This is a genomic window from Undibacterium sp. 14-3-2 (genome assembly GCF_016595265.1).
Taxonomy (GTDB): Bacteria; Pseudomonadota; Gammaproteobacteria; order Burkholderiales; family Burkholderiaceae_D; genus Undibacterium; species Undibacterium aquatile.
This window is the reverse complement of the sequence record NZ_JAENGS010000001.1, coordinates 518,811-576,481: the sequence shown is the minus strand read 5'-3', so window position 1 is coordinate 576,481 and position 57,671 is coordinate 518,811. Positions and strand designations below refer to the sequence as shown.

The window sequence follows — 57,671 nt, the reverse complement described above, 5'->3', positions numbered from 1 at the left end:
GACGCGATCGGAATCAACAATCCGCACAGCAAGGAAGAATGGCTGGCGCTGATCGCCAAGGTCATGGATGCGCATGAAGCCGATGATCAGATGGTCTATCTGCAAATCACACGCGGTGTTGCCAAGCGTGCCCACGCTTACCCAAAAGATGTGACACCGACCGTGTTCATCATGACCAATCCTATCGTGATGCCATCCGCAGAAGCGCGTGAACATGGCGTCGCCTGCGTCTCTATGGAAGACCTGCGCTGGCTGCACTGCGAAATCAAATCGATTTCTTTACTCGGCAATGTTTTTGCGGCGCAGAACGCGGCTGAAAACGGCGTCACAGAAACTATACAATTCCGCAACGGCTATCTGACCGAAGCCTCGTCATCGAATGTCTGGATCGTGAAAGACGGCGTGCTGATGGGGCCACCGAAAGACAATCAGATTCTGGAAGGCATACGTTATGCGCTGATCGAAGAAATCTGTGCCGCCAACCATATCCCGTTCAAAGCCTGCCGTATCACCCGTGATGAAGTATTTGCGGCAGATGAAGTCATGTTGTCATCAGCGACGAAAGAAGTGCTTGCCGTCGTCAAACTTGACGATCAGACTATTGGAAATGGCCTGCCAGGCCCCATCTACAAGCAACTGTATGCCGCATATCAATTAGCCAAAGCGGCGTAAGCGCAGCGTATTTCCATTTCTTCATGAACTCAGGAATGCAAAGCGCCGTCCGGCAAGATGAAGAAATGGAATTATCATGGAAATGAAACCTATCCCGCCAGAAGAGAGTCTGATCGAATATCCGAGTGATTTTCCGATCAAGATCATGGGCGCAATGCACGACGCCTTTGCACAAACCATCGTGGAAGTAGTGACGCTGCACGACCCGACGTTTCACGCCGGGAAAATGGATATGCGCCCTTCCAGCAAAGGCACCTATCTGTCATTAACGGTTACGGTCTGGGCCACCAGCCGTGAACAACTCGACAATCTGTACCGCGAGTTGTCTGGCCATCCTATGGTCAAAGTCGTGCTGTAAGCAATATTTAGCACTAAATATACTCCCCCCCAGTATATTTTAAAGCCCTTTATTTCTGCGGACATAAAGGGCTTTTTCATTAAAACGAGGGGGAGTATGCAAAAAACTAGGTTCTGGCCGAGCGCACTTCTGCCAGTAGCCATTCCCTGAATGCCCTGACCTGTGGCTTATCCATAGAACTCGCCGGATACACGAGGTAATACGACACCGGGCAAGGAATACTGATGTCAAACAAGCGTCGCAGCAGGCCGGATTGAATATCCGATTCAACGATCGCATGCCTGCCGAGCGCGATTCCCTGACCATCGACCGCCGCTCTGGCGAGCATGGAGGAGTCCTGAAAAATCAGGCCGCCACTGGGTTCATCCGCATCCAGCCCGGCAGCCCGGAACCACGGCAACCAGGGCTCTTCGTCACAACGCAGCAAATGCGCCCCCACCAGCTCGGCTGGCGTCTGCGGCACTTTATCAGCCTGATAAGTGGGGCTGATGACAGGATAATATTCATCGCCCATCAGCAATTCGCTGACGAGTCCCGGATAATGTCCGAGGCCAAAACGTATCGCAATATCCACCTGCTCGCGGGTGAAATCGACCAGCGATGAACTCGATTGCAGACTGACCTCCAGGTCGGGGTGGTGTTCGATGAAACGCCCCAGACGCGGCGACAACCAGCGGGCAGCAAATGAAGGCAGCGACGTGATCCCCAAGCGTTTTTGCTTGTTGCGATCCCGCAGCAAATCCGCCGCATCCGCCAACTCTTGCAAGGAACGCCGGATCGCGCTGGCAAAATGCTCGCCGTCCGGCGTAATGCGAATGCGCTTCCCGGTTCGGACAAATAGCTCCACGCCGAGCTCTTCTTCCAGCGCCCTGACCTGATGGCTGATCGCGCCGTGGGTCAGGTGAATTTCGTCAGCAGCACGCGAGAAATTTTCATGACGGGAAGCCGCTTCAAACGCACGCAAAGCAGCAAGATTCGGCAGACGGCGGAAATCCATTTGGCTTATATCTCCTATTTCGATAACGCATATTACTGTGAATTTAATTAGCAAGGAAAGACAAAATTACTCGTTTTGCATCTTACTTTCCAACGACTACAATTCTGACATCGTAATGCAGGATTGGTCTTTTCAGAGATAAATTGCTGCATATTTAACTTTATGCAGATATCGCAAGGAGTCTGGAAATGACAATTAATTTCGCAAAACCATCATTCACTATCACCGCGGGCGACACCGTTTCAGGTCAAAGTGAACAAGCACAAACATTCACCGTTACAGCTGGCCGTGTCTGGCTGACGATTGCCGGTGAAGACGAAGATTTCTGGCTGAGCGCTGGCGAATCCGTAACGGTACCTGCTCACCGTCTGGTAGTGATTGAAGCCGATCAGCAAAATAGCAGCATTGCATCCGTGGCAGCAAACCAGCCACAAAATGCGTCAGCAAAAATTGCAGGATTCCCGTTCCAATGGCAAAAACTGACGCAAAAAATCAGCCACGTTTTTGCCTGATCAACGTAGCCAGTGTTTCAGCATAAAGATCACCGGGATGTCCGCGTGATCTTTATTTTTTTGGGAACGCATTAACTTGTCGAAACGCGCTCACTGAGACTCCTCGGCAAGCGGCGCCACGCAATACATGCCACAATTGCTGGCGGCGCTAAAAGCAGAATTCGTCCCGCAGCGATGTTACACTAGCGTTCTATGCAAGCAGCTCTGTCTAATTCCATCTCCCCTCGCGTCATCCATCGCGGCGTTGAATCTTATCAGCTCACTTTTGATGCGATGCGTGCATTCACCGATGCGCGCGATGCGCAGACGCCGGATGAGTTCTGGATCGTTGAACATCCTCCTGTATTCACACTCGGCCTCGGCGCAGATCAGTCGCATGTACTGGCGGCGCATGATATTCCGGTTGTGCAGACCGATCGCGGCGGCGAAGTCACTTATCATGGTCCGGGCCAGGTTGTGATTTATCTGATGATGGATTTGCGACGCAGCCACCCGAAAGCGCGCTTGTTTGCGCGTGAATTTGTGCACAAGATAGAACAGGCCGTTATCGATACGCTGGCAGCGTATAATCTCGCCGGCGAACGCAAAGCCGGTGCGCCTGGCATTTATGTCAGCGATGGCCAGTACAAAGGCGCCAAAATCGCCGCTCTGGGATTAAAAGTGCGCGGCAATGGCTGCACTTATCACGGGGTTTCGCTGAATGTGGCTATGGATCTGACACCATTTTCATGGATCAATCCCTGCGGCTATGCGGGACTGGCAACGGTGGATATGAAAACGCTGGGAGTCAGCGTTCCGCTGGCCGACGTACAGGCGACACTCGCACAACATTTGCAGCACCTTTTGACTGTTACTCAATAAACGCTTTCTGATTTTCTGAACCGATCCGTATCATGACAACCGACAACACACCTGCATCCCCCGCCACCACGACTGCTGCTTACGATCCGACTGAAAAACAGAAAGGTGCCAGCAAAACTGCGCGCATTCCTATCAAGATTGTGCCGATGGAACGCTTGCCTAAGCCTGACTGGATACGCGTGAAAGCTGGCTCACCGACAACCCGCTTCTACGAAATCAAAGACATCCTGCGTGCCAGCAAACTGGTCACGGTCTGCGAGGAAGCTTCCTGCCCGAACATCGGCGAATGCTTCGGCAAAGGCACGGCAACCTTCATGATCATGGGAGATAAGTGCACACGCCGCTGCCCGTTCTGCGATGTCGGTCATGGCCGTCCAGATCCGCTCGACGTCAATGAACCATTGAATCTGGCTAAAACCATTGCGGATCTCAAACTCAGTTATGTTGTCATTACCTCGGTTGATCGTGACGATCTGCGCGACGGCGGCGCGGCTCACTTTGCCGAATGCATTATTAAAATCCGCGAATTGTCGCCAGCCACGCGCATAGAAATTCTGACGCCGGATTTCCGTGGCCGCATGGATCGTGCACTGGAAATTCTGAACCTGGCACCACCTGATGTGATGAACCACAATCTGGAAACTGCGCCACGCCTCTACAAAGAAGCGCGCCCCGGTTCAGATTACGAATATTCACTGAGCTTACTCAAGCGTTTCAAAGAACAACATCCGAACACGCCAACCAAATCCGGCATCATGGTTGGTCTCGGTGAAACCGATGAAGAAGTGCTGCAAGTGATGCGCGATATGCGTGCTCACAATGTCGATATGCTGACCATAGGCCAATATCTGGCACCAAGCGGGCATCATCTGCCAGTGCGCCGTTATGTGCATCCTGACGTCTTCAAAATGTATGAAGAAGAAGCCTACAAAATGGGCTTCGCCCACGCCGCCGTCGGCGCAATGGTGCGCTCGTCATACCACGCAGATCAGCAAGCGCATGGTGTAGGAACGGATGTTAAAGATCAGTAAGTGGTGAGACAAATCAGTTACTGACTAGATAAGTCAATTAACGATTTTAGTGGACTTTTCGAAAAACTCTTTTAATAACAATCACTTGCCATCAATTTTCGCCTTCCCGAAGGATGAAAATTTTTGGCGTATTGACTGGTTCGGAACAGTGTTTTTCCAAACCAGTCAATACACCCAACTCAGCCTTCCGTCCTCGGTGATAGTACAGCCCAGGTTACACTGTCAGTACCGATCCGGTTCCCCAATTGCAATCACGGAACGCTTGTTTGATCTCCCGTATTGAATTTATATGTGCTTTTTTTGTTTCGAGTACAGCACATATTTCAGGGAGAGAAAGTTAATCGTCATACTGGCAACACTGCCCGCAGCTACCGCCCACACCGGGTATTTCTGCATATAGGAAAACCAGTGAATCAGCGCTGCATACGTCAGATAATTGATTGCTCCGCCACCCAGCATCAGCCAAAAATAACGGATGAATTCAAGAACCGGGGAAACGCCCGAGGCCTTCTGATGAAACGTGAACTGCCGGTTCAGTAACCAGGTACAAAACACTGCCAGAAAAAATGACAGTGCACGTCCCAAGTAATAGCCAAGGCTGTCTTTTACCAGATATAAAACACCGGCATCGACGACGAAGCCAACAGTACCTGCAATCGCAAAACGCAGTAATTCTTTTTTCACCATTACGCGTCGTACCGCTCAGCAAAACGGGCAACCGACAAATAAGCAAGGCGTTTCATTTCATGCCGTCCGCGGGTGACATTGTCGAGTAATAAACCGCAAAGAAGCGACAATAAGCCGGACAACATCACACCTACGCTCAAAACCGCTGTCGGCAATCGGCGCACCAACCCGGTTTCATAAAATTCCAGAACCACCGGACCAATTAAGCCTAGCGACAGCAATGTCAACAGCAGACTGATGATGCCGAAAAAAGCAAATGGTCGCTCCATCATATAAAAACGAATAATGGATTTCAGAATACGAAAGCCATCGCGGTAAGTAGAGAGTTTGCTCTCGGATCCTTCCGGGCGGGCACCGTAGGGAGTCGTGACCTCGCCATACGGCATACGCAATTCCAGCGCGTGTATTGTCAGCTCAGTTTCAATTTCAAAGCCCTTAGTCAATGCGGGAAACGACTTCACGTAGCGTCGGGAGAATGCACGGTATCCGGATAACATATCGGTGAATTTGCCGCCAAAAACACTCCTGACAGCGCCTGTTAACAACTGATTACCCCAACGATGCCCTGGGCGATAGTTTTCTGCCTGCCCCTGATCGACGCGGCAACCAACAACCATATCCAGATGCTCATTCAACAGCTTCGCTATTAATTTGTTGGCGCAACTGGCATCGTAAGTTGCATCTCCATCGACCATCAGATAAACATCTGCTTCGACGTCGGCAAACATGCGGCGCACGACATTGCCTTTACCTTGCAAGGGTGTATCCACCACAATTGCACCTGCGGCAGCCGCCACCTCTTTCGTTTTATCACGGGAGTTATTATCAAACACGTAAATACTCGCTGCAGGAAGCGCAGCCTGAAAATCACGGATTACTTTCGGCACCGTTAATTCTTCGTTATAGCACGGTATCAGAATCGCTATCCGGGGTAACAATTTGGTCATTTTTTTAATTCGCAATAAGGTAAATCTACTGGGTTATTCAACAATACCCGACGGCCTGTGCCGACGTCATGCGATACCAAGCAAAGTGAGGAGATTTTGCCAGTCACTGGAATGGACAGAGTAAATCCATTCATTGCCGGAACCTGATTATTCGTGTTAATCGGTAAATCTGAGCGCATCATCATTTCGTGCACAGGCGCACCATTTGCCCCCGGACTAACCATGATTTCGAGTGCATGCTCTTGCAGTGGCGCTTTCCAGGCAGCCCATCCTGTCAATATCAGTTGCTTGCCCTTCGTTGTTTCGACGTTGAAATAACCATCCTTTTCGTTTGGCAAGGAATTGAATGTGACATAGTCAGCCGGCAAGCTGAGTTTTTTTTCGTTCAAGTCGCAATAAGGCAAACCTTCTGGATTATTCAACAAGATTCGACGACCAGTCGAGACGTCAAGTGATACGAGGCACAGCGAAGAGACGTTACCATTCACTGGAATGCGCAACGTAAACCCATTTAATGCGGAGACCTGGTGATTGGTATTCATCGGCAGATCCGGGCGCATCATCATTTCATTTTTGGGTTCGCCAATGGTTACAGGCGTAATCATGATCTCCAGAGCATGCTCTTGCAACGGTCCTTGCCAAGGTGCCCATCCTTTCAGCACAAGTTGCTTATCATCCTTAATTTCAACTTTAAATGCACCATCTTTTTTATCGGGCAAAGAACTGAAATTTACGTATTGAGCTGGTAAATGACCAGCACTACTGAAGTGACTGAACGGCACCCTTATCACGTCCAGTTGAGGGGAGTCAGGTTTTTCAATTTCACCAGTGAGATGAATGTGAGAATACCGATTGAATACGTGGTTTAGCTCCGCGGCCGATAGCTCTGGAAATTGCTTGCGCCAGAATTCCAAATGAGGAACGGGGGTAACGTGACTTACCGATAGAAAACCCATTCCATTTGCCGTGGCACCGGGTAAATCCTGAACGGCAAGCACACCATTATTTGCTGACGCTAATGCATCATAATTCCGGATTATTTCATTTTTTTCGTGATTAAAAATCGGCCATGCTGGCTGCAACGGATTGAAACGTCCAAATAGCAGTGCAGCAAGTATCAGAGAAATAGTAACTAATCCGTGGTGAGGCTTAAACCATTGCCTGCGAACACCGGCATAAACCATCACTAGCAGGAACAAAAATACGAGTTCTTCAGCAATACTCCTGTCTTCAGGACGTTTGATGCAATACCAGGCAGACAGAACAATCGCACTCAGAATCACGCCTCGGAGAAGCGACAATTTCAAGCCAAAACTGTTCGCGGCAACGAACATCAGGCAAGTCAGCAATACCCCTCCTGCGAACTGCATCCGTGCAGCCTGCACATGATTCCACAGCAACGGCTTACCAACCCAATCAGGCAGAGGTAATAACATCCATGCTGCCATCATTAAAAAACCGGTCCCCAGTATCAATAAACGCAAACGAGTTTTTTGATCACTCCATGGATTTCGCCAGTTATTGAAATCCAGAAAACAAGCGATCAGCAAGTAGTAATACATCCCAACCGTGCCCAACTCAGAAATATTGGCTGCGATAGTCGGCTCATATTCCCAGTGAAAATTCAATGCGGGGAAAAACCATGAAAGAAAAAAACGATCAAACGTATGATTGCCCCCTACGCTACGACCACCGGGATACACTGTTTGTGCTGTTGCCTGCAAATAATCCCAAAGATATGCTGCCGTCGTTAAGGAGGCCAGGCCTGCAACTAAAATCAGAATCACGCAGGTTTTAAATTTGAATAATTCTGGCCTGTACGCCAGTAAAAGTACTGCCCCGGTAAATGCAAGAGAGATTTGTATAGGCGGATAGAAGTCAACCAGTAACCAGCAAACCGCCAGCCAGTAGAGCAGCAATGCTTTCGCCCAGATGGAAATGCGCGAGAACAAAGGTAGAATCACCCATGGAAAGAAGGCAAATATCGGCCCTTTCTCGCTCCACCAAAATTGTGCAAAACCAGTGAAATACAAACCGAAAGACAAACCGTAGGCGATTACCGGACTTGCTCCCAACTGCCGAAATAAAAATGCATAACCAAAAATAAATAAACTAAATATGGCATACCAGTGAAATGAGTATGCATAGGCAGGATTCACGAATTTGTACAACCACATCGTGGGCTTAAAAATAATGCCCCAATCCATTACTGGCAAACCGTAATTAATCCGCAAATCTTCTTTGTATAACGAGGTCTGGTTATAGCGTTGGAAATGATTATTCACCGTCGCTTGTGTCAGCGGCGTCGCCACTATCCATTCGTCGCTGCGAATAGGACGTGGTTTTCCAAGGTCGGGACCACTTGCGGAATAACCAAAAAAGTGTTTCAGCGCTATACCGTAAGAAGATGGCGACCAAGTGTTGGCAACATACAATATCGCTGTCAGTAAAAAAACTACAGTGGTAATCCTGTTCCAACGATGCCACAGCCTGTTATTCTGTTTTACTTCTACTTCTGCAGAAAAAGATGAGAAATTACCCATAAAGATTACATTATTTATAATGACAGAATCATACACCGACATTATTGGACTTGGCACCTGCCTGAATGCTCCAGATCTCAGTTAATGGAGAACGATCCCTCGCATTGTCCATTTAGGTGTGAAAATTTATGATCGCTCTCAGCCCTGTCTGTAAAAGACAATGAGGTAGTGATTATGAAAAGGAAAATCTGAGAAACGACTACGACCACCTAATCAGGGTATAATCTCTCGTTAAAGTGAGTTAGTCCAATTATCAAAAAAATTTTCCGGCATCCGTTATCCTCTTCCGTCAGCTTAGTACTTTACGTCAATTGGTGGCTCTTGCCTGTGCTGATTTTCCGGATATGTCTTTACGCTCTGACGTAAATGCCATACAAGTATGGCCAGCATAACGATCTTTTTCTCTTAAATGCAGCGGATACGCTGTACGAACAATAAGTAAAACCAGCTCCTGCAATGAATGTCATTGCAGGACTATATCAACTGCCGCAACAGCGACAGTACCTAATCATTAATATGAATGTGAACCCACAATGGCAAAAGAAGAACTGTTAGAAATGAGCGGCCTGGTTGAAGAAGTTTTACCGGACTCCCGCTTCAGAGTGAATCTGGAAAATGGACATCAACTGATCGCCTACACATCAGGCAAAATGCGTCAGCATCACATCCGCATTCTTGCGGGAGATAAAGTAACACTGGAAATGTCGCCTTATGATTTGACTAAAGGCCGCATCACTTTCCGCCATATTGAAAAACACAGCGGCTCAGGTTCTGCTCAGCCACGCCGTCGTTACTAAACTGCAGGTGCGTTGAAATAAGCTGTCCGGACTGATCCAGGTAATCAACTCGTCGAGTGATGAGGGCATTCGGAACCGAATCAGTCTTTGCTTTGAACATGTCTGTATTTTGCCATTCCGGCAAGGCTAAGTTTCATGCAGACTTTCTGTCAGCACATGTTTGGGAAGTAGCCGGGCCTGATACATGTCTTTCACCAGAACAAGCTGATCCTGCGCAGCGTCCGGCACCGAATCGGATAATAACCACTCCTTCCAACTGACTGCCTGCCCACGTGGAAAGATGACTTCACCATCCAGCGGCATTTGTTCACGATAACGCTGCAATAAAGTCAGTCCGGCAACAAGATGTTTGTGGTCCTGCGGACGAAACAGGATGTCAATTCTGGAATTCGTATCGAGATAATTTAATCCCGTCAGAAACTGCAACGCGAGTGCACCATACACGCGTAAGCGCACACCGGCAGCCGTTGCCTCCAGATTCAGCTCTCGTAAAGCTGTTTGCCAGGCAACAGGCGCCACTGGAATTACCGTGCTCAGCGATAAGCTCGACTGATGCTCTATGATGTACTCGACTCTGGTTCTGGCAAATATGTATGGCTTACGTCCATCCGTCAGCGACAGGTCAAATCCTATACAGACTTCATCATCGGCGGCGTCCGCATCCCGGCGCAACACCACAGCTGGCCACTCCTCACGTTGCCAGCGTTGCAAACCCTCGCTATTTTGCGTTTGCCTGGAAAAAATGTCGCTCCATGCCTGATCAGATAACCACACCAGATCGTGACGCTGAAATTGTTCAATCTGATCCAATTCAATACTGCCTTAACGTTTAATATCTGCAAATAATACGGCATCAACGACTTTTTGTGCCATAACACGCCCACCTCGTGCGGTGCCGTGCGACATACGTAAATCTTCATTGGAAATATCTGCGAATGCGGTCATCAGACAAAATGCCAGATTATTTTTCCAAATTTCCTGTCCCCCCCCCATGCGCAGATAGTTTTCAGGGCCGGGCGCAAAAACCGGATGAGATTGCGCCAACCCGGCAAGCGTTTCCAGTGGGATTTTCATAATGCGCGCCATGGCAGATAAATCCATGACTCTGATTATTGACGAAGGTAGCGCGTAGCAAGCATCTGCCATCATACCGCTACTGACAAAACCTCCGGATAAGGCCTGCCCATAGACCAAAGCGATGATCTTATGTCCGTTTCGCCGCGCTGATTCTATACATTTTCCCAGATGCGCCATATATCGTTGGAGGCCCAGCATTTCATCCCTGCGACGCAAACGCTGCCCCGTCGTATCGACCAGCAACAAAATCGGTCGCTCCGGATAATCACGCATCGTCATCAACACCAGTTGTGCCTGCTTCAGAGCGATTTCCACTCCGATTTCGGTGTGATTTGTCGTACCAATAACGCTGATGGTTGCGCTATTCATTTGCGCAGTGCCTGATAACAACGAGTTTGCTTCGGCGATGTCATATCCCTCAGGAAAAAGCTGTGCCGCCAGATGACCCCATTCCGGCTCAGGCTTCCCGACTCTGCAAGTATCGGCGTAACCAGTATCGCCAATCGCTAGTGGGAATGTCGCTAAGCGCTGCGTCAACATTGCATGTTCTGCTTCAAGTGAGCTGAAGCCCGATACTGTCTGCCTGGTGACCGTCATTGCCTGTGCCGCCGCTGTTTTAAATGCGGCAATCGTATCGTCCACCAGCATCTGGCAATCGCCACTACGATAGCGATGTTCGCCACCGTTGACTTGCCATACCAACGCACGATCTCTGGAGTCAAATTCCTCAACACCATGCACAGTTTCAATGACTCTGGGCCCGGACATACCCAACCGCGCCTCGGTCGACATGACGAGAGTATCCGCGCAATTGGCGACGATGCCCATACCGCCAAAACATCCATGCTGGCCGCCATTAAGTACGATTACAGGAATACCGGCTGCACGCACCGCCAATACTGCCCGCATCAGCTCAGAAACTGCGATCAAACCCGCGTTGGCTTCTTGTAAGCGCACACCACCAGACTCAGCGAGAAGTATCACCGCCACCGGTTTTTCCAGTAGCGCTTTGTGCAATAAGCCAACTAATTTGGCACCATGAATTTCGCCTACCGCACCGCCCATGAAATTGCCATCCTGCACAGCAGCGAATACCATTTTTCCGCACAGGTAGCCATACCCGATGATGACGCCATCATCAAATGCAACCGGAGTATTCAGGTGTGGCAAATGCGGACTACCCCATGCAGGTGATGCGGGTAGCAATTCTCGAAAATCTTCAATGATGCCGTTTATGCGTTGCCTCGCAGTCGCATGCAGATAACTGGTCATGTCTTTATCCGGATAAATTTGCCGCTCTTGCTGCGCTGTGAGCAGCTGGGAATCAGTCTCTTCTGACGGACGTATCAGGATGACTGTCTGGCGTTTTTCTGGGTATCGAAGAAATAAGTCATGCGTTTGCGTGGGCTCAGATATTCGTATATTTCAGGTGCAAGCTGCGCCGGCTTGAGACTGGCCTCAATCTCGAGAACCGGCTCATGAACCAGATCAAGAATAATCGCCTCCGATTTAGGGACACTAGGATCATAGATCAATACACTGGGACGTAAAGGCTTACCAGAATTGACAGCAACGACCATACCGTAAGTGCCATCAGATAACCGGACTATCGTTCCGGGAGGATAAATACCCATACTGCGGATAAACAGATTCAAAGCAGCAGGGTCAAACTGCTTGCGCAGATGACCGAACATATGCGCCATCGCCTCGTAAGGGCTCATGGAATCTGCAGGATTAGGGCAATTACACAAATTATCGTAAGCATTCGTTATCGTCACAATACGCGCCAGCGGGGAAATTTTATCGCCCGGCAAAGCACCCGGATAACCGCTTCCATCCATATGTTCGTGATGCAGATTGATAATATCCAGCACCTGTTTTGGCAAATGTAATTTTTCAGCAATTTGCTGACCATAAAAAACATGCTGTCGCAATAAATTCTGCTCAGCACGCGTCAATTCAAATGTCTTATTAACAATCCGGTCAGGAATCTCCATTTTTCCTATGTCGTGAAACAGGCATCCCATACCCATCAACTTGATATCATCGGCGGAAAAAGCGAGTTCTTTCGCCAGCATCATCGTCAGCACAGTCACATTCAGCGAATGGTAATAAGCCTCTTCACCAGCAATTTTGTCATTCATCAGATGGATCGCGATATCCTTATCAACGAGCAGAGACTCCAGCATCTGTTGCACCAGTTCATCGGCTTGCCGGACGGATTCTTGCGGGCGGGCGAACAGGTTCTTCGTAATATTTTTTAACGTCCCTGCTGCTTTCAGCAATTCCTTTTCACACTCGGCAATAGCATTGCGCTCTTTCAGAAGACGATCAATCCGCGCGCGCTTTTCTTTGATTTTCTCAAGTTCCTCGGGCGTCGGCAGGGCTACTTCTGCAACGGGTGCGTTGGCCGATGGCGGTGGCAGAGGCCGACAATCCGACTTGTACGGATTCACCCTGATCGTTTTCAAACCTAACTGGCGAAGTGCCAGAATTTCCTGTTCGTTTTTTATCTTAAAACTGTTCAACGCAAAGGAATGATCAAGCCAGGAAATATCGAGATGAACATATAAGCCGACACACAGTTGTTCGACCGGAACGTTCACAGTAATTGGGGTAGCGCACATGTTGCAGATGAAAAGTATGAGTCAGGCTATTTTAACAGCCTGACAGCTTGGAATGACCGCGGCACTGTGCTTTCGTGCTGAGCTCTAAGAGTAGCCGCTGGCATCCGCTTCTCTGGAAGGACACCTGCATTACGCATTGAAATGGTATGATTGTCGCTTTAGAAGCGGAGCTTACTACTGTGATGGAAGGCTTGTCAGATCAGGCGTTGACGCAAGTCGCGCAGTATTTCTCAGCGTTGGCAGAGCCAACGCGTTTGCGCATTCTGAATTGTCTGCGCGATGGCGAACTGAATGTTGGTGAACTGGCTGAACGCTGCCAATGCTCTCAGGCGAATGCCTCACGCCATTTATCGACGCTGGCAAAACACGGACTGGTTGAACGTCAGAGTCGTGGTACAACGGTGTTCTACCAGATCGCCGATCAATCCGTCTATGACTTATGTGATCTGGTCTGCGGCAATGTGGCCCGACAACTTGATGCGCAAGCAGCTTTGCTGGGATCAATCAGAGGCAAATAGTGACCTGAGCACAATCTGATCCGCTTCATTGGTATCACAGAGGAAATTCATGTCACATCCTATACGACGTATTGCCATCAGCACAGGCGGTGGCGATGCTCCGGGTTTAAACGCGGTCATACGTTCTGTCGTTTTTTCCGCTGAAAAACGCGGCTGGGAATGCTTCGGTATCCGCGAAGGCTTCAATGGCATATTACGACCGGATCGCTATCCGGTTGACGGCATTACTAGACTGACGATGGCACAAGTCGATCATATCGGTCACCTTGGCGGAACAATACTGGGAACCACCAATCATGGGAATCCTCTTAAGTTCGCCACCACCATGCCAGACGGCAGCGTGACAGAAACCGACCGCAGCGGGGAAATACACGCAGCGCTGAAGGCAATGGATATTGATGCCTTAGTCTGCATCGGCGGCGACGGCACATTAACGATTGCCAATGTGCTTCATCAGCAAGGAATGCGCGTCGTCGGTATTCCGAAAACCATTGATAACGATCTCGATAAAACCTTTACCACATTTGGCTTTGACACCGCCGTCGCCTTTGCGACCGAATGCACGGACAGGCTGCACAGCACTGCCGATAGTCATCAACGCATCATGGTGGTAGAGGTCATGGGGCGTTATGCCGGCTGGATCGCATTGCATACCGGCATTTCTGCAAATGCACACGCTATCCTGATACCGGAAATTCCTTACGATATTGAAAAACTGGCGGCCCACCTGATCGCCAGAGACCGTGCCGGTCATCACTATTCCATCGTTATCGTGGCCGAAGGTGCGAACCCATTGGGTGGCGAACGCGTACTGCATGAAAAAGCGGGAGCCGGCTATGTGGAAAGACTGGGTGGTATAGGCGAAAATCTTGCGCAGGAATTACAGAGAAAAACCGGGAAAGAAGCCCGCGCCGTTGTGCTCGGTCATCTGTTACGCGGCGGTAGTCCGAGCGCCTTCGACCGCGTTTCTGCGATGCGCTTTGGTACTGCTGCAGTCCGGGCATTAGATGAAGGGCATTCCGGCATCATGGTGGCACTGGCATATCCGGACGTGAATTATGTCGCACTGGAAGAAGTGGCAGGACGGATGAAAAGTGTGCCGCTGAATGGCGATATTGTGCAGACCGCGCGCGACCTGAATATCTGTCTCGGCGACTGAATTTCCTACTATATCCGACTTCGCATCAGCACGTCACAGCCTGCTGATGCGACACTTATCACGATACGGCAGCCTCTTTTTTGGGATAAATCCTGACTAGGACGATGCGTGGGCCATTCATCTTTTTGACCACGGCGTCAAAACGGTCGAACTCCACCTTCTGTCCTTCGACCGGCAAGTCGCCTAATTTCTGCATGATCAAACCACCGATCGATTCGACTTCATCACTGTCGAGATCAAAGCGCAATGCCATGCCCAGCGTGTACAAAGGCAAGCTACCTTTTCCTATGAGGGTGCCATCATCCAGCAATGTCCAGTCGTTTTCATTCTGCCGGAATTCATCGCGAATCTGACCAACCAACGCGCCCAGCAAGTTATCCAGCGTTAAGAAACCGACTGGCTTACTGCCTTTATGTCCGACGATCGCGAAATGCGGTGCACCTTTACGAAAGCGACGGAACAGCTCCAGAGCGGGCATATTCGGCGGCACAAATTCTACCTGACGCAAATGTTTACTCAGATCATCCAGCGGTTTGCCGGATTGCTGCGCCAGAAATAAATCCTTCAGATGCAACATACCCAGTACCGTTTTTTCATCTTCATCAAAATACGGATAGCGGCTGAAACGGTTACGTGCTGCCGTCTCCATGTTTTCTTCCAGGCTGGCGCTTTTGTACATCGCCACCACTTCATTGATCGGGCGCATCAGATCAGAAATTTCCAACCCGCCGAAATCGAGCACCTGCGCCATGATGCTCCATTCATCGCGTATTTCTTTGCTGCCGCCATGACTGCCACGCAAAATCAGCTTCAGTTCTTCCGGTGAATAATGGCTATCACTGCCATGCGCAACATCCAGCCCCACCCATTTCAGTACCAGATTCGCACTACTGTTGAGTACCCAAATGACCGGGTACATCAGCCAGTAGAATGCATATAAAGCGGGAGCCGTCCACAAAGACACTTTTTCTGGCATACGAATTGCCATCGATTTCGGCGCCAGTTCGCCCACCACAATATGCAGGAAAGAAATGACGAAGAAAGCAAAAAAGAAGGAAACACCGTGAATAATTTCAACCGAAGTCACGCCCAAAACGTGGAACAAAGGTTGTAATAAATTTGCAAACGCAGGTTCGCCTATCCAGCCCAGACCCAGCGATGCGAGGGTAATACCTAGCTGGCAAGCAGAGAGATAAGTATCGAGATGCTGATGTACCTCGACTAACAGTCTGCCGCGCAAGCCTGAAGTTTTGGCAATACTGCGAATACGGGTCTGGCGCAGCTTCACCAGTCCAAACTCAGCCGCCACAAAAAAACCGTTTAACAACACCAGTAATAGCGCAGCTATCACTAACAATAAATTATCCAACGCAAAACCTTGGTTATGAACACGGCATTACTTTAGACTAGTTTGCAACCATTTGCATGCAAATGCCTGTGAGTCACACAAAAAATGGAACTTTTCTTGGTTTTTCCCGGTCTATCCTGTCACACCTCACAGGTAAAGCCGATTGATTCAAGTATTGAACCAGCAGCTGGCACCGGCATCTTCCTCCTCCATAGCCCTGCGTTCATCGCGAATAGCAAGAGATGAACCCGGCAACATGACAAATCGTGCAAAGTACGCTACAAGTTGTCAGCAAAAAAAATTAAGGAGAATCAAATGTCTTTCGATATGATTCTGGCAGAAATAAAGTCCAGCCTTGCATTAACACCTGCATATAACGACATCAGCCCGCTGCGCCGCTTAGTGGCACAAATACGGCCACGGCAAGCAACCGACAAGCAAAGAGCCACCGATAACATACGCGCGCTGTGCTTTGTGTTACGCCAGCATCCGGCATGGCGCAAGGCGCTGCGCGAATACGTGCTACAAGTCATCAGCAGCCGCACTCTGGTCCATTTACTGACGGACACCGGCATCACCCTGAACAATGGCTTCTGGGGCGCCGCCTGGCAAAGATTGATCAATAAATTTCTGCCGCCATTAGTCAACAATGATTATGTGAAAGACATTTTCGGGCAGATCTTTGATGACCCTTCCGATCAGGTCTGGGTCAACGCCTTGGATGAAAGTACCTGGCAAGATCTGATCGACAGTATCGGTTTTCGTACCTCAAAAGCACGACAGGCGCATGCGGCGTTGGCCAACGAAATTCTGAGTGCCGTACAGGTATTGTCGTACCGGATAACCAATATCGGACTGGAAGCAGAGCTGGTACGTAATTATCCTGAGATCGAAAGATTCGAGTCGCCGTTTCTCCGGCAAAATGACGAAATCAATAACTACGTGATCAGTTATCGCACGTGGTTAAACGACTGCACAACGGCACGTGAAGATAACAAGCATATCGAAATTTTGTTATTGCAGTGTGACGATATCGTCAACCGGATACGGAAAACCGCCGCTGTCGCAGGGGTTTCTGTCAGCCTGACCCGCTTGCTGTTGCGCCTGACGCAAAGCATGCACAGGTTGCGCAGTCTACTGGATTTACTCGACAGCACGGACGCCAACGAAGTGTCCTCAATAGCCATACGCTTATTCAAAGAGCTCGTCAGTGCCGACAACAAACGGCACAGCCTGACCGACCTGATGCAGACCAACACCGAATTACTATCGCTGCAAGTGACAGAACGCGCCGGGAAAAGCGGTGAGCATTATGTGACCAATAATCGCAGTGAATGGATGGCGATGCTGCGCTCGGCACTCGGTGCAGGTTTTATCGTCGGCTTCATGGCAACGATAAAAATCCTGTTCAGTAAATTAGCGCTTGCCCCGTTTGGGTATGCGGTTCTGTTCAGCTTGAATTATTCAACGGGTTTCATGTTGGTACATGTACTGCATTTTACGATTGCGACCAAACAACCGGCGATGACTGCAGCGCTGATCGCCCGTGCGATCGACGAAGGCAAACAAAAGCTCGATGAGCTGGTCGAGCTGATCGTACGCGTCTTCCGCTCACAGTTCATTGCCATCATCGGCAATATCGGCTTAGCGATACCGACGGCCTACGTCATTGCGTGGGTCTGGCTTTGGATGACCGGCAGCCATTTAGTCACGCCGGAAAAAGCTGAACATCTGCTGCACGATCTTGATCCGCTCAACAGTCTCGCGCTGCCGCACGCCGCAATTGCCGGCGTCTGCTTATTTTTATCGGGATTAATTTCAGGCTACTACGATAATAAAGCCAGTTATGGGCATATCCCCGCCCGCTTACGCCAACTTGCCTGGCCAAGAAAAATATTCGGTGAAGAACGTCTGCACCGCATCACTGATTACATCGGTGACAATCTGGGCGCACTGGCCGGAAATTTCTTCTTCGGCATCATGCTAGGCACCATCGGTCAGTTGGGTGTTTTCTTCGGGCTGCCGGTTGATATTCGCCACATCACTTTTTCCAGTGCCAATTTTGCTTTTGCACTGGTCGGCCTGGATCACCATATCAGCTGGCAACTGGCACTGTATTCATTGCTGGGCATCTTGTTGATCGGCATCGTCAATCTTGGCGTCAGTTTCAGTCTGGCAATGCTGGTTGCGCTGCGTTCGCGTCGCGTCAGCTTTGGTCGCGGTAGTACCCTGGTGCATTTGTTGTGGCGCAGGTTCCGTTCCGGTGGCAGAGATTTTTTCTTTCCGGGCAAAGAGCAACACCCGGAAAATCAAGCGCCAGAACAACGCGATCAGCAACATTAAGACGTCTCGTCCGGGTCTGTTATTGATACAACTCAAGTATCCGGCTCGCAGCAGTTTCCAAGCATCGTGAAGCTGCTGCGAGTGCCGGATCAGCAGGTACAATAAGCGTCCTTTCCGGTTCCAGCGCTTCCCATCATGTCAACGCAGCCCACACCATCCAAACGCTTTATTCCGCACAGTTTACTGGAAGACGTGCTGGCGATTCTGACCGGTACGCTATTTGTCTCGCTAGGGATCGCGCTGTTCAATCAGGCCGGTTTACTGACCGGCGGCACAGCTGGGCTGGCATTCCTGATTCATTACCGCACAGGCTTGTCATTCGGCAGCGTCTTCTTTCTGGTGAATCTGCCGTTTTACTGGCTCGCTCTCAAACGTATGGGATGGCAATTTACACTCAAGACTTTTTGCTCGGTCGCCCTTGTCTCTTTATTCTCGGGACTGCATCCTAAACTGGTACATCTGGTCGATGTGAATATGCTGACGCCGTTTTATGTTGCCCTGATTGGTGGCTTACTGATGGGCGTTGGATTTATCGTTTTGTTCCGCCATCAGGCCAGCCTTGGTGGGATTAATATTCTGGCGCTGTACCTGCAACAGACGCGCGGTATCCGTGCCGGAAAAATACAAATGGGGCTGGACTTCGTCATCGTGCTGGCGTCACTCGCTGTCGTCACACCACTCGCTCTGGCAGCCTCAATACTCGGTGCTTTTGCTCTGAATCTGGCTATCAGTCTGAATCACCGCCCGGGTCGTTATATGGCAATGTGATCACTTCGTCGCACGCAGTCGGGCGCGATAATCTGTCGGCGAACAACACAAACGTTTTTGAAATACGCGACGCAAATGATCGTCGCTGGAAAAGCCGCAACGCGCTGCAATGGCTTTAACGGGCGCATTTTTTTCCGCATTGTCTGCCAATAATTGACAGGCAAATTCGACACGCGCTGCTTCGATAAATTCCAGGGTACTGACACCGACTTCCTGTTGAAACAAGCGACTGAAATTGCGCAGACTCATCCCCGCCATCTTAGCCAATTGCGCAACTGGTAAGCGTTGATGCAGATTCGCCATAATCCACTGCTGCACATCGCGGATATTCGATTGCGCTGTTTTCTGACTCAATAAATGCGTGCTGAACTGGGATTGCCCACCCGGTCGCTTCAGATACACGACCATGTCGCTCGCGACTTCCAGCGCCAGTGCATGACCGCAATCGGCCTCAACAAATGCGAGTGCCAGATCTATTCCTGCAGTAACACCGGCTGAGGTCCAGAGATTGCCACTGCGGATAAAAATCGCATCCGCATCCACCTGAACCGCGGGGAAATCCTGCTGCAATTGCGCGGCAACGCTCCAGTGCGTCGTCGCATGTTTGCGATCCAGCAGCCCCGCCTGCGCCAGAAAAAATGCACCAGAACATAAGGCCGCCAGCCGGTTTACCTTTGGCGCAACCGCCGATACCCAATCAATAATTGCCGGGTTTTCCAGCAGCGCACCATTGATATGACGGGAGCCGACGATAATCGCGTCGTCAGGCAGCGCCAAGGTATTCAACACCTTGGTCGCATCCAGACACATCAGCGTATCGGAACGCACCATGCCAATCTGAGCAGCGGCAATCTTTACGTCATATGCTGCAGGCTTGCCCTGTCGCTGCAAATGAATATTCGCATATTCAAAAACGGACATAGGACCGATGGCTTCCAGTGATTTAAAACCGGGATAAACCACAATATCCACGGTTCTCGGCAAGTGGCGTTTTTCTGACTTCATGAAGGACATCCGGTGAATGAAACGACGACATGATAAACGCGATCACGATTACCGTCATTTTCAGCCATTCTTCAGCTGTTTTCCGCCACACTACGCGATAAGCGATGCAAGCGCGCGTGCTATCCACGACAATCTGCGGCATCACATCATCTGAAGAGCGCCATTCCCGGCGCTCCCTCCTTAAAGGATTAACATGAAAACCAAAGCCGCCATTGCCTGGAAAGCCGGAGCACCGTTGACGATAGAAGAAGTCGATCTGCAAGGACCACGTGCAGGTGAAGTCCTGATCGAAGTCAAAGCCACCGGTATCTGCCACACCGATTACTACACGCTGTCCGGCGCCGATCCTGAAGGCCTGTTTCCGGCGATTCTGGGCCATGAAGGTGCCGGCATCATTGTTGATACCGGCCCGGGCGTTACCAGCGTGCGCAAAGGCGATCATGTGATTCCGTTGTACACGCCAGAATGCCGTCAATGCAAATTCTGCCTGTCACGCAAAACCAATCTTTGTCAGGCGATACGCTCGACTCAGGGTCGCGGTCTGATGCCGGATGCCACATCGCGCTTTTCGCTAGATGGCAAACCGCTGTTCCACTACATGGGCACCTCGACGTTCTCTAACTACATCGTCGTGCCGGAAATTGCCGTCGCCAAAGTCCGTGAAGACGCGCCTTTCGACAAAATCTGCTACATCGGCTGCGGCGTGACCACCGGCGTCGGTGCTGTCGTATTCAGCGCGAAAGTGGAAGCGGGTGCGAATGTCGCCGTCTTCGGTCTGGGCGGTATTGGTCTGAACGTGATTCAGGCCGCCAAAATGGTCGGTGCCGACAAAATTATCGGTGTCGATATCAATCCTAAACGTCAGGAAATGGCACGTAAATTCGGCATGACGCACTTTGTGAATCCGAATGAAGTTGACAACGTGGTGGATCACATCACGCAATTGACGGATGGCGGTGTCGATTATTCGTTTGAATGCATAGGCAATACCAAGGTCATGCGCCAAGCGCTTGAATGCTGCCACAAAGGCTGGGGACAATCCTTCATCATCGGCGTGGCGGAAGCCGGTGCAGAAATCAGCACCCGTCCGTTCCAGCTGGTCACCGGACGCGAATGGAAAGGCTCCGCATTCGGCGGTGCCCGCGGCCGCACCGATGTGCCGAAAATCGTTGACTGGTACATGGAAGGCAAGCTGAATATCGACGATCTGATTACCCATCGTCTGCCGCTGGAACGGATCAATGAAGGTTTTGATCTGATGAAGAGCGGCGAATCTATCCGTTCTGTTGTGCTGTACTGATGATGGCGGACGTCACGATGAAGGCGCTGCCTGAAGGTGTGGAACTGCTGAGCCAACACACGTGTTTTGGCGGGCTGCAGCAGTTTTATCGCCATCCATCAACAGAAATCGGGCTGCCGATGCGCTTTTCCGTTTTCCTGCCGCCGCAGGCACTGACAGGCGCTGTATGCCCGGCGATATTTTTTCTGGCAGGTCTGACCTGCACCGAAGAAACCTTCATGATCAAAGCCGGGGCGCAACGCGTCGCGGCGCGTGAAGGGCTGATACTGATCACGCCGGATACCAGTCCGCGTGGTGCGAATATTCCTGGTGACAGCGACGCCTGGGACTTTGGTGTCGGCGCGGGCTTTTATCTGGATGCAACCGAAGCACCGTGGAGTGCGCACTATCGCATAGAAAGCTACATCGTCCATGAACTGCGTGCGCTCCTGACCCAGTTCTTACCCATCGACCAAGAACGTCTCGGCATCATGGGGCATTCCATGGGGGGACATGGCGCACTGACACTGGCCTTGCGCCACCCCGGCATTTACAAAAGTCTGTCGGCTTTTGCACCGATCGCTGCGCCGACCGAATGTGCATGGGGACAGAAAGCGTTTCGTGGCTATCTTGGAAATGACAATGCCGGCTGGGTCACGCATGACGCCAGCCTGCTGATGGCACAACAGGCGCAGGCACCTTTTCCACAAGGCATACTGATCGACCAGGGCGAGGCGGATCAGTTTCTGGCGAGTCAGTTACACCCGCATTTATTCGCGACCGCCTGCGAAAAAGCAGGGCAACCACTGACTTTGCGTCGGCATGCAAACTATGATCACGGGTACTATTTCATCAGCAGCTTTATCGAAGACCATTTACTGCACCATAAAAATCAGTTGATCACCTGATTTTGCGACGGGATGAAGCACCGTGTACGCAGTGCTTCATCCTCTCATCCATGTCGACTGCCCCCTCCCGTCACAGTTAAATGCTTGTTTTTGATTCATTTTTTACCCTACTGGCTAGCATAAAAACTCTATTTCTATCGCTAATCGGATAAATTTGACGGAGTTTTGTGTAAAATTGGGCGACAACGTCGCGCTTACAACGCATTCACATGACCAACATTAGGGCGCCGCTATCCCTCATATTCCGATTATCGTCACCGGTGTAGCGCACACCATGCGCCCGGCACAATATTCCGTAGCGGAAACACGGCACCCAGCATAAGAAAGAAAACGATGAACAAAGTAGTCATCAGCGGCACCGGCCTTTACACACCTTCCGAATCCATCTCCAACGAAGAACTGATCGCCTGTTTTAACGCTTACGTACAGAAATTCAATCAGGAAAACGCCGCCGCCATCGCCGCCGGTGAAGTGACGGCACTCGAAGAATCTTCGGTCGCGTTCATAGAAAAAGCATCTGGCATCAAATCACGCTACGTCATCAACAAAGATGGCATTCTGGATGTGAAACGCATGGTGCCGCGTATTCCAGAACGCAGCGATGACGAGCCTTCAGTGATGTGTGAAATTGCGATGGCCGCTTGCCATCAGGCGCTGGAGCGTGCAGGTCGCACAGCGGCAGATGTTGACGCTGTCATCTGCGCCGCATCGAATATGCAACGTGCGTATCCGGCGATGGCCGTCGAAATTCAGAATGCACTCGGTATTGATGGGTATGGCTTTGACATGAACGTCGCCTGCTCTTCTGCGACGTTTGGTATTCAGGCCGCGGTCAGTGCGATCCAAAGCGGACAAGCCCGTGCGGTGCTGGTCGTCAGCCCGGAAATCACCAGTGGTCATTTGAACTGGCGTGACCGCGACAGCCACTTTATTTTTGGTGACGGCTGTACTGCCATTTTGTTGGAGCGCGCAGATCTGGCAACATCAAAACACCAGTTTGAAATCCTTGGCCTGAAACTGAAAACTCAGTTCTCCAATAACATCCGTAACAATTTCGGTTTCCTGAACCGTGCCGACGAATCTGGCATCGGCAAACCAGACAAATTGTTCCGTCAGCAAGGTCGTAAAGTATTCAAAGATGTGTGCCCGATGGCGGCAGCGACGATCACTTCCACTATCGAATCAACTGGTGTCCCTTTGCAAGACGTCAAACGCTTCTGGCTGCATCAGGCAAATTTGAATATGAACTTGCTGATTTCCCGCATGATACTCGGCCGCGATGCAACGCCTGAAGAATCACCAACGATACTCGACACTTACGCCAATACATCCTCTGCCGGTTCGATTATCGCGTTCCACAAATATCAGGATGATCTTACCGCCGGTAGCGTGGGCGTGATCTGCTCGTTTGGTGCTGGCTATTCCATTGGCTGTGTGCTGGTGAAGAAGCTCTGATCAATCCCTGGCTTCCGGGCTCTGTCAGACAAGGTCACAACTTAAGCTCCCACACCAGACGCCATGTGCGCGCTGATTGCTGACGACTATTGTCGTTCCAGCGCGCGGTCGGCGTGGTGTAAGTGTCACTATCGGCGCTGTCTTGTTGCAGCACATTGCTGACAGACATTCGTAGCTGGCTCTGAGGGTTTTGCTTCCAGGCCAGGTAGAGATCAAGATGACGTTTTGGGTTGCGATGAACCCGCATATATTCTGATTCACGCGTAGTATTGCTGGCCTGAAAATGATAGTCCCCACCGATACGCAAACGAGGCAGCAGTTGATAATCTGCCCCTGTGCTGATCAGCAAAGGCACTTGTTGCGATAAGCGATTATCGGGACCAGGAACATTGTCCATCCTTGACCAATTGCGGTTGAGCGTTGCGCGCAATTCCATGTCGGGGAAACGACTGGATAATTCTGCTAACTTTGTTTTCACTTCGATTTCCAGACCCATCACGTTGGCGCGGCCATGATTGCTCAACACATTCAGCCAGCTGCCGCCGCTCTGGCTAAGCTGCTCCACGATGATGTCATCAATCTGACGCCGGTACAGATTCGCACTGATCAGGCTGGTGCTACCAAAATAATGTTCATACGCCAGCTCAAGACCCCACGCGCGTTCAGGGCGCAGTTGTGGATTCCCCTGAAAGTCTGCATTAAGCGGAGTATTGTTGTTATCGACGCGAAAACGGCGCGGCACCAGATTGGCAACGCTGGGTAATTTAAAGCTTCGGTTCATTGCAAGCCGCCACTGCGTCTGTTCTGTCTGCTTCCAGACGGTTTGCAGTATAGGACTGGCCATGGTCGCAACATTATTGAAATCAAACCCGTCAGCTGCGACCAACTCTTTACTGCTGCTGGTAATGCGCTCCCAACGCAAGCCCAGATAAGCCGACCAGGCTTTATTGATACTCCATTCATCCTGTATGTAGGCAGCGAATTTATTGATGCGCGCCTGGTAGAAATGCGCATCGCTGATCACGCTGCTATCGCTTACCTGCACATCGCGTTCAAGGCGATTTTCATTGCGCAAGGCGTGGCTGACTTCCCAGCCCAGACTGACAACGTGGTCAGCCGAATACGGCGCAAGATATTTACCTGACAGGCGATATTCATTTTCCAGCGCAGCACCGTTGACGTAGCGTATTTCCTGCAAATTCGCCTGACTATCTTTACCCCAGAACTTAAATTTTGCGTCACGTTCCAGCCTGTTCCATCCAAAGTTAATGTTGAGTTTGGCGCTATCATCGAGACGACGTTCCCAACTGAGATCATTGCGCGATGTCAGCACATGCGCCGCCCAGAGACTATTGTTCATCGGGAAGTCTGTCGTATCACTGTCGTCTTGCTCATGCTTTGCTTGTTCCAGTCTGCTGGCGTTAATGTTGCTTTGCCAGTTCAGACTGTTCTCTGCATCGATTTTCCATTGGATGCGAGGCGACAAATTCAAGCCATCTTTACGGTTTTGCTGCGACTGTTGTAGTTGCCTGCGGATTTGTGTTTGCCATTGTCCATTTGCAGACTGAAAAACCGCGACGTTTTCCGCCAGGCTGATGTTGACATCATAGGTATTGCTTTCGGCATTTCCAGCTATGACGTAAGAAATATCACCCCATTCTTCCGGAGTCTGCGCCCCAAGGCTCCAGGACACATTACCAGACAACCTGTTTGCTTGCAGGCTGGCATTGGTCTTAAATTCGCTCGCCTGATTGCTGCTCTTTTTCTTGAGGACAATGTTAATGATGCCTGCGATGCTTTGGGCGCTCATATCAGCACTGGCGACGCGCATGACCTCGATTTTTTCTATCAAATCGGGGGCAATGTTATCGATGGAAAAACCGCTGGGCGTGGCCTGACCATTTAGCAGTATCTGGGTGTAGCCATTGCCCAGTCCACGCATGCGTATTTCTGCACCTTTGCCCGCGCCTTCGCTGATGCTGATGCCGGGCAAACGTTTCAGCACTTCGCTAAGATTGGTATCGCCGTATTTTTCTATCTCTTCACGACCATAGATGCTGCGCATGCCGACGTCGTCCTGGCGCTCGCGCACTGCCGTTGTTTTTCCGATGATGTCGACTTGCTGAATGGTCGCTTGTCCGAAGCTGGCTTTACTAGCGAACAGGCTGATCGCAGCCACAGTCAGCATATTCAGTCGTGGCAACCTAATGCGGAAAATTTCACGTATAAATTGCATGGTGTGTCTTTCTTTTGTTGTGTGTGGACGTGCCCTGTCCTTGCACCGCTCGGGGCGCAATATGTCAGGCATGGGGGGGGAGATAGCGTCAGCCAGCGAACCTGACTGACTAAAACCTGCTTAGCTGGCTGTGGTCGGTAGCATGGCAGCCCGTATATTCATCACATCACCATCGCGCGCATCAAGGTTTCTGGCATTCAGCAATACCATGATGACGGGCTTGCCTCCGATATTCATACGCATGGCCAGACAGCGACCAGCCGCTTTGGAATAGCCAGTTTTGGAGAGACTGATGTTCCAATCCTGGTTGGCCGTCAGTGCATTGCTACTCTGGTATTTTTGCAGCGTGCCGTCGATGAAAACAGCACCTTCGCTACGACTGCTCAGGCGGCTTAACTCAGGATACGCAGCCGCGGCCATCACCAGTCTGGCAATGTCTTTAGCACTGGAGCGATTCTGGCTTGAAATACCGGTCGCTTCGACCAATTGTGTTTGCTGTAGCTTGAGCTGACTTATTTTCTTTTGTGCGGCATCGATAAATGCGGGCTCGCCACCGGGATAAGTCCTGGCCAGCGCCTTGGCAGCGATATTGCTGGAGGCGGTCAGCGCCAGTTCCAGCAAGCTTTGCCGCGTCAGTACCTGACCGGGCTTCAGCATAATCTGACGGGTATTCCAGACTGCAGCATCGTCTTTTGTGATGGTGATTTTTTCCTGTCGATCTAAACCGGCGTCGACAATCAGCATGGCCGTCATCAGTTTGGAGATAGAGGCGATAGGCACAATCGCGTCCGCATCTTTGCCCATCAATACCTGCCCGGTTTGCTCGTCCATCACAAGCACATGTTCAGACTGGGTGCGGACATATACTGTTCTGCGAGGTGCAGCGTTGTTAACAGTATTGGCGTTGCTGACATTACCATCGATTGCGGTCGGCACGGCAGGATGTTCTGGCATAGCCATATCCGCAGTTGCCATCATCGGCATCTGCATCAACAGCAGCAATGCCATTCCGATACCCAATACGGGGCTTGCCATTTTCCAGTGCCATGGTTGTGCGTCAGGACGTATCAGGTGTCTGATACGTGACAGCAGGTCACCGCCATTCGCAGCGAGCCCGGGGCGGTAAAGCACACCTGACTCGAGTTTATCCAGCGCTTGCAATGCACATGCCAAAGGGCGGGCGTGACCAACGGCACTGATTGCAAGGTCATCGGCAATCATTTCTCTTTCTGTATTGATGCGCCGTGATAACCACCAGACAGCAGGATGGTAGAACAGTAACGACAAGACCAGATTTTGTAATAAATTGACGGCGTAATCCCAGCGTTTGATATGGCCAAGCTCGTGTGCCAGCAAGGCTTCTATCATGTCGTAAGACATACCGCTCAGCAGCGACGCAGGCATGAGTATCACCGGTTTGAAACAACCGTAAGTAATGGGGCTGAATAATTGCTGGCGAAATTGCAGAGTTACCTGACGTTGGATACCAAATTTGTGCGCCAGTCGATTGGCGCGACACTGCCATGTTGATGACGCGTCAGCTAAGGTGCCCATCGCATGCTGCGCTCCCAGCTTGTGTACCCATAGCAAACCCAGTCCAAGGCGTAGCATCATGATCGCGACGCCTAGACTCCAGACACTGACGATAAAGGGCAGGCAGGCGCCGATTCCCGCAACAAAAGCGCTTTCTTTTATCCACACCAGATCCAGAGCGATGGCCGTGTTTGTTGCCAGTTGTAATGCAGCCTCCAGACTGAGCGTTTGAGGTGCCTGCCATTGTTGGACAATGCTCAACACTGGCCATAACAGGCACAGCAACATGGCGATACAGGCAATCAGATAACGTAAATGCGGGCGGGCATTGCGGCATAGCGCAAACAGAATAGCGCTGATGCTGGCGATCAAAGCGCCCTGCCAGACGAAGTTGAGTAAAGGCCAGCCCAATACCTCACTCATGCTGCGCGTCATGATGTCTGCGGATATCATGATTTCTTTTCTTCCTGCAGAATTTGCTCTATCTCTTTGCGTTCTGCGGCACTGACATGACCACGCAGAGCTGCCAGTACCAACGCCTTGCCAGAACCGGCAAAAACTTTCTGTATCAGATCCTTGAGCAGATTAGTTTGCAGTGAGTCTTGTTCTTGTGACGGTGCATATACATGCGATCGCTGGCTTTCATCACGGGTCAAAATACCCTTCCCATGCATGATTTGCAGATGGCGCAATACCGTCGCATAGGCGAGGTCAGGACGTTCCGCATGGGCAGCCTCATGTACCTGCTTGGCATTCATCGGGCCCTGCTGCCACAGTATCTTAAGCAAATTCAGCTCCGAAGCTGTGGGCTTGGGGATGGCGGATGTGGACGATACAGATTTAGGAACGGAGTTCATGAATAACCTCGAAATCAGGAATGAATGCAGAATAAATGTTCTAGAAATTTTTGTCTAGAAATTTTTTTCTACAATGCTTTCGGCTAATAAGCACCGGATCTCAGTCCATTGCGACGCTTCATAATGCGACAGTCGCTTGCTAGCAATTGCAAATCAGTCGCCGGACTTGCTCTTGCACAAGCTTATCTGGCGAGTTTGTTTGCTACTATGAGCATGTGTTTTTTGCATACTCCTCACCTGCCAGCTCACGTGAAAAGGTTCAGTACATGGTATCCGAAGTGAACGCAATGACCGGTCTTAGCACTACGGAAGCCGCCGCCCGGCTGACGGCAGAGGGCGCCAATGAATTACCCTCCGCCAGACCGCGCAACATCGCCAGCATGATATGGAAAGTCGTCAGTGAGCCCATGCTGCTGTTGCTGTTTGCCTGTGGCGGTGTCTATCTGATTCTTGGCGATACACACGGCGCTGTCGTACTGGTATTTTTTATCCTGATCATCGTCAGCATCAGTCTGTTTCAGGAACATAAGACCGAACGTGCACTCGAAGCACTGCGAGATTTATCCAGCCCACGAGCCATCGTGATACGCGACGGCAGACAGCAAAACATCGCCAGCCGGGACGTCGTTTGCGGTGATTTGCTGGTTTTATCTGAAGGCGACCGTGTCACTGCTGATGCCATATTGCTGTCGTGCATGAATATGAGCGTGGACGAATCTTTGCTGACCGGTGAATCTTTAGCTGTCGGAAAAACAGTGGCAGAGCCGGCGCCGCTCACGATGGGACAAGCTGGCGGCGAACAGATGCCTTTTGTGTTTTCCGGATCACTAGTGGTGCAAGGCAACGGCATTGCGCGAGTGATGGCGACTGGCAGCCGCACAGCGATAGGGAAAATCGGACAGGCTCTGGCCAGCGTACAACAGGAGCCAACCCGCGTGCAGACCGAAATGGACAAGGTCGTCAAAATGATCGCCTTTGCCAGTCTGGCTGTCGCGCTGCTGCTGACCATTTTCTATGGCATCAGCCGCCACGACTGGTTGAATGGCATACTGGTCGGTATCACGTTTGCCATGGCGCTGATTCCGGAAGAATTACCCGTCGTGCTGGCTCTTTTTCTGGGACTCGGTGCCTGGAGAATTGCCCGACAAAGAGTGTTGACCCGCCGCGTACCGGCGATTGAGATGCTCGGTGAAACAACTGTGCTGTGCGTCGATAAAACCGGCACGCTGACACAAAACAAAATGGCCGTTGCGCGCCTGTTTGCGCAAGGCAGCCACTATTGCTGTACCGTGCCCGATGCGAAGCAGCCGCAGGTACTGGAAGAAGAGTTTCACGAAGTACTGGAATACGCGATTCTGGCCAGTCATCGCTCGCCATTTGATCCTATGGAAGTGGCGATTCAGGAATTCGGAAAATCAATGTTGGGGCAAACCGAACATCTGCACGATAGCTGGACGCTGGTTGATGAATATCCGCTCTCAAAAGAGTTACTGGCGATGTCACGCGTATGGCAATCGGCCGATCAGGCACATTTTGTGATCGCCAGCAAAGGCGCGCCCGAAGCGATTGCCGATCTTTGTCATCTCAGCGTTGAGCAAATAAACGCATTGCACAAGGAAGTCGATCTGCTGGCGAAGCAAGGCTTACGCGTACTCGGAGTCGCCAAAGCGCAATTCAGCCCGGTATCACTGTCTGCAACTGAAAATACTGATAATAAACTGCCGCCTATCCAGCATGATTTCGAGTTTGAGTTCATCGGCCTGATCGCACTCGCTGATCCGATCCGCGCTGGCGTACCCGCGGCGATACAGGATTGCCAGACTGCTGGCATCAGAGTCATCATGATTACCGGCGACTATCCTGCCACCGCGCAAAACATCGCTCAACAATGTGGCTTTGCAACATCCTCCGGCATCATGACCGGCGCCGAATTAACTGCGATTGACGATGCCGAACTCAGCCAACGCATCAAGACAACGAGTATCTTTTGCCGCGTATCGCCAGAGCAAAAACTAAGACTGGTCAACGTGCTGAAAAAGAATGGCGAGATCGTCGCGATGACCGGTGATGGCGTCAATGATGCGCCTGCATTAAAGGCCGCCCATATCGGTATCGCCATGGGCAAGCGCGGCACAGATGTAGCGCGTGAGTCGGCTGCACTGGTATTACTTGATGACGACTTTACAGCGATCGTGGCGACCATACGCTCAGGACGGCGCATCTTCGATAATTTACGCAAAACCATTCGTTTCATCATTGCTGTGCACATTCCGGTGATCGGCATGTCGCTGATTCCGGTGCTTGCAGGCTGGCCGCTGGTGCTGTTGCCCGTGCATATTATGGTGCTGCAACTGATTATTGACCCGACCTGTTCACTGGTGTTCGAGGCGGAATCGGAAGAGCCCGATGTCATGCGCAGACCACCGCGTTCCGTCAACGCCAGTATTTTTGATGCAGCAGTACTGCGCACCGGCTTGTTACATGGCACGGCGTTACTACTGACGGTGCTTGGTATCTATGGCTATGCATTACAGCATTATCCAAATACCGGAGAAGCCCGCGCCCTGGCGTTCACGGCAATGGTGATAGGAAATATCGGTTTGATTTTTATTCATCGCAGTGTGTCGTCAGACATCATCCACAGTCTGCGTTTGCCAAATCCGGCATTGTGGTGGGTGGTCGCTACGGCCTCAGCAATCTTGCTACTTGCGCTGAGTATACCGGCGATCAGTGCACTGTTTCACTTCGGACAACCGGCTTTACCCGAAGTGCTGACCAGCGCCGCAGCGGCTCTGTTTTGTATCGGCCTGATTGCAGCAGCCAAAGCATACCGATACAGACAGCGCCGTTTGTCCTGAGCTGTGTCTCAGATGAAGATCAACCAGCTAAAGCTTTTTCCAACAAACCATGCAATTCAGTGAATGAAGGCTCACCGACATAACGTTTTAAAACATTGCCCTGCTTGTCGATAACATAGGTAGTCGGCGTCAGCTTTACATCGCCGAAAGCCTGCGCCAACTTGCCCTGCACATCCAGTGCAACGTGAAATGGCAGTTGCCGGGTCTCAGCATAATTGACCACATAATTCGGCGGATCGTAGCTCATTGCCACCGCAACAAATTCCAGACCTTGCTTGTTGTACTTGTTATAGGTCTCTATCATGCGTGGCATCTCAGCGATACAAGTAGAACAGGAAGTCGCCCAGAAATTCACCATAACGACTTTGCCGCGCAAATCCTGCGTCGTCAATTTGTCGCCTTTCAGATTGGTGAACGTCACTTGTGGCATCGCGGGTTTGGCAGCGACCGACTGGTAAAAGAGAAAACCAAGCACAGCCAGTGCGATTGCGGCGATAGCGGCAAACAAAGCGAATTTACGCGGAGAAGACGGTGCCAACATGGGACTTCCTCAATAGTTCAGAGATAAGCGGGCATTATACGGTTTACGCGTGATGTCGGCAGCGTGTCATCCATGTAGCGCCGAATTGACTGCCCTCTGTCTGACCTTCATCAAACGGCTACACTCCTGCAGCTAAAATAATCTGGCAACCGGAACAACAACGCCGGCAAAAAAAGCACGATCAGTGGCCGTAGCGCTGATGCCTTTGCTCAATCCTATATCGAAAGTTAAACGTTTGTTCGGGCTATAAGTCAGCGCCAGCAAGATCTGATTTTGCGGCTGACTGCCTTTACTTTTCGTTCCCGACCACTCAGCAGTAACGCCCAGAGCCTCGCTGAGACTATATGAAAAAGCCGAAGACAGACCGGTTTGCCAACGCGATACGCCGTCATCCGCCCATCCCATTTTTGTCACGTTCGCATTCAGATCCAGATGCCAGTCGCCCAGATCTTTGCTGTAAATACCATTCAGAGTGTAATCGCGTTTTTCTGTACCTATCGCTTGTTTTGCGGTTGGCAGTTTCACGCCCAGCTCCAATCCGAAAGCAGTGTCGCTGTCGATCACAAACGCCCGCTTCAACACCAGATTCACGTCCCCCATGCCACGCACACGCGTCCCGGCGCCATCGTCATTCATAACACGAAGATCACCGCCCAATAAGATGCCCCATTGCTCGGAAAAAGCCAGCTTTAATAATGAAGGCAAGCTGTCACGCCGGGCATCTCCCGATTTACCGGATAAAACACCGAACTCCGCTTCGAGCTGACCTGGAAACGGCAATTGTGCCGAGTTCGATACCGATGGCCGATACGGTGTGATCGGCGCATCGTCCTGCTCTGCGGCGGCAGCCAGAAGGCTTACGCTACCAGCCAACAATCCTGTGCCGATACGTTTAATACACGCAGCTCTCATACCGGAAAATCCCTTATTTTTCATATCAGCTTCCTTCATGGACAGGTGCAGTAATCGTCTTTCCGGCGACATGCGTCGTCAGCACGATCGCCGTTGATGTCGATCCGAAGGCATTGAGCTCATTGATAATGCGCTGCAAATGCTCCACATCCGTTGCCAGCACACGCATCACTGCACCGTCTTCGCCGGTAACCGTATAACAATCGATAATTTCTGGACAAGATGCAACATACTGCGCGTAAGGTCTGCCCTGCTGCGTCGATAAACGTATCATTGCGGCAATCTGATAACCGAGCGCCTTAGGATTCACGTCTGCGCGGTAACCACGTATGACTTCAGCCGCCTCCAGACGCTTGATGCGTTCGGATACGGCGGGCTGACTCAGATGCACCTGACGGCCAATTTCCGCATGCGACATGCGTGCATCCTGTTGCAATAAACTCAGGATTTTCTGATCAAAATTATCTATTTTTGGATTCATAAGGAGACAAAAGAATTTTCCGTTGAATTCCATCAATCACGGTTGAATTGCTTATGGAATCCTATTTAAGCATCACGAAGCGCTTGTTAAAGTAGAGCTTACACTAAACCCGGTAAGGTTCAAGAGATCATCATGACGACCACTATCAGCAATGCCCAGATCGCGCAGATCGCCAAAGAATTCCACACCCCTTGCTGGGCATACGACGCCAGCATCATTCGTCAGCAAATCGCCCGTCTTAAACAGTTTGATGTAATCCGTTTTGCGCAGAAAGCATCCAGCAATATTCATCTGCTGCGCCTGATGCGCGAACAAGGGGTGATGGTGGATTCTGTTTCTCTCGGTGAGGTTGAGCGGGCGCTGGCGGCCGGTTATGCGCCAACCGCCAATGTGGATCAAACCCATGCCCCTATCGTGTTCACTGCGGATCTGCTGGATCGCAATGCATTGAAACGCGTGGTGGAACTGAATATTCCGGTTAACTGCGGTTCGCCACAAATGCTGGAACAGCTTGGACAGGCACATCGCGGGCATCCGGTCTGGCTGCGTATCAATCCCGGTTTTGGTCATGGCCACAGCCGCAAAACCAATACCGGCGGCGAACAAAGCAAACACGGCATCTGGTTTGAAGAATTGCCGGATGCACTGAAGATCATTGACCAGTATGGCTTGCAACTGGTGGGTCTGCACATGCACATAGGCTCAGGCGTCGATTACGACCACTTGCAAAGCGTCTGCGATGCAATGATTGCGCAGGTAAAAACCGCAAATCGCGACTTGCAGGCGATCTCCATCGGCGGCGGCTTATCGATTCCTTATCGTGGTGATGAAGCCGTGGTCGACACCGATCATTATTTCCAGATCTGGGATAAAGCGCGTAAAGAAATTGAAGCGCATCTCGGCCACAAAATCAGTATGGAAATTGAACCGGGACGTTTTCTGGTTGCACAGTCGGGCATCTTGATTTCTGAATTACGTGCGCAAAAACAAGTCGGCAGTAATTTCTTTGCGCTGGTCGACGCCGGCTTCAATGATCTCGCCCGTCCGGCGATGTATGGCAGTTTCCATCGCATTTCGGCACACGCCGCAGATGGCACACCGCGCACGACCGCATTGAAGCCAACCGTTGTGGCTGGTCCTTTGTGCGAATCCGGTGATGTGTTCACACAGGAAGACGGCGGCGTCGTGACAACGCAGGATTTACCCGCCTGCGAAATCGGCGATCTGTTTGTCTTTCACGATACCGGCGCGTATGGTGCCAGCATGTCCTCGAATTACAATTCACGTCCGCTGATTCCGGAAGTGCTGGTCGATGGCGATAAAATCACGCAAATCCGCCGCCGTCAGACCATACAGGAACTCATCGCTTTAGAGCTGTAATACAGGGCTTCCATTGCGATGAAAACGAAAGGCGCTAACGTGCCATACAGCTCACGCTGTTGCGCCTTTTTTTTATTGCAGACAAGCTCCGAGAAACTCCTGAATTTTTGCGGACACCTGACGCCCCTGAGAACCAAAAGCAAAATGATCGGCATCGGCAATCGTCATTAACTCCACCGATGCGCCAGCTGCTTTCATTTTCTTTGTAAAATCCCTTGCCTGTTGCACAGGTACAGTCGCATCCAGCTCGCCCTGCAACAGCAATAATGACGGCAGCTTATTTTTAAGTTTCCCAGATGCCGGGATATAACTAACAGGACTGGCGTCTTGGTAGATCTTCGCCGATGCAGAAAAATCTTCGCCCAGCAGCGATTTCAACATTACCCGCGGTGACATGGGGCCGCGTATTGCAGGGTCGGCAGTTTTCCACCAATCGACAAAATCCAGCGGCGGCGCATGTAAAACCGCACACCGCAACTGACTGCTGATACCAGCATAACCACCTGTGTTTTCCCATTTCCCCGGCGTGACCGCTGCCAGTGCAAGCAAATGCGCACCGGCGGAAACACCAAATGCGCCAATTTTTTCGGGATTGATCTGATACTCAACTGCATGGCTGCGTAACCAACGTACCGCACATTTCACATCCTCTATCTGCGCCGGAAACCGTGCTGCGGGCGCCAGGCGGTAATCTACACTCATTGAGACAAAACCCATACGCGATAATTGCTGCAATAAGCCATGTAAATCCGTACGGGAACCGCCGAGCCAGCTACCGCCGTGTACCACGATCATCGCAGCGTATGGCGGCGATGCGTTGGCCGCTGGCAGCACATCAAATTTCAGAGGTACATCGTCGCCGCAAGCGGTGACGGTTTGCAACACCGGCGTCGCTGTTGTCGTTGCAGCCTGCACAGGATGAATGAATATCACCAGAATCAACAAAGAGAAACAAAGACGCAGAAGCATAAAAAAACCATTAAAAAAGAAGTACGAAGAAAAAAAACCTCACGTCAGACGCAAGGTTTTTATATCACGACATAAAAATGCTCATGCGTGTGCAGCTCACGGAACCACGCCACACGCCATACGTGCACCACCACCGCCCAGCATCGCAGGATGATCGCTATGATTATCGCCACCCGCATGCACCATCAGCGCATGCCCACTGAGATCGGCGGCCTTCAGACGCGGTGCCAGCACAGGATAATTCGCCTTGCCATCCGCACTCACGTACAACGCTGGTAAATCGCCTTTATGTCCTTTGCCATACGGCCCCAGATGTGCACTTGATTTTTCCGGGTCCCAATGTGCTCCGGCGCCTAATGCCGCTGTCGCGACGCCATTATTTGCTGCTGGTGCGCAAGAAGGATTCGCGTGTACGTGAAAACCGTGCACACCAGCTGGCAAACCAGTTAAATCCGGTGTAATCAGCAAACCGTAGGCAGTATCTTCCAGTGTCACTTTGCCAGCAGTACCAAGATTGCCGCTCGCATCGACAAAATGCAATTCCAGTGTTTGTGCCTGCGCGATTCCAGTAATCAGGCTTGCCGCCATCAGACTCAGCTTCATTTTCGATAACATGTTGTCTCCTCAGGTTGTATGACAGGTGAAACGAAGCCATTGCCCGCATGTATGCATGTAACAACATTCTGCAACGGTATATGGCAATGGACTGTGAAGCACAGCAAAGGCTGACTATACACTTTTTATATCACAAAGGAATTTCAGGCAAACTCGCCGAACGCGAACCTGCTTCCGGCACATTTGCCGCATCCCGATAAGTGAATACCATAGAAAATTTACCTGCCGTGGTCAGATTTTTTCCAGCAGCATGAAACAGATTACTGTGAAACAGCAAGACATCGCCTTGCTGCAAAATCACCGGACGCGCCTGTGCCAACAAATCCTGATTCTGCTGCAAATCAGCACGTAAGAACTGGGCAGTGTCTAATTGCGATGCATCGATCTGAAGCTGATGCGATCCCGGTATCACCAGCAGACATCCGTTTTCCACCGTTTCATGTCGTAACGCCAGCCACGCTGAAATCAGTTCGGCGCGCGCAAAATGCCAGTAGCGACTGTCACGGTGCCAGCCAGTTGCCGTGGAATACTGCGGTTGTTTCGTCATGATGCAATTGTGATGTGCTTGCGACATCAGCGCACCATTGCCAAGTAATTGCAGCAATGGCTGCGCCAGTGCCGCGCCGGTCGCCCACTTTGCCAGTATTGGATCACGTGAATACGCCTGCAACAAACGACGTGCGGTATGCCCACCTTCGGCCTCGCGCGACGCCGGTGCACCGGGATAGCGGGTATCCGCCTCATATTCTATGGGCTGTACATCAGCCGCTAATTGTTGCTCTGCAAAGCGAATCACTTGTTCGCAAAAATCCGGCGTTGCCAATCCTGGTAAAACTAAAAAACCCTGAGTCTGAAACTCCTGAATCTGGTCATGACTAAGCATTGTTATTGCCAATTTTCAAAAAGTGCAAAGCACTATTGTGCCACGCACTCGACACCACGTTGCCCTGAAAATAGGCAAGTTTTGCGGCAGAGCAGCAAATTAAGTCATAATAGGCATCAGGTTTTTCATTACTTACTGCCACCATGACCACTACCGCACTCGAAAATATCAACATCGTCTCGTTTGACCACATGCCTGCGCCGGAAGAGCTGCACGCACGTTTGCCGCTCACGGAAGCGGCAGGTAATGTCGTCGAACAAAGCCGCGAAGCCCTGCGCAATATCCTTGATCGCAAAGACAAACGTCTGTTCGTCGTCGTCGGCCCTTGCTCCATTCACGATCCGGTGGCGGGTCTGGATTACGCGCGTCGTCTGAAAGCGTTGCAGGCAGAAGTCAGCGATGTGATGTTGCTGGTGATGCGTGTCTATTTTGAAAAACCACGTACCACGACCGGCTGGAAAGGTTATATAAACGACCCGTATCTGGATGATTCTTTCCGTGTCGATGAAGGCATGGAAAAAGCGCGTCGCTTTTTACTCGACGTCTGCGAACTCGGCCTGCCAACCGGTACCGAAGCACTCGACCCGATTTCACCGCAATACCTGGGTGATCTGATCGCCTGGACAGCAATTGGCGCACGTACGACAGAATCGCAGACCCACAGGGAAATGTCGTCCGGCCTGTCGACACCGGTTGGCTTTAAAAATGGTACCGACGGTGATATCAGCATCGCCATCAATGCGATTCTGTCGGCATCACATCCGCATTCCTTCCTCGGTTACAACAGTCAGGGTCAGGTGTCGATAGTACGCACCAGCGGCAATCAATATGGCCATGTCGTGTTGCGTGGCGGTGGTGATCGTCCGAACTACGACACGGTGTCGGTGGCGATGGCGCAGCAGGCACTGGTGAAAGCGAAGCTGCCGCCGAATATCGTGGTTGATTGCTCACATGCCAACAGCTTCAAAAAACCGGAACTGCAACCATTGGTGATGGCCGATGTGGTGAACCAGATCGCCAACGGCAATGACGCTATCGTCGGCGTCATGATCGAATCGAATATCGTCGCGGGCAATCAGGCAATTCCTGCCGATTTATCGCAGCTTAAATACGGCTGTTCCGTCACCGATGCCTGTGTGGACTGGAGCACGACCGAGACTATGTTACGCGAAGCCGCTGCGAGATTGCGTCAGAAATAATCTGGCTCAATCTGGTTCAGCATGTAAAAAGCGCAGTGTGGAAAATCACACTGCGCTTTTTTTATATTTCCACTGACAGTTACGCGAGCAGAATTTTCTGTCGCGTTATGCCCTCAAAAAAACTTACTTCGCGGCTGCTGCTTTTTTCGCTGCGCCAGCAAAATCGCCGACATAGAAATGGGCAAAACTGTCTGGTTTCACGTATTTGCGTATCACTGCATTCACATCGTCCAGCGTCAGTGCGGCAATTTTCGCTTCGACCTCAGCATCAAATGCCATAGAGCGACCAACATATAACTGGCCGCGCAGGTTGCCTGCTAATGCCGGATCTTGCGCACGGCGGATATTGCCTTCCTGTGCAATAGACTGCTTCGCGTCCGCCAATTCTGCTGCCGTCACACCATCTTTGACTAACAAGGCCAGCTCTTCTTTCACGCCGGTTTGTAATTTCGCCAGATTTTGCGGTGCGTACATTGCGTACAAAACAACCGCTGCGTTTTTGTCCAGGCTCGGCACGCTCAGTGAACTGCCAGCACCGTAGCTGATGCCTTCTTTCTGACGCAGGCGATTGAACAAACGTGATTTGATACCACCACCGAGGATATTATTGGCAACGCGCAACGCTGGATAATCGGGCGACTGGTCATCGAGTTCAAACGGCAGTGATGCCAGATAAAACGCATTCGCTTTGTCCGGAGTTTCTATGCTGTTCGCTTGCCCGTTTGCATTCAGATTCAGGCTGGGAACACGAACATACTTCGCTGGACTATTCCAGTCGCCAAGCACGGTGGCCAGTTTCGTTTTGACTTCTGCCGCATCAAAATCACCGACCAGAGAAAACTCGGCACTGTTTGCACCATAGAAGGTTTTGTAGAAATCTTTGACGCTGTCGAGTTTTGCAGTGCTGTATTCTTCCATCGCTTCATTGAAAGAAGACTGATAACGAATATCGCCTTTTTTATACAGACTGTTTTTCAACGCGCCCATCGCACGTGTTGCAACCGCTTGTGGCTCGTTTTTACCAGATTCTATCTGCGTCAGATTTTCTTTGACCAGCAAATCGAATTCAGATTGCGGGAAAGTCGGGGCACGCAGAACTTCACGCAGCAGATCCAGCAAGGCAGGCAGGTTAGCGCGCACGGTGTCAAAGCTGACATTCAGATTCTGACCTGCACCGGAAATACGTAATTTAGCTTTCAGCTCACCGAGTTTGGTATCGAGTTCGGCACGGGTGAATTTGCCGGAACCGCGCATCAGCATATCGGCAGTCAGATCGGCAACAGCGACTTTGCCGAACAGGGATTTTTCATCGCCAAAATGCAGACTCAGATTGCCATTCACGGTTTCACCGCGCGTTTTTTTACTCAACAGCGCAACTTTCGCACCATTTTTCAGCGTCAGTTTTTCTGTGCGTTTATCGATATTGACAGCGGTGGCATCAAAGGTTTCGCCTGCCGCCACAGTCGCACGGCCTTTGTAGCCTTCGACCAGTTTGGCAACATCCGGTGCCGCCGGAATTTCAGCGCGATCAGGTTTTGCCACTGGCAGGAACTGACCATAACTGCGGTTGTCGGCTTTAAAATAATTTTGTGCGACGCGCTGTACATCTGCCACCGTCAATGCTTCGATACGATCACGTTCAATGAAGAACATGCGCCAGTCACCCAATGCAATCGATTCAGACATACTGACGCACAGACGTTGCGGATCGTTGATGGTTTTTTCCAACGCATTCAACAGATTGGTTTTGGCCCGCTTCAATTCGGCTTCGGTGACCGGTTCTTGCGCCAGCCCTTCGACAGTTTCAATCAGACTCGCTTTCACATCAGCGACATTCTGATCTTTACTCATGATGCCTAAGAACATAGCATAGCCAGGCTCTGCCAGCTGAAAGGTAATTTCACCGACACTCACTGCCTTTTTACTTTCCACCAGCTTTTTATACAAACGGCCATTGGGTGAAGAACCCAGAATCTCACCTAAAGCAGAGACAGCCGCAGCATCAGCATGGCTGCCTGCAGATGTCGGATACAGTACGGCAGCCAGTTGTTGGTCGCTGACGCGGCGCACGGTCACTTCACGCGTACCATCGCGTGGCGCTTCGCGGGTCCAGGTGTTGCTCAGTTCACGCGTCGGTTTGGCGATGACACCAAAGGATTTTTCAATCAGCGCCAGGGTTTTTGCCGCATCGAATTTACCGGCCACCATCAGCACAGCATTATCCGGCTGATAGAACTTACGGTAAAACGCCTGCAGGTTAGTGATCTTTACGCCTTCGACGTCAGAGCGTGCACCGATGGTGCTGTGTCCATAGTTGTGCCAGTCGAAAGTGGCCGCACTGAGTTGCTTCCAGAGCACGCCAAACGGATTGTTTTCACCGATTTCCATTTCATTGCGGACGACAGAAAATTCGGTATCGAGATCAACCCGCGCCACTTTGGAATTGACCATGCGGTCGGCTTCCATTTCCAGCGCCCATTTCAGATTATCTTCACTGGCAGGGAAAGTTTCGAAGTAGTTGGTGCGATCGTAAAACGTGGTGCCATTGAACTGCATGCCGCGCTTGCTCAGCTCTTGCATGATGTTGCCACGGTCTTTGGTGCCCTTGAACACCATGTGCTCAAGCAAATGCGCCATACCGGTTTCGCCGTAACTTTCATGGCGTGAACCAACGAGGTAAGTCACGTTGACAGTGGTGGTTGGTTTTGATGCATCCGGTGCCAGCAATACGCGCAAGCCGTTAGGCAAACGGTATTCCGTGATGCCTTCAACACTAGTGTATGCAGTCGCTTTTGCTGCAACAACCGCTTTTGGCGCTGCTGCAAGGGTAGGCATTGCAGTCGCAGCAGTAAACGCGAGGGCAAATGCAAGGCAAATTGGTTTGAGTTTCATTGATTTATTCCATTAGTCGTTAAACGGTCAACTTCACTACTTCTGAACTTTTCTCTTCTATTTCTCTGATCTCTGATACCAGGCTGACATCGATAACAGCGATCAGTACCACTGATGCACCGTCACGCCGGAAAGGCGGTTTTGCGTGCACCCCGTTATGACAGAAAATGCTTGTTCTCTTATTAAACGAGAAATGAAGCATAACAAATTTTCATTGTTTTGCGAGAGTTTGTGACGAAATGATGAATACGCCGACGAAACGCAGAATGTGGTCAATAAAAAAGCGTGAATTCACCCACAAGAAGATCGCGGAAGTTCATCGACAATATCAATAAAAATGGGGAGTATGTGGCTTTTTCATCCTTATCCCTTTATGAAATAAGGATGTCTGAAAATACTGGGAGGGAGTATATTTATTCTTTAGCGACGAATTAGTGCGCCACAAGCACTTCAGTGCTGGCTTGATTCGCCTGACTTTCGCTGACTTCGGTTCCACCGCTTGCCAGCAGATTGGTTTTGTCTGGCTGGTGCACTTTAACCTGCGTCTGTGCCGCTACTTTGCACGAAAAACCAAGCAGCGACACATCCCTTGCACCTGAGATCAACCGATGACATCTTCACCCACGTCTTACACCGTACGCCCCTTAACCGCACAAGAATGGCAACAATATAGGCAGATCAGACTTCGCTCTCTTGCCGACGCGCCAGACGCCTTTGGCAGCACACTCGCAACAGAAAAAGATCGTCCTGACGATGTCTGGGCAACGCGACTCTTGCTGGCAACAAGCTCAGGTAAAGATCGCCCGTTAATAGCGGAAATCTCGGGCGTTAAAAACGAATTTGCTGGTTTGCTGTGGGCGAAAGAGGATGCCACTGACACTTCCGTCGTCAATATTTTTCAGGTGTGGGTGGCACCAGAATATCGGGGACAAGGCATGGCAGCGGCGCTGCTCAGAGCAGCAATTCTCTGGGCGAGATCCAGATGCGCCAAGCTTGTTCAATTAGGGGTGACATACGGCGACAGCGCCGCAATGCGACTCTATGTTCGGGAAGGATTTCAGGCCGTCGGCGTGCCTGAACCGCTGCGCCCGGATTCCACTTTGCTGGAACAAACAATGCGCCTGGTGCTGGAGCAAACGCCTTTCGCCTCCGACATTTGCCCTGAGAAATAATGGCATATTGATTGCACATCGACCTTATTCATTGACTGAAAATTGGGGGAGTATGCACAAAAACCGCCTTAATCTCAGCAGAAAATAAGGAGGTTTAAAAATACTCCCCCCCAGTATATTTTTCGCTTCCAGCAAGGAAAAATGCAAAATCACAGCTTGCGCAACTCGCGCATGCAATTGACATAGGCGTTTTCAATCTGCACTTGCTGGCAGTGGCGGCCATTGCTGACGACTTGTTTGCCACCAACATAAACGTCGCGCACCAGCGTATCGTTTCCGGCAAAGATCCAGGTATTCAGGACATCGCTGCTGGAAATTCCGGCCAGATTCGGATGCGCATCATCCAGCACGACGAAGTCGGCACGGTAACCGGAGGCGAGTTTGCCCAGTCTGCGCCCGCTGGCTTGCGCGCCGCCTTGTAACGCGGATTGCCACAGAAAATCACCGATCTTTTTTTGCTGCGCGTTGCTGGCAATATTGCGGCCTTGCAAACGCAGACGCTGACCATATTCGAGCCAGCGCAATTCTTCGACCACGCTTTGCGAAACCTGGCTGTCGCTGCCGATGCCAAAACGTCCACCGGCGGCGATGTAATCCGGTAAATCGAAAAAGCCATCACCCAGATTCGCTTCGGTGGTCGGGCAAATGCCGGCCACGGCACCACTGGCGGCGATGCCGGCGACTTCAGTTGACGTCAGATGGGTTGCATGCACGAGGCACCAGCGCTGATCAACGAGATCGGTCTCCAGAAGCAATTCGACCGGGCGCTGGCCGCTGGCAGCGAGGCAAGCCTCGACTTCTTTCATCTGCTCTGCGATATGGATATGCACTGGCCGCCCGGTGGGCATTGCCTGTTGCAGCTCGCGTATCTGGCCTATGCTGGCCGCGCGCAGTGAATGCGGCGCAACGCCAACTTCCACCTGATGACTGCGGCTGGCTTCTAGATTTTGCACCAGCAGCAATATGTCATCGACACTCGTTGCAAAGCGACGTTGATCATCACGCAGCGGCTTTGCATGGAAGTCAGCGTAGCTGTACAACACCGGCAGCATGGTCATGCCGATGCCGCTCTGACTGGCGGCGGCGATCAGGCATAGCGCCATTTCCGCCGGATTCGCATACATCTTGCCCGCAGGGTCACGGTGCAGATAATGGAATTCACACACTGCTGTATAACCGTGCCGCAGACATTCTGCATACAGTTGTGCGGCAATCGCCTGTATCTGCTCTGGCGTGATGTGCAGCGCGTAGCGATACATGAGATCGCGCCAGGTCCAGAAGCTGTCTTTGCTGTCACCGGCAATTTCGGTCATGCCAGCCATGGCGCGCTGGAATGCGTGGGAATGCAGATTGCACATGCCCGGTAACACGTAAGTCACCTGCGGTTCGCCGGGTCTGACTATGGTATCCATCTCTATGCTTTGGATATCGCCCAGTGCATCCCACTGCAGGCGGATATTCTTTGCCCAGCCTTGCGGCAAAAACGCGTTGTGCGCAAACAGCGTGGTCATGCGATCTCCGTTTCATGCGCCCAGTCTATGCACTGTTGCAGCAATTGCCGCAGCAACCCCTGCACCTGCTGCGCCAGATCAGGACGATACGCATACGGTGCCGCTTCGTTCATATACACACGCTGACTCATTTCCAATTGCACTGCGTGAATGTGCTGTGCGGGTTGTCCGTACTGACGCGTAATATAGCCACCTTTGAAACGACCATTGAATACATGGCTGTAACGCTGCGCATCAGCGGAATATTGCAGGCAGTTGGCCAGCCTTTGCTGTAATGCGGGGGCGCAGGATTTCTGGTCAGCGGTACCAAAATTCAGATCCGGTAAGCTGCCATCAAAAAAGCGCGGAACGACTGACGCAATGGAGTGGGCATCCCACAACACCACTCTGCGATGCTGACGCAGCAAGCGGGCAAGCTCTGTCTGCAATTGCTGATGATATGGTTGCCAGTACGTTTGGATGCGACGCTGAATTTCAGCTTCCGTCGGTAGCTGATCCGGCAGATACAAAGGCTGCTTGGCAAACGTATCGATGGGACACAAGCCTGTGGTGTCCTGCCCCGGATACAGATTTGCATTATCCGGCGCGCGATTCAGATCAATCACGTAGCGCGAATGTTCCGCTATCAGCGTTGATGCGCCCAGCTCCTGCGCCATGTTGTAAAGCAAAGGTAAATGCCAGTCGGTATCCGCTTTCTCTTGCGCCACCGGCAGCATCTGCGCGGCGACTTCGGTCGGTATCGTCGTTCCCACATGGGGCATGGAAATCAGTAAAGGCACGTGGCCTGGTTGAAAATGGAATGCGGGATGCATGGGAAGCTTTCAAAAATGGCTAAGACGATGGAGGTAATGTTAGCGATGGTAACGGCACTGTCGATATAATTTGTTCAGATTCAGATACGGCTTTCGAATCGCAGACGCTGACTGATCTTTGCCGCAGCCGCCTGCGTCAGCCGTATCAATTCATCGCTATGCGGCAGGGCGCGGCTGGTCGGTGCCATCAGTGACAGGGTCGCCTCGGCTTTCGCCGTGCCTGAGATCACTGGCACGCTGACGCCCCAGACGCCAATATCGACTTCATCCTGACTGACCGCATATCCTTGCCGGGCGATCTCTAGCAGTTGTTGTTTCAGCTCAGCGACGCTTGCGTCATCCAATTGCTGAGTCGCCAGTTGGGCATCCAACACGGCGGGCGGCAAGCAGGCCAATAAGGCTTTGGCCGATGCGCCGCGCGCCGTCGGCCCTGTGCTGCCACGCGTGAACGAACAGCGTAAAGCCTGCGGACTTTCCAGCATATCGAGGCAAATTACCTGCCCATGCAGATAAATCAGTAAGCCTACGCTTTCGCCGGAACGCTCCAGCAATTGCTGCATTTCTTCGCGCGCTTGCTGCATCAGATGGGAATGATGATCGAAGCCCCACGCAAGCTGCACCGTCATTGGCCCAGGCTCATATAATCCGCTCTGTGCTGCCAGCCCGTTGTGCACATGTTCCTGCAACAGTCCCCACTTTTTGAGCATGGCAATTTGCCGGTACAAGCTGCTCAGTGGTATTCCGGTTTGTGCAGCCAATTCTCTGGCGCTGAGTGCCTGTCCTGCGCGCGCGACGCAAGCAAGAACCTGCAACACCCTCTCACCGGATGGCACATCGAGCCGGACGTCATGTACAGGTGCAGAAGGAAATAAGTTGATCATCGCTGACATTTCAAAAGAAGCTATGCCATGCTAACAGCAGACTCCGGAATATCAAGCCTGCATTCTCATGTTGTGAGAATGAACGGTGAGATTTTAATCAGAAGAGGATAAAGAGCGAATACTACTTAGCTTTGCGCCACGGGAACAAAAGGTGATAAAAAAGCGCCACGGCGGGCGCTTAATCAGATCATAAAAACCCCTGTTCAAAATGCGAATGAAGATCAGCTTTTGCTATAGGCCGTATTCTGGCAATTGCGGGTTTCCTGTGCAGGGAATTGTGCCTTAATCGCATCAAACTTCGTCTTTTCATCCCCATTCAGCGCCCGCAGCTGATATGCAAATTTAGAGGTGGTCACGGTACGCGGCATGATGCGGGCAGTGCGTACCCCTTTATTATTCAGATTGGCCAGATGTAATTTCGCCGCTTCTTCAGTCTTGAAAATGCCGAGTGAAATTCCCCAATGTAAGGTGCCTTGTTCCTGTATCACGAAGAAATCAGTAATGCCGATACGGCGCAATTCACCTACTTTCTTATCCGCACCATCTTTGCTGCCCTGAGACGGGATGTACACCATGTGGGTGCCGATATCGCTGACATTCAGCCTTGACTGTCTATCACCCAAAGCCAGCGTCTTTAACTTCTCTTCTATCTTCGGCGCCTCGGCCTGAGGAAAATTCCCGATTTCCAGACAAGCGATGATTTCAGCTTTTTTTTCCGGCACAGGCTCTGCTGCGGTCATCGCTGCACTGGCGGAAATCTGTACCAGTTCATCGACGTGATGCTGTTTTTTCAGGCGTTCCGGCTCATGCGTCTCCAATGACCAATGTCCCAGCCAGCCAAGATTGAACGCCAGCGCAAATGCGTTCAAGACCAATAAACTCCAGAAAAAAAATCGCAGCATGATGATAAGTAGGTGAATTCAGCTCGGGCTTGATTGTGCCACGACATACAGTCCAGTCAAGACAAGATTGGGGATATGCTGGCAATCAAAATCCAGATGGGGCAACAGATAAGGCGCGGCACCGCCGGAGATCAGACACGTCACCGCTGTTTTCTGTTCCTCGGCGAAGGCGTGATAAGCCAGTGTGATCGCTCCAGTCTGCGCATGTATGCAACCGCTGACGATCGCCTGATCCGTATTGTCGGCAAATGGTTGATGGACCCTGATGCTTTCTGCAACCTGCGGCAATTGTGCTGTATTGCGAGCCAGCGATTCCGCCATCAGTTTCAAGCCCGGCAAAATCATACCGCCAGTGAACACACCATCCGCACTGACCGCATCAACCGTCGTCGCAGTACCGCAGGTTGTCACAATCAGATTCTGTTGCGGATACAGATAATGCGCTGCAATCGCTGAGGCAAAACGATCACAACCCAGTTGCTGCGGATGACGATATTGGTTTTTCAGACCGGCCAGCTGTGCTTGCGATGCCAGCCAATATGGTTGCAGCGCGGGAAAAATACGCGCCAATATATCGCTGAGCTGTGCTTTAACACCCTCACCCGCGACATTCGACACCAGCACGCTGGTGACCGGACATGGATGCCAGCGCTCAGCCAGGGTGGCAATCTCTGTATGTGCAACAGAATCCATTATCAGCCAGTCTGGTAAGGTGTTAGTCAACGCTGTCGCTAACTGGGGGATGCCCCATTTGATGCGGGTATTGCCGGCATCAATCAGTAATAGCATGTCTATTCTTCTTTCATTGTTTGTGCAATCGCAGGGGGTATCTCAAACAGTATCGACTGGTCTCAACGACACATCACCCGCCAGTACGGGTATTTGCCCGGCTAGAGTTTGCAGCAGCAGACGGCCGCTGACATCAACCCCGGTGGCGATACCACGCTGCAATATCTGGCCGTGGTCAATGATCTGCACTTCCTGATTCGCGTAGGCATGCAGCGCATTCCAACGCACCTGAAACGCAGAAAAACCGTGCTGGTCAAACTGCTCGAAAGCCTTTGCGAGGGCGTTCAGCAAATGCGCAAGCAAAGCATTTCTATCCATCCGTGCCAGCCACGGCGCATCTGCTACTGCACGCCCCAGGCTGGCTTCAAATGCCTCGGGCAACTGCAGATTCAGACCGATGCCAGCCACAATCCAGGTGCCGCCATTTTTTTTGGCGGCACTTTCGATCAGTATACCTGCCAGCTTTTTTCCGTCGCGTAAAATATCATTCGGCCACTTCAGTTGCACTGGTAAATCGAGTGCCTGTAATACGTCTGCGATAGCAACACCAACCGCCAACGGCAATCCCATCAGTGCGTGTGTCTCCCGGCTCAATGGCCAGGCAAGCGAAAACATCAGCATGCCACCCGGCACCGATTGCCAGCTACGACCTGCGCGCCCGCGACCGGCAGTCTGATGCAAGGCAACGCGCAGTACCGGCTTATTCAATTCGCCCAATCGGGACAGCAGATCAGCATTCGTCGAGCCAGTTTCCGCGACAACTTCAACATCCGCCAACATGCCGAACGCATCACGCAATACGAGGATCTTCTCCGCAGTGATATTGAGCTGAATATCATCAGTACGGCCGCTTGCAGGCGTTGTGGTAAGGCATTGATCTGGCATGAGTCTGTATTCGTCGTGAAAATTTAAATTTTTATGAACCTTGCTTCAGATGTCAGCCTCTGATGCAGTACGGTTAGGGGGTAACAGCAACTGACAACACTGCGAGGGGCTACGCTGAATCTCATTCTCTTAGGACTGACGCAATTTGCCCCGGCAAGGCTAAAAAGCTTTTTTCTGCTTTGGGAAACATCGCTGGTAAGCAATGTCCGTTTCGCCAGCAGGCAACATCTTGCCTGAAACCCTGGCTACACCATGGCGACGAAGACAGTACGAGTAGCCATAACGCCGCTGGGGTAGTTTTGCGACAGTCCTATCTCTATAAAAAAACGGCACCGGAGACTAAGCTTCGGTGCCGTTTTTATTCTTTCAGCTACGCTTACGCGTCGCCTTCATGCACATCAGTTGTTGCTTCTGGAGCAGGAGCGAAGACTGCTTTTTCTGCTTCCAGCAACGCGTGACGTTCATCCGCTTCCCAGGTTTCTTTCAACTTGCGGGCGCGGTGGAATGCCAGACCGGTACCGGCAGGAATCAGACGACCCACGATGACGTTTTCTTTCAGGCCGCGCAGGGTATCTTTCTTGCCCATGATCGCTGCTTCTGTCAGAACGCGGGTTGTTTCCTGGAAGGACGCTGCCGAGATGAAGGAATCGGTCGACAGAGACGCTTTGGTAATACCCAACAAGATATTTTCATACGTTGCAGGAATACCGCCAGCAGCGACCACGCGATCGTTTTCACCTAACAGGTCAGAGCGTTCAACTTGTTCACCGACGATGTAGTTCGCATCACCTGGATTCACCACAACTACACGACGCAACATCTGACGCACGATCACTTCAATGTGCTTGTCATTGATCTTAACGCCTTGCAAGCGGTACACGTCCTGCACTTCGTCAACGATGTAACGTGCCAACGCTTCGATACCCAGCAAACGCAGGATGTCTTGTGGATCGGCCGGGCCGTCGACAATCATCTCACCTTTGTTCACAACCTGACCATCATGCACCAGGACTTGTTTGTCTTTGGTAATCAGGAATTCGTGTTTCTCACCGTCCATGTCGGTGATTTCCAGACGTTGCTTACCTTTAGTTTCTTTACCAAATGCAACCGTACCAGTTACTTCCGCCAACATACCGGCATCTTTTGGTGAACGCGCTTCGAACAACTCAGCAACGCGTGGCAAACCACCGGTAATATCACGGGTTTTTTGTGATTCAGTCGGGATACGCGCCAGAACCTCACCAACGTGTACTTGCTGACCGTCTTTCACCGTAATCAGCGCACCAACCTGGAAGCCAATCGTCACTGCGTGCTCGGTGCCAGAGATCTTGACCTCTTCACCTTGTTCGTTCAACAGCTTCACTTGCGGACGCAAAGACTTACCAGCAGCGCTACCACGGCGTTTCGCATCGATCGCTACCAGAGTGGACAAGCCAGTCACTTCATCAACCTGTTTCGCAACAGTCACACCTTCTTCGACGTTTTCAAACTTCACAGTACCGGTGTATTCGGTAATGATAGGACGTGTCAGCGGATCCCATGTTGCCAGTGCTGTACCTGCCTTGATCACCATGCCGTCTTTCACAATCAGCGTGGCACCGTAAGGTACTTTATGGCGTTCACGTTCACGACCGTGGTCGTCCGTGATCAACACTTCACCAGAACGGGAAATTACGATCTGATCGCCTTTACCGTTCGTCACATAACGCATCGTTGCTGTGAAACGAATCGTACCGTTAGATTTTGCCTCAACGGAAGATGCCACTGCTGCACGGGACGCCGCACCACCAATGTGGAACGTACGCATCGTCAACTGTGTACCTGGTTCACCGATGGACTGCGCAGCGATAACACCGACTGCTTCACCAGCATTCACCATCATACCGCGACCCAGATCACGTCCGTAACACATTGCGCACAGACCGTAACGTGTGTCACAAGTCAGTGGCGTACGTACTTTCACTTCATCAATGCCCAGTGCTTCGATACGTTCAACCGCAACTTCATCCAGCAAAGTACCTGCTTCGTACAGTGTTTCCTGCGTTTCAGGATTCACGATATCGTTAGCAGAAACACGGCCCAGGATCAGGTCGCGCAGAGGCACGTTAACTTCACCGCCTTCGACCAGCGCTTTCATGGAAGAACCATTGCTTGTACCGCAATCGTCCTCAACCACGACCAGATCCTGCGTCACGTCAACCAGACGACGTGTCAGGTAACCGGAGTTCGCTGTCTTCAATGCGGTATCGGCCAGACCTTTACGCGCACCGTGCGTAGAAATAAAGTACTGCAGAACGTTCAGACCTTCGCGGAAGTTCGCGGTAATCGGTGTTTCGATAATCGAGCCATCTGGTTTCGCCATCAGACCACGCATACCGGCCAACTGACGAATCTGCGCTGCAGAACCACGCGCACCAGAGTCGGCCATCATGTAAATCGCGTTAAACGATTCTTGTGTACCAACTGTGCCGTCGCGGCGTGTAACTGGTTCAACTTTCAGTTGTTCCATCATGGCCTTGCCGACTTCATCACCGGTTTTGCCCCAGATATCGACCACTTTATTGTAGCGTTCGCCTGCAGTGACCAGACCGGATGCATATTGCTGCTCGATCTGTTTAACTTCGTGCTCAGCCGCTGCCAGCAAAGTCACTTTTTGTGGCGGTACCAACATGTCATCGATACAGATAGAGATACCGGCGCGTGTCGCGAGGCGGAAACCCATTTGCATCAGTTGATCGGCAAACACAACGGTAGCGCGCAGGCCGCATTTACGGAACGACGTATCGATCAGTTTGGAAATTTCTTTTTTCTTCAACGCGCGGTTCAGCACGGTGAATGGCAAGCCCTTAGGCAGAATTTCTGACAAAATCGCACGGCCAACTGTGGTTTCGTAACGTTTGATCGTTTTAACGAATTCACCAGTTGCCGGATCTTTCGGATATTCCGTAATACGGACAGTCACGCGTGTTGCCAGCTCGACTTCCTTGTTGTCCCAGGCGCGGATCGCTTCTGAAACGTCAGGGAACATCATGCCTTCGCCCTTGCCGTTGATGGCTTCGCGAGACGCGTAGTACAGACCCAACACGATATCCTGAGAAGGCACGATAGACGGTTCGCCATTGGATGGGAACAGAATATTGTTAGACGCCAGCATCAGTGTGCGGGCTTCCATCTGCGCTTCGATAGACAAAGGTACGTGAACCGCCATCTGGTCACCGTCGAAGTCGGCATTGAAAGCCGCGCAGACGAGTGGATGCAACTGGATCGCTTTACCTTCGATCAACACTGGTTCAAACGCCTGAATACCCAAACGGTGCAAAGTTGGCGCACGGTTCAGCATAATCGGATGTTCGCGGATCACTTCTTCCAGAATATCCCAGACGACTGGCTCTTGAATTTCAACCAGTTTCTTCGCTGCCTTGATCGTTGTTGCCAGACCCATCAATTCCAGTTTATTGAAAATGAAAGGTTTGAAGAGTTCCAAGGCCATCAATTTTGGCAGACCGCATTGATGCAATTTCAGTTGCGGACCCACCACGATAACGGAACGACCAGAGTAATCGACGCGTTTACCCAGCAAGTTTTGACGGAAACGGCCGCCTTTACCTTTGATCATCTCAGCCAGAGATTTCAATGGACGCTTGTTCGCACCAGTCATTGCCTTACCGCGGCGACCGTTATCTAACAAGGAGTCAACCGCTTCTTGCAACATACGCTTTTCATTACGGGTAATGATTTCCGGAGCGCGCAATTCCATCAGGCGCTTCAAACGGTTATTACGGTTAATGACGCGGCGATACAGATCATTCAGATCGGAAGTCGCAAAACGGCCACCGTCCAGCGGTACCAATGGGCGCAGCTCTGGCGGCAACACTGGCAACACTTCCATGATCATCCAGTCTGGTTTGATACCGGAGCGTTGGAACGCTTCGAGTACTTTCAGACGTTTTGCATATTTCTTGATCTTGGCTTCAGATTTGGATTCTTTGAGTTCTACACGCAAAGTTTCAGCATCACGATCGATATCAATCGAACGCAGCAATTCACGGATACCTTCTGCGCCCATGAATGCGGTGAATTCGTCGCCATATTCTTCGTATTTAGCAGCGTAGTCGTCTTCCGACATGATCTGGCATTTTTTCAGCGGCGTCATGCCAGGATCGGTCACAACGTATGCTTCAAAATACAAAACGCGTTCGATATCGCGCAATGTCATGTCGAGCACCATACCCAGACGGGATGGCAGAGATTTCAGGAACCAGATGTGTGCTGTTGGCGATGCCAGCTCAATGTGCCCCATGCGTTCACGACGCACTTTCGCCAGTGTGACTTCAACGCCGCACTTTTCACAAATCACGCCACGATGCTTCAGACGTTTGTATTTACCGCACAGGCATTCGTAATCTTTGATAGGGCCAAAAATTTTGGCGCAGAATAAACCGTCGCGCTCAGGCTTGAAAGTACGATAGTTGATGGTTTCCGGCTTTTTAACTTCGCCGTAGGACCAGGAACGAATTTTTTCAGGAGACGCCAGACCAATTTTGATCGCGTCGAATTGTTCGTTAGGTTGGACTTGCTTGAATAGATCGAGCAGGGCTTTCATGTATATCACTCCAGTGAAGCGCGCAATTTACTTTGAAATTCACGCTTGGTGGCTGAATGGTGCTGCAACAGAAGGTCTTTCGCCTTACCCTGTTCGCATCAGCGGGAGAGCCAGGTCTGTCGACACTGGTTCCGCTCATACCGGGAACGAACTCGCTTCCAAACTGCTGGCTAGCTGAATGACCAACGCCCGAAACTCGTTCGGGCGATGGTTTTACTACTTAATTACAATTAATCGCGTTCGAGATCGATATCGATACCCAGAGAGCGGATCTCTTTGACAAGAACGTTGAACGACTCTGGCATACCAGCATCAATCACGTGATCACCCTTAACGAGATTTTCGTACACTTTCGTACGGCCATTCACGTCATCGGACTTGACGGTCAACATCTCTTGCAAGACATAAGACGCGCCGTATGCTTCAAGAGCCCAAACCTCCATCTCACCGAAACGCTGACCACCGAACTGTGCTTTACCGCCCAATGGCTGTTGAGTCACCAGAGAGTAAGGACCAGTCGAACGGGCATGCATTTTATCATCAACCAGATGATGCAGTTTCAACATATGCATGTAACCCAGTGTGACTTTACGTTCAAACGCTTCACCGGTACGGCCATCGTACAAAGTAACCTGATTCTTCGATGGTGTCATACCGAGATGCTGAGCGATATGGTCAGGGAAGGCCAGATCCAGCATGCGACGAATTTCCTCTTCATCCGCACCGTCAAACACTGGTGTTGCAAACGGCACACCATTTTTCAGGTTATTCGTCAATTCCAGAATTTCTGTATCGGTGAAGCTGTCCAGATCTTCTGTTTTGCCGGATTCGTTGTAAATCTTTTTCAAGAATTCACGCAACTCTTCGACCTTGGCTTTTGCCTTCAGCATTTCGCCGATACGCAAGCCCAGACCTTTTGCGGCCCAACCCAGATGAACTTCCAGAACCTGACCCACGTTCATACGTGAAGGAACACCCAATGGGTTCAATACGATGTCTGCAGGAGTACCGTCGGCCATGTATGGCATATCTTCGATAGGCACGATACGGGAAACCACACCCTTATTACCGTGACGACCCGCCATTTTGTCACCTGGTTGCAGACGACGTTTAACAGCCAGATAGACCTTAACCATTTTCTGTACGCCTGGCGGCAACTCATCGCCTTGCGTCAACTTGGTACGTTTTTCTTCGAAAGCCAGATCAAACTGGTGACGTTTCTCAGCGATAGAATCTTTGATCGCGACCAGAGCATTCGCTGCTTCATCAGATGCCAGACGAATATCGAACCAGTGGTACTTGTCGATACTTGCCAGATATTCTTTGGTCAGTTTCGTGCCTTTCGCCAGTTTGGCTGGGCCACCATCGGCAATCTTACCGTCAAGCATACGTTCCAGACGTTCAAACGCATCGCCTTCAACAATACGCAACTGATCGTTCAGATCGAGGCGATAACGCTTCAATTCATCATCGATAATTTGCTGTGCACGTTTGTCGCGTTGGATGCCTTCGCGAGTGAACACTTGCACGTCGATGACTGTACCTACCATGCCTGAAGGCACGCGCAGGGAAGTATCTTTGACGTCAGACGCTTTCTCACCGAAAATCGCGCGCAACAGTTTTTCTTCCGGTGTCAGCTGAGTTTCACCTTTTGGCGTCACTTTACCGACCAGAGTATCACCAGCTGTTACTTCAGCGCCGATGTAGACGATACCGGACTCATCCAGACGAGCCAGTTGGTTTTCTGCCAGATTTGAGATATCACGTGTGATTTCCTCGGCACCCAACTTGGTATCACGGGCAACAACAGACAACTCTTCGATATGAATCGATGTGTAGCGGTCGTCAGCGACCACTTTTTCAGAGATCAGGATCGAATCTTCGAAGTTATAGCCGTTCCATGGCATGAACGCGACCAGCATGTTCTGACCAAGAGCCAGCTCACCCATATCTGTCGATGCGCCGTCAGCCAGTACGTCGCCTTTAGCAACCACGTCACCGACTTTAACGATAGGACGTTGGTTGATATTTGTATTTTGGTTAGAACGTGTGTATTTGATGAGGTTGTAAATATCCACACCGACTTCACCAGCCTGCGCTTCAGCATCATTCACACGAATAACGATACGGCCCGCATCGATATAATCAACTTTACCGCCACGCAATGCCTGTACTGTTGTACCGGAGTCAACTGCAACAGTACGTTCAATACCTGTACCGACAAATGCTTTTTCCGGACGCAAGCAAGGAACTGCCTGACGTTGCATGTTGGCACCCATCAACGCACGGTTCGCATCATCGTGTTCGAGGAACGGAATCAGCGATGCCGCAACAGAAACCACCTGACCTGTTGCCACGTCCATGTACTGGATACGTTCTGGGGATACCAGTATCGTTTCGCCAGCTTCACGCGCAGACACCAGTTCATCAATCAGTTTGCCTTCGCCATCGATCGTCGCATTCGCCTGAGCGATGATGTAACGGCCTTCTTCAATCGCAGACAGGTAGTCGATCTGGTTGGTGATTTTGCTGTCAACAACTTTACGGTATGGCGTTTCCAGGAAACCGTATTCGTTCAGCCGTGCATACAACGCCAGCGAGTTGATCAGACCAATGTTTGGTCCCTCAGGAGTTTCAATCGGGCAAACACGGCCATAGTGAGTTGGATGAACGTCGCGGACTTCAAAGCCGGCGCGCTCACGCGTCAAACCACCAGGTCCCAGAGCGGAAATACGACGCTTATGCGTGATCTCGGACAATGGGTTAGTCTGATCCATAAACTGAGACAATTGTGAAGAACCGAAGAACTCACGAATCGCTGCGGAGATAGGTTTGGAGTTGATCAGGTCATGTGGCATCAGGTTATCGGCTTCAGCCTGACCCAGACGCTCTTTCACTGCACGCTCTACACGTACCAGACCAGCGCGGAACTGATTCTCAGCCAATTCACCGACGCAACGTACACGACGATTACCCAAGTGATCGATATCATCGACTTCACCGCGGCCATTGCGCAGTTCTACCAGAATCTTGATTACGGCCAATACATCTTCGTTCGACAGTGTCATCGCGCCTGTCAGTTCATCACGACCGATACGGCGGTTGAACTTCATGCGACCAACAGCAGACAGATCGTAACGGTCTTCGCTATAGAACAAGCCATTGAACAATGCTTCAACGGAATCTTCTGTTGGTGGTTCACCAGGACGCATCATGCGATAAATCGCAACACGGGCAGCCATCTGATCCGAAGTGTCATCAGTACGCAAGGTCTGAGAAATATAAGCACCCTGATCCAGATCATTCGTGTAAAGAGTCTGAATGTCTGTTACACGTGCATCGCGCAAACGCGCCAGCAATTCCTCTGTCAACTCGTCGTTGGCATTCGCAATCACTTCACCAGTGTCAGCATCAATAATATTTTTCGCCAATACGCGGCCAAGCAAATAGTCCTCAGGTACAGAAATGTGCTTGATTCCACCCGCCTCGATTTCACGTACATGCTTAGCATTGATACGCTTATCCTTAGCAACAATTACTTTGCCAGATTTGTCAGCGATGTCGAAACGCGCGACTTCACCGCGCAAACGCTCAGCGACAAATTCCATCTCTGCGCCATCTGCATGCAGGTTGAAATTATCGAAAACAAAGAAATTTGCCAGAATCTGTTCGTTGCTCATGCCGATAGCACGCAACAAGATCGTTACTGGCATCTTACGGCGGCGGTCAATACGGAAGAACAGGATATCTTTCGGGTCAAACTCGAAATCCAGCCATGAACCACGGTAAGGAATGATCCTTGCCGAGAACAACAATTTACCGGAAGAATGCGTTTTGCCGCGATCATGTTCAAAGAACACACCTGGCGAACGATGCAACTGGGAAACAATCACACGTTCGGTACCGTTAACAACAAAAGAACCCGTCGTCGTCATCAAAGGCAATTCACCCATGTAGACTTCCTGTTCTTTCATTTCTTTAACGACAGGCTTAGTCGGCGATTCTTTATCCAAGATCACCAGGCGAACTTTTGCACGCAATGGCGAAGCATAGGTAAGTCCACGCAATTGACATTCCTTGACGTCAAAAGCAGGATCACCTAAAACATAGGACAAGAATTCGAGACGAGCGAATCCATTGTGTGAAACGATAGGAAAAATCGAAGTGAAGGCTGACTGCAAGCCCTCATTTTTGCGGTTTGCCGCTGTTCTGTCTTCTTGTAAAAAGCTTTGGTACGACTCGATTTGAGTCGCCAATAAGAACGGAACGTTGTGGACGTTGGCGCGCTTCGCAAAAGATTTACGAATACGCTTCTTCTCAGTAAATGAGTAGTGCATGGACACTCCGTGAGTGACAAGGAAGGATGGAGAATTCAGGATTCCTGTCACAAAATTAATTCAACTCTGCGACAAAAAACCTCAAGTCTCAGCCCTCGGTCTTAATAAACAGCTAAACAACCCTGAACGACAAAGAAGCCAAAGAGGAACCCTCTCTTTCGAGAGGATTCCTGCCTTTGACTTCGGCAAATCCGCAGATTTGCCTTAATACTGTATTACTTAACGTCGACTTTAGCGCCAGCTTCTTCAAGCTTTTTCTTAGCGGCTTCAGCGTCAGCTTTAGCAACACCTTCTTTAACTGCTTTAGGTGCGCCATCAACCAGATCTTTAGCTTCTTTCAAGCCCAGACCTGTGATTTCACGAACTGCTTTAATGACGCCAACTTTGTTCGCGCCAACTTCAGCCAGAATTACGTTGAATTCTGTTTGTTCTTCAGCAGCTGCAGCAGCACCGCCGCCAGCAGCAGGACCAGCTGCAACTGCAGCAGCGGACACACCAAATTTTTCTTCGAAAGCTTTAACCAGATCGTTC

At 51.0% G+C, this 57,671-nt stretch carries 46 protein-coding genes (2 of these 46 cut by a window edge); 17 read left to right on the top strand and 29 right to left on the bottom strand.

Annotation, left to right across the window (positions count from 1 at the left end):
• Window positions 1-672: the 3' portion of a D-amino acid aminotransferase gene (locus tag Undi14_RS02535; RefSeq protein WP_200177802.1), read on the top strand. Its footprint begins 174 nt before the window's first position; only the last 672 of its 846 coding nucleotides appear in the window; the start codon falls outside the window, past its left edge; its stop codon occupies window positions 670-672.
• Window positions 673-754: 82 nt separating this feature from the next.
• A complete protein-coding gene (locus Undi14_RS02530; RefSeq protein WP_186886139.1) occupies window positions 755-1,030 on the top strand; it encodes a DUF493 family protein in 276 nt (91 codons plus the stop codon).
• 106 nt (window positions 1,031-1,136) lie between these two features.
• Here the strand turns inward: Undi14_RS02530 and gcvA are convergent, their stop codons facing one another.
• Entirely contained in the window at window positions 1,137-2,027 is an 891-nt protein-coding gene (gene gcvA / locus Undi14_RS02525; protein ID WP_200177801.1) for a transcriptional regulator GcvA, read from the bottom strand.
• A gap of 188 nt (window positions 2,028-2,215) precedes the next feature.
• Between gcvA and Undi14_RS02520 the strand changes: the two genes are divergently transcribed.
• From Undi14_RS02520 to lipA, 3 genes are all read left to right on the top strand, one after another.
• Window positions 2,216-2,539, top strand: a complete 324-nt coding sequence (locus tag Undi14_RS02520) for a DUF2917 domain-containing protein (protein WP_200177800.1) — start codon at window positions 2,216-2,218, stop codon at window positions 2,537-2,539.
• 192 nt (window positions 2,540-2,731) lie between these two features.
• Window positions 2,732-3,400, top strand: coding sequence for a lipoyl(octanoyl) transferase LipB (gene lipB, locus Undi14_RS02515; protein WP_186896273.1), 669 nt, complete (start codon window positions 2,732-2,734; stop codon window positions 3,398-3,400).
• A 32-nt stretch (window positions 3,401-3,432) separates the two neighbouring features.
• Window positions 3,433-4,431, top strand: coding sequence for a lipoyl synthase (gene lipA / locus Undi14_RS02510; protein ID WP_200177799.1), 999 nt, complete (start codon window positions 3,433-3,435; stop codon window positions 4,429-4,431).
• Window positions 4,432-4,716: 285 nt separating this feature from the next.
• Here the strand turns inward: lipA and Undi14_RS02505 are convergent, their stop codons facing one another.
• Genes Undi14_RS02505 through Undi14_RS02495 form a run of 3 tightly spaced genes read right to left on the bottom strand, consistent with a single transcriptional unit; the run spans window position 4,717 to window position 8,650 of the window.
• The gene (locus tag Undi14_RS02505) at window positions 4,717-5,118 is read right to left on the bottom strand and encodes a GtrA family protein (RefSeq protein ID WP_234030371.1); all 402 of its coding nucleotides are present in this window, start codon (window positions 5,116-5,118) and stop codon (window positions 4,717-4,719) included.
• The gene (locus tag Undi14_RS02500; protein WP_200177798.1) at window positions 5,118-6,065 is read right to left on the bottom strand and encodes a glycosyltransferase; all 948 of its coding nucleotides are present in this window, start codon (window positions 6,063-6,065) and stop codon (window positions 5,118-5,120) included. Before Undi14_RS02500 ends, Undi14_RS02505 begins: the two co-directional genes overlap by 1 nt.
• On the bottom strand, window positions 6,062-8,650 hold the full coding sequence (locus Undi14_RS02495; protein ID WP_234030370.1) for a hypothetical protein: 2,589 nt from the start codon (window positions 8,648-8,650) through the stop codon (window positions 6,062-6,064). Before Undi14_RS02495 ends, Undi14_RS02500 begins: the two co-directional genes overlap by 4 nt.
• Before the next feature lie 491 nt (window positions 8,651-9,141).
• Here Undi14_RS02495 and infA point away from each other — a divergent pair, with 491 nt between their 5' ends.
• Entirely contained in the window at window positions 9,142-9,405 is a 264-nt protein-coding gene (gene infA, locus Undi14_RS02490) for a translation initiation factor IF-1 (RefSeq protein ID WP_186896270.1), read from the top strand.
• A 126-nt stretch (window positions 9,406-9,531) separates the two neighbouring features.
• Here the strand turns inward: infA and mdcG are convergent, their stop codons facing one another.
• From mdcG to Undi14_RS02475, 3 genes are all read right to left on the bottom strand, one after another.
• Entirely contained in the window at window positions 9,532-10,215 is a 684-nt protein-coding gene (gene mdcG, locus Undi14_RS02485) for a malonate decarboxylase holo-[acyl-carrier-protein] synthase (protein ID WP_200177796.1), read from the bottom strand.
• 12 nt (window positions 10,216-10,227) lie between these two features.
• Window positions 10,228-11,754: a biotin-independent malonate decarboxylase subunit beta gene (locus Undi14_RS02480; protein ID WP_200177795.1), complete on the bottom strand. Its 1,527-nt coding sequence runs from the start codon at window positions 11,752-11,754 to the stop codon at window positions 10,228-10,230.
• Window positions 11,755-11,828: 74 nt separating this feature from the next.
• Window positions 11,829-13,109 (bottom strand): HD-GYP domain-containing protein, encoded by a 1,281-nt coding sequence (locus Undi14_RS02475; protein WP_200177794.1) that lies wholly within the window; start codon window positions 13,107-13,109, stop codon window positions 11,829-11,831.
• 182 nt (window positions 13,110-13,291) lie between these two features.
• Between Undi14_RS02475 and Undi14_RS02470 the strand changes: the two genes are divergently transcribed.
• Together Undi14_RS02470 and Undi14_RS02465 are read left to right on the top strand one after the other, a co-directional pair.
• Window positions 13,292-13,627 (top strand): metalloregulator ArsR/SmtB family transcription factor, encoded by a 336-nt coding sequence (locus Undi14_RS02470; RefSeq protein WP_186886138.1) that lies wholly within the window; start codon window positions 13,292-13,294, stop codon window positions 13,625-13,627.
• A gap of 49 nt (window positions 13,628-13,676) precedes the next feature.
• Window positions 13,677-14,786 (top strand): 6-phosphofructokinase, encoded by a 1,110-nt coding sequence (locus tag Undi14_RS02465; protein WP_200177793.1) that lies wholly within the window; start codon window positions 13,677-13,679, stop codon window positions 14,784-14,786.
• A 58-nt stretch (window positions 14,787-14,844) separates the two neighbouring features.
• Here the strand turns inward: Undi14_RS02465 and Undi14_RS02460 are convergent, their stop codons facing one another.
• Window positions 14,845-16,155: a hemolysin family protein gene (locus Undi14_RS02460; RefSeq protein ID WP_200177792.1), complete on the bottom strand. Its 1,311-nt coding sequence runs from the start codon at window positions 16,153-16,155 to the stop codon at window positions 14,845-14,847.
• 294 nt (window positions 16,156-16,449) lie between these two features.
• Between Undi14_RS02460 and Undi14_RS02455 the strand changes: the two genes are divergently transcribed.
• Together Undi14_RS02455 and Undi14_RS02450 are read left to right on the top strand one after the other, a co-directional pair.
• Window positions 16,450-18,477, top strand: coding sequence for a site-specific recombinase (locus Undi14_RS02455; RefSeq protein WP_200177791.1), 2,028 nt, complete (start codon window positions 16,450-16,452; stop codon window positions 18,475-18,477).
• Window positions 18,478-18,612: 135 nt separating this feature from the next.
• On the top strand, window positions 18,613-19,245 hold the full coding sequence (locus Undi14_RS02450) for a YitT family protein (RefSeq protein WP_200177790.1): 633 nt from the start codon (window positions 18,613-18,615) through the stop codon (window positions 19,243-19,245).
• Here Undi14_RS02450 and Undi14_RS02445 read toward each other — a convergent pair whose 3' ends face one another.
• Window positions 19,246-20,250 carry a GlxA family transcriptional regulator gene (locus Undi14_RS02445; protein WP_200177789.1) on the bottom strand — a complete coding sequence of 335 codons (1,005 nt, stop codon included), beginning with the start codon at window positions 20,248-20,250 and terminating at the stop codon, window positions 19,246-19,248.
• A 193-nt stretch (window positions 20,251-20,443) separates the two neighbouring features.
• Between Undi14_RS02445 and Undi14_RS02440 the strand changes: the two genes are divergently transcribed.
• The 3 genes from Undi14_RS02440 to Undi14_RS02430 all read left to right on the top strand — a co-directional run bounded on the left by Undi14_RS02440 (window position 20,444) and on the right by Undi14_RS02430 (window position 23,892).
• Window positions 20,444-21,550 (top strand): S-(hydroxymethyl)glutathione dehydrogenase/class III alcohol dehydrogenase, encoded by a 1,107-nt coding sequence (locus Undi14_RS02440; protein ID WP_186886108.1) that lies wholly within the window; start codon window positions 20,444-20,446, stop codon window positions 21,548-21,550.
• Between the two features lie 17 nt (window positions 21,551-21,567).
• Window positions 21,568-22,437 carry an S-formylglutathione hydrolase gene (fghA, locus tag Undi14_RS02435; RefSeq protein WP_234030369.1) on the top strand — a complete coding sequence of 290 codons (870 nt, stop codon included), beginning with the start codon at window positions 21,568-21,570 and terminating at the stop codon, window positions 22,435-22,437.
• A gap of 333 nt (window positions 22,438-22,770) precedes the next feature.
• Window positions 22,771-23,892, top strand: a complete 1,122-nt coding sequence (locus Undi14_RS02430; RefSeq protein ID WP_186886107.1) for a beta-ketoacyl-ACP synthase III — start codon at window positions 22,771-22,773, stop codon at window positions 23,890-23,892.
• A 34-nt stretch (window positions 23,893-23,926) separates the two neighbouring features.
• Here Undi14_RS02430 and Undi14_RS02425 read toward each other — a convergent pair whose 3' ends face one another.
• From Undi14_RS02425 to Undi14_RS02415, 3 genes are all read right to left on the bottom strand, one after another.
• A complete protein-coding gene (locus Undi14_RS02425) occupies window positions 23,927-26,128 on the bottom strand; it encodes a TonB-dependent siderophore receptor (RefSeq protein WP_200177788.1) in 2,202 nt (733 codons plus the stop codon).
• 120 nt (window positions 26,129-26,248) lie between these two features.
• Entirely contained in the window at window positions 26,249-28,114 is a 1,866-nt protein-coding gene (locus Undi14_RS02420) for a M56 family metallopeptidase (protein WP_200177787.1), read from the bottom strand.
• Window positions 28,111-28,518 carry a BlaI/MecI/CopY family transcriptional regulator gene (locus Undi14_RS02415; RefSeq protein ID WP_186886104.1) on the bottom strand — a complete coding sequence of 136 codons (408 nt, stop codon included), beginning with the start codon at window positions 28,516-28,518 and terminating at the stop codon, window positions 28,111-28,113. The genes Undi14_RS02420 and Undi14_RS02415 overlap by 4 nt, the downstream gene beginning before the upstream one ends.
• A 287-nt stretch (window positions 28,519-28,805) precedes the next feature.
• Between Undi14_RS02415 and Undi14_RS02410 the strand changes: the two genes are divergently transcribed.
• A complete protein-coding gene (locus Undi14_RS02410; protein ID WP_234030368.1) occupies window positions 28,806-31,376 on the top strand; it encodes a cation-translocating P-type ATPase in 2,571 nt (856 codons plus the stop codon).
• Between the two features lie 19 nt (window positions 31,377-31,395).
• On the opposite strand, the gene Undi14_RS02405 is transcribed toward Undi14_RS02410, so the two are convergent.
• The 3 genes from Undi14_RS02405 to Undi14_RS02395 all read right to left on the bottom strand — a co-directional run bounded on the left by Undi14_RS02405 (window position 31,396) and on the right by Undi14_RS02395 (window position 33,310).
• Complete coding sequence (locus Undi14_RS02405; protein ID WP_186886102.1) at window positions 31,396-31,917, bottom strand: TlpA disulfide reductase family protein; 522 nt, start codon at window positions 31,915-31,917, stop codon at window positions 31,396-31,398.
• Window positions 31,918-32,049: 132 nt separating this feature from the next.
• Window positions 32,050-32,853 carry a transporter gene (locus Undi14_RS02400; RefSeq protein ID WP_234030367.1) on the bottom strand — a complete coding sequence of 268 codons (804 nt, stop codon included), beginning with the start codon at window positions 32,851-32,853 and terminating at the stop codon, window positions 32,050-32,052.
• 1 nt (window position 32,854) lies between these two features.
• Window positions 32,855-33,310, bottom strand: coding sequence for an Lrp/AsnC family transcriptional regulator (locus tag Undi14_RS02395; protein ID WP_200177785.1), 456 nt, complete (start codon window positions 33,308-33,310; stop codon window positions 32,855-32,857).
• Window positions 33,311-33,442: 132 nt separating this feature from the next.
• Between Undi14_RS02395 and lysA the strand changes: the two genes are divergently transcribed.
• Window positions 33,443-34,690 (top strand): diaminopimelate decarboxylase, encoded by a 1,248-nt coding sequence (gene lysA, locus Undi14_RS02390; RefSeq protein WP_200177784.1) that lies wholly within the window; start codon window positions 33,443-33,445, stop codon window positions 34,688-34,690.
• 72 nt (window positions 34,691-34,762) lie between these two features.
• On the opposite strand, the gene Undi14_RS02385 is transcribed toward lysA, so the two are convergent.
• From Undi14_RS02385 to Undi14_RS02375, 3 genes are all read right to left on the bottom strand, one after another.
• Window positions 34,763-35,659, bottom strand: coding sequence for an alpha/beta hydrolase (locus tag Undi14_RS02385; protein WP_200177783.1), 897 nt, complete (start codon window positions 35,657-35,659; stop codon window positions 34,763-34,765).
• Between the two features lie 96 nt (window positions 35,660-35,755).
• Window positions 35,756-36,274 (bottom strand): superoxide dismutase [Cu-Zn] SodC, encoded by a 519-nt coding sequence (gene sodC / locus Undi14_RS02380; RefSeq protein WP_370589866.1) that lies wholly within the window; start codon window positions 36,272-36,274, stop codon window positions 35,756-35,758.
• A 130-nt stretch (window positions 36,275-36,404) separates the two neighbouring features.
• Entirely contained in the window at window positions 36,405-37,157 is a 753-nt protein-coding gene (locus tag Undi14_RS02375; protein ID WP_200177782.1) for a phytanoyl-CoA dioxygenase family protein, read from the bottom strand.
• A 143-nt stretch (window positions 37,158-37,300) separates the two neighbouring features.
• Here Undi14_RS02375 and Undi14_RS02370 point away from each other — a divergent pair, with 143 nt between their 5' ends.
• On the top strand, window positions 37,301-38,356 hold the full coding sequence (locus Undi14_RS02370) for a 3-deoxy-7-phosphoheptulonate synthase (protein WP_200177781.1): 1,056 nt from the start codon (window positions 37,301-37,303) through the stop codon (window positions 38,354-38,356).
• A 123-nt stretch (window positions 38,357-38,479) separates the two neighbouring features.
• Here Undi14_RS02370 and Undi14_RS02365 read toward each other — a convergent pair whose 3' ends face one another.
• Both Undi14_RS02365 and Undi14_RS02360 read right to left on the bottom strand, forming a co-directional pair.
• Window positions 38,480-41,248 carry a pitrilysin family protein gene (locus tag Undi14_RS02365; RefSeq protein ID WP_200177780.1) on the bottom strand — a complete coding sequence of 923 codons (2,769 nt, stop codon included), beginning with the start codon at window positions 41,246-41,248 and terminating at the stop codon, window positions 38,480-38,482.
• 431 nt (window positions 41,249-41,679) lie between these two features.
• Window positions 41,680-41,832 carry a hypothetical protein gene (locus tag Undi14_RS02360; RefSeq protein ID WP_200177779.1) on the bottom strand — a complete coding sequence of 51 codons (153 nt, stop codon included), beginning with the start codon at window positions 41,830-41,832 and terminating at the stop codon, window positions 41,680-41,682.
• Between the two features lie 24 nt (window positions 41,833-41,856).
• Between Undi14_RS02360 and Undi14_RS02355 the strand changes: the two genes are divergently transcribed.
• On the top strand, window positions 41,857-42,420 hold the full coding sequence (locus tag Undi14_RS02355) for an N-acetyltransferase (RefSeq protein ID WP_200177778.1): 564 nt from the start codon (window positions 41,857-41,859) through the stop codon (window positions 42,418-42,420).
• A 149-nt stretch (window positions 42,421-42,569) separates the two neighbouring features.
• Here Undi14_RS02355 and Undi14_RS02350 read toward each other — a convergent pair whose 3' ends face one another.
• From Undi14_RS02350 to rplL, 9 genes are all read right to left on the bottom strand, one after another.
• The gene (locus tag Undi14_RS02350) at window positions 42,570-43,931 is read right to left on the bottom strand and encodes a formimidoylglutamate deiminase (RefSeq protein WP_200177777.1); all 1,362 of its coding nucleotides are present in this window, start codon (window positions 43,929-43,931) and stop codon (window positions 42,570-42,572) included.
• Window positions 43,928-44,743: an N-formylglutamate deformylase gene (gene hutG, locus Undi14_RS02345; RefSeq protein WP_200177776.1), complete on the bottom strand. Its 816-nt coding sequence runs from the start codon at window positions 44,741-44,743 to the stop codon at window positions 43,928-43,930. The genes Undi14_RS02350 and hutG overlap by 4 nt, the downstream gene beginning before the upstream one ends.
• Before the next feature lie 80 nt (window positions 44,744-44,823).
• Window positions 44,824-45,633: an IclR family transcriptional regulator gene (locus Undi14_RS02340; protein ID WP_370589865.1), complete on the bottom strand. Its 810-nt coding sequence runs from the start codon at window positions 45,631-45,633 to the stop codon at window positions 44,824-44,826.
• Between the two features lie 212 nt (window positions 45,634-45,845).
• Window positions 45,846-46,493 carry an SPOR domain-containing protein gene (locus Undi14_RS02335; protein WP_186896243.1) on the bottom strand — a complete coding sequence of 216 codons (648 nt, stop codon included), beginning with the start codon at window positions 46,491-46,493 and terminating at the stop codon, window positions 45,846-45,848.
• A gap of 51 nt (window positions 46,494-46,544) precedes the next feature.
• Window positions 46,545-47,315 (bottom strand): type III pantothenate kinase, encoded by a 771-nt coding sequence (locus tag Undi14_RS02330; protein ID WP_200177774.1) that lies wholly within the window; start codon window positions 47,313-47,315, stop codon window positions 46,545-46,547.
• A 42-nt stretch (window positions 47,316-47,357) separates the two neighbouring features.
• The gene (locus Undi14_RS02325; protein ID WP_234030366.1) at window positions 47,358-48,200 is read right to left on the bottom strand and encodes a biotin--[acetyl-CoA-carboxylase] ligase; all 843 of its coding nucleotides are present in this window, start codon (window positions 48,198-48,200) and stop codon (window positions 47,358-47,360) included.
• A gap of 376 nt (window positions 48,201-48,576) precedes the next feature.
• Window positions 48,577-52,803, bottom strand: a complete 4,227-nt coding sequence (rpoC, locus tag Undi14_RS02320) for a DNA-directed RNA polymerase subunit beta' (RefSeq protein WP_186896241.1) — start codon at window positions 52,801-52,803, stop codon at window positions 48,577-48,579.
• Between the two features lie 230 nt (window positions 52,804-53,033).
• The gene (gene rpoB, locus Undi14_RS02315; protein ID WP_190477074.1) at window positions 53,034-57,140 is read right to left on the bottom strand and encodes a DNA-directed RNA polymerase subunit beta; all 4,107 of its coding nucleotides are present in this window, start codon (window positions 57,138-57,140) and stop codon (window positions 53,034-53,036) included.
• Between the two features lie 215 nt (window positions 57,141-57,355).
• Window positions 57,356-57,671 carry the 3' portion of a 50S ribosomal protein L7/L12 gene (rplL, locus tag Undi14_RS02310; RefSeq protein ID WP_186886085.1) on the bottom strand. 59 nt of this gene lie beyond the right edge of the window, so only the last 316 of its 375 coding nucleotides appear in the window; its start codon lies beyond the right edge, outside the window; the stop codon is at window positions 57,356-57,358.

Excerpts from the sequence above, each read along its gene's own strand:
- Undi14_RS02520 (WP_200177800.1), top strand. The coding sequence starts at position 2,216 with ATGACAATTAATTTCGCAAAACCATCATTCACTATCACCGCGGGCGAC.
- Undi14_RS02505 (WP_234030371.1), bottom strand. The coding sequence starts at position 5,118 with ATGGTGAAAAAAGAATTACTGCGTTTTGCGATTGCAGGTACTGTTGGC.
- Undi14_RS02500 (WP_200177798.1), bottom strand. The coding sequence starts at position 6,065 with ATGACCAAATTGTTACCCCGGATAGCGATTCTGATACCGTGCTATAAC.
- Undi14_RS02340 (WP_370589865.1), bottom strand. The coding sequence starts at position 45,633 with ATGTCAGCGATGATCAACTTATTTCCTTCTGCACCTGTACATGACGTC.
- Undi14_RS02440 (WP_186886108.1), top strand. The coding sequence starts at position 20,444 with ATGAAAACCAAAGCCGCCATTGCCTGGAAAGCCGGAGCACCGTTGACG.
- sodC (WP_370589866.1), bottom strand. The coding sequence starts at position 36,274 with ATGTTATCGAAAATGAAGCTGAGTCTGATGGCGGCAAGCCTGATTACT.
- rpoB (WP_190477074.1), bottom strand. The coding sequence starts at position 57,140 with ATGCACTACTCATTTACTGAGAAGAAGCGTATTCGTAAATCTTTTGCG.
- Undi14_RS02385 (WP_200177783.1), bottom strand. The coding sequence starts at position 35,659 with ATGCTTCTGCGTCTTTGTTTCTCTTTGTTGATTCTGGTGATATTCATT.
- Undi14_RS02530 (WP_186886139.1), top strand. The coding sequence starts at position 755 with ATGAAACCTATCCCGCCAGAAGAGAGTCTGATCGAATATCCGAGTGAT.
- Undi14_RS02395 (WP_200177785.1), bottom strand. The coding sequence starts at position 33,310 with ATGAATCCAAAAATAGATAATTTTGATCAGAAAATCCTGAGTTTATTG.
- Undi14_RS02350 (WP_200177777.1), bottom strand. The coding sequence starts at position 43,931 with ATGACCACGCTGTTTGCGCACAACGCGTTTTTGCCGCAAGGCTGGGCA.
- rpoC (WP_186896241.1), bottom strand. The coding sequence starts at position 52,803 with ATGAAAGCCCTGCTCGATCTATTCAAGCAAGTCCAACCTAACGAACAA.
- Undi14_RS02410 (WP_234030368.1), top strand. The coding sequence starts at position 28,806 with ATGACCGGTCTTAGCACTACGGAAGCCGCCGCCCGGCTGACGGCAGAG.
- lysA (WP_200177784.1), top strand. The coding sequence starts at position 33,443 with ATGACGACCACTATCAGCAATGCCCAGATCGCGCAGATCGCCAAAGAA.
- Undi14_RS02415 (WP_186886104.1), bottom strand. The coding sequence starts at position 28,518 with ATGAACTCCGTTCCTAAATCTGTATCGTCCACATCCGCCATCCCCAAG.
- fghA (WP_234030369.1), top strand. The coding sequence starts at position 21,568 with ATGAAGGCGCTGCCTGAAGGTGTGGAACTGCTGAGCCAACACACGTGT.
- Undi14_RS02365 (WP_200177780.1), bottom strand. The coding sequence starts at position 41,248 with ATGAAACTCAAACCAATTTGCCTTGCATTTGCCCTCGCGTTTACTGCT.
- Undi14_RS02330 (WP_200177774.1), bottom strand. The coding sequence starts at position 47,315 with ATGCTATTACTGATTGATGCCGGCAATACCCGCATCAAATGGGGCATC.
- Undi14_RS02425 (WP_200177788.1), bottom strand. The coding sequence starts at position 26,128 with ATGCAATTTATACGTGAAATTTTCCGCATTAGGTTGCCACGACTGAAT.
- Undi14_RS02450 (WP_200177790.1), top strand. The coding sequence starts at position 18,613 with ATGTCAACGCAGCCCACACCATCCAAACGCTTTATTCCGCACAGTTTA.
- Undi14_RS02445 (WP_200177789.1), bottom strand. The coding sequence starts at position 20,250 with ATGAAGTCAGAAAAACGCCACTTGCCGAGAACCGTGGATATTGTGGTT.
- Undi14_RS02355 (WP_200177778.1), top strand. The coding sequence starts at position 41,857 with ATGACATCTTCACCCACGTCTTACACCGTACGCCCCTTAACCGCACAA.
- infA (WP_186896270.1), top strand. The coding sequence starts at position 9,142 with ATGGCAAAAGAAGAACTGTTAGAAATGAGCGGCCTGGTTGAAGAAGTT.
- Undi14_RS02480 (WP_200177795.1), bottom strand. The coding sequence starts at position 11,754 with ATGACCAGTTATCTGCATGCGACTGCGAGGCAACGCATAAACGGCATC.
- Undi14_RS02420 (WP_200177787.1), bottom strand. The coding sequence starts at position 28,114 with ATGATATCCGCAGACATCATGACGCGCAGCATGAGTGAGGTATTGGGC.
- hutG (WP_200177776.1), bottom strand. The coding sequence starts at position 44,743 with ATGCATCCCGCATTCCATTTTCAACCAGGCCACGTGCCTTTACTGATT.
- Undi14_RS02465 (WP_200177793.1), top strand. The coding sequence starts at position 13,677 with ATGTCACATCCTATACGACGTATTGCCATCAGCACAGGCGGTGGCGAT.
- Undi14_RS02370 (WP_200177781.1), top strand. The coding sequence starts at position 37,301 with ATGACCACTACCGCACTCGAAAATATCAACATCGTCTCGTTTGACCAC.
- Undi14_RS02405 (WP_186886102.1), bottom strand. The coding sequence starts at position 31,917 with ATGTTGGCACCGTCTTCTCCGCGTAAATTCGCTTTGTTTGCCGCTATC.
- Undi14_RS02470 (WP_186886138.1), top strand. The coding sequence starts at position 13,292 with ATGGAAGGCTTGTCAGATCAGGCGTTGACGCAAGTCGCGCAGTATTTC.
- Undi14_RS02430 (WP_186886107.1), top strand. The coding sequence starts at position 22,771 with ATGAACAAAGTAGTCATCAGCGGCACCGGCCTTTACACACCTTCCGAA.
- Undi14_RS02455 (WP_200177791.1), top strand. The coding sequence starts at position 16,450 with ATGTCTTTCGATATGATTCTGGCAGAAATAAAGTCCAGCCTTGCATTA.
- gcvA (WP_200177801.1), bottom strand. The coding sequence starts at position 2,027 with ATGGATTTCCGCCGTCTGCCGAATCTTGCTGCTTTGCGTGCGTTTGAA.
- Undi14_RS02495 (WP_234030370.1), bottom strand. The coding sequence starts at position 8,650 with ATGTCGGTGTATGATTCTGTCATTATAAATAATGTAATCTTTATGGGT.
- Undi14_RS02400 (WP_234030367.1), bottom strand. The coding sequence starts at position 32,853 with ATGAAAAATAAGGGATTTTCCGGTATGAGAGCTGCGTGTATTAAACGT.
- lipB (WP_186896273.1), top strand. The coding sequence starts at position 2,732 with ATGCAAGCAGCTCTGTCTAATTCCATCTCCCCTCGCGTCATCCATCGC.
- Undi14_RS02325 (WP_234030366.1), bottom strand. The coding sequence starts at position 48,200 with ATGCCAGATCAATGCCTTACCACAACGCCTGCAAGCGGCCGTACTGAT.
- lipA (WP_200177799.1), top strand. The coding sequence starts at position 3,433 with ATGACAACCGACAACACACCTGCATCCCCCGCCACCACGACTGCTGCT.
- Undi14_RS02475 (WP_200177794.1), bottom strand. The coding sequence starts at position 13,109 with ATGTGCGCTACCCCAATTACTGTGAACGTTCCGGTCGAACAACTGTGT.
- Undi14_RS02375 (WP_200177782.1), bottom strand. The coding sequence starts at position 37,157 with ATGCTTAGTCATGACCAGATTCAGGAGTTTCAGACTCAGGGTTTTTTA.